Origin of the sequence: Mucilaginibacter polytrichastri, assembly GCF_001911425.1 — a bacterium.
Taxonomy (GTDB): Bacteria; Bacteroidota; Bacteroidia; order Sphingobacteriales; family Sphingobacteriaceae; genus Mucilaginibacter; species Mucilaginibacter polytrichastri.
Genome location: NZ_MPPL01000001.1, coordinates 4348588 through 4405904, shown reverse-complemented (window position 1 = coordinate 4405904; position 57317 = coordinate 4348588). Strand labels below are relative to the sequence as shown.

56 protein-coding genes are annotated in these 57317 nt (G+C 42.8%); 25 read left to right on the top strand and 31 right to left on the bottom strand.

The genetic code is table 11. The features are described from left to right. The 3 genes from RG47T_RS26830 to RG47T_RS18910 form a co-directional block, all read left to right on the top strand. A partial coding sequence (locus tag RG47T_RS26830; protein ID WP_253187538.1) for a BamA/TamA family outer membrane protein occupies positions 1-731 on the top strand: 731 nt, incomplete at its 5' end. A gap of 113 nt (positions 732-844) precedes the next feature. Then, complete coding sequence (locus RG47T_RS18915; RefSeq protein ID WP_074491019.1) at positions 845-1795, top strand: helix-turn-helix transcriptional regulator; 951 nt, start codon at positions 845-847, stop codon at positions 1793-1795. A gap of 69 nt (positions 1796-1864) precedes the next feature. Next, positions 1865-2365 carry a DinB family protein gene (locus RG47T_RS18910; RefSeq protein ID WP_074491018.1) on the top strand — a complete coding sequence of 167 codons (501 nt, stop codon included), beginning with the start codon at positions 1865-1867 and terminating at the stop codon, positions 2363-2365. A 211-nt stretch (positions 2366-2576) separates the two neighbouring features. Here RG47T_RS18910 and RG47T_RS18905 read toward each other — a convergent pair whose 3' ends face one another. Next, entirely contained in the window at positions 2577-3029 is a 453-nt protein-coding gene (locus RG47T_RS18905; protein ID WP_074491017.1) for a 3-oxoacyl-ACP synthase, read from the bottom strand. A gap of 170 nt (positions 3030-3199) precedes the next feature. After that, positions 3200-3511 (bottom strand): hypothetical protein, encoded by a 312-nt coding sequence (locus RG47T_RS18900; RefSeq protein ID WP_074491016.1) that lies wholly within the window; start codon positions 3509-3511, stop codon positions 3200-3202. Positions 3512-3640: 129 nt separating this feature from the next. On the opposite strand from RG47T_RS18900, the gene RG47T_RS26170 reads away from it, so the two are divergent. Then, positions 3641-3793 (top strand): hypothetical protein, encoded by a 153-nt coding sequence (locus tag RG47T_RS26170; protein WP_171972566.1) that lies wholly within the window; start codon positions 3641-3643, stop codon positions 3791-3793. Positions 3794-3802: 9 nt separating this feature from the next. On the opposite strand, the gene RG47T_RS18890 is transcribed toward RG47T_RS26170, so the two are convergent. Both RG47T_RS18890 and RG47T_RS25820 read right to left on the bottom strand, forming a co-directional pair. Further along, positions 3803-4264 (bottom strand): thioredoxin family protein, encoded by a 462-nt coding sequence (locus tag RG47T_RS18890; protein WP_074491014.1) that lies wholly within the window; start codon positions 4262-4264, stop codon positions 3803-3805. Positions 4265-4344: 80 nt separating this feature from the next. Continuing rightward, complete coding sequence (locus tag RG47T_RS25820; protein WP_139235742.1) at positions 4345-6048, bottom strand: DUF6600 domain-containing protein; 1704 nt, start codon at positions 6046-6048, stop codon at positions 4345-4347. Positions 6049-6242: 194 nt separating this feature from the next. Here RG47T_RS25820 and RG47T_RS18875 point away from each other — a divergent pair, with 194 nt between their 5' ends. Further along, on the top strand, positions 6243-7205 hold the full coding sequence (locus RG47T_RS18875) for an isopenicillin N synthase family dioxygenase (RefSeq protein ID WP_074491011.1): 963 nt from the start codon (positions 6243-6245) through the stop codon (positions 7203-7205). Between the two features lie 132 nt (positions 7206-7337). On the opposite strand, the gene RG47T_RS18870 is transcribed toward RG47T_RS18875, so the two are convergent. Both RG47T_RS18870 and RG47T_RS18865 read right to left on the bottom strand, forming a co-directional pair. Further along, positions 7338-8306, bottom strand: coding sequence for an AAA family ATPase (locus RG47T_RS18870; RefSeq protein ID WP_074491010.1), 969 nt, complete (start codon positions 8304-8306; stop codon positions 7338-7340). Position 8307: 1 nt separating this feature from the next. After that, complete coding sequence (locus tag RG47T_RS18865; protein WP_074491009.1) at positions 8308-9681, bottom strand: peptidylprolyl isomerase; 1374 nt, start codon at positions 9679-9681, stop codon at positions 8308-8310. A gap of 176 nt (positions 9682-9857) precedes the next feature. On the opposite strand from RG47T_RS18865, the gene RG47T_RS18860 reads away from it, so the two are divergent. Together RG47T_RS18860 and RG47T_RS18855 are read left to right on the top strand one after the other, a co-directional pair. Then, positions 9858-10427 carry a hypothetical protein gene (locus RG47T_RS18860; protein WP_074491008.1) on the top strand — a complete coding sequence of 190 codons (570 nt, stop codon included), beginning with the start codon at positions 9858-9860 and terminating at the stop codon, positions 10425-10427. 1 nt (position 10428) lies between these two features. Continuing rightward, a complete protein-coding gene (locus tag RG47T_RS18855) occupies positions 10429-11010 on the top strand; it encodes a non-canonical purine NTP diphosphatase (protein WP_074491007.1) in 582 nt (193 codons plus the stop codon). A 96-nt stretch (positions 11011-11106) separates the two neighbouring features. Here the strand turns inward: RG47T_RS18855 and RG47T_RS18850 are convergent, their stop codons facing one another. Further along, positions 11107-13746 (bottom strand): OstA-like protein, encoded by a 2640-nt coding sequence (locus RG47T_RS18850; RefSeq protein WP_139235741.1) that lies wholly within the window; start codon positions 13744-13746, stop codon positions 11107-11109. Between the two features lie 51 nt (positions 13747-13797). Between RG47T_RS18850 and tilS the strand changes: the two genes are divergently transcribed. Beyond that, the gene (tilS, locus tag RG47T_RS18845) at positions 13798-15132 is read left to right on the top strand and encodes a tRNA lysidine(34) synthetase TilS (protein ID WP_074491005.1); all 1335 of its coding nucleotides are present in this window, start codon (positions 13798-13800) and stop codon (positions 15130-15132) included. Then, positions 15133-15615, top strand: a complete 483-nt coding sequence (locus tag RG47T_RS18840) for a hypothetical protein (RefSeq protein ID WP_074491004.1) — start codon at positions 15133-15135, stop codon at positions 15613-15615. A 114-nt stretch (positions 15616-15729) separates the two neighbouring features. Here RG47T_RS18840 and RG47T_RS18835 read toward each other — a convergent pair whose 3' ends face one another. From RG47T_RS18835 to mutL, 7 genes are all read right to left on the bottom strand, one after another. After that, positions 15730-16386, bottom strand: coding sequence for a phosphatase PAP2 family protein (locus RG47T_RS18835; RefSeq protein ID WP_175538904.1), 657 nt, complete (start codon positions 16384-16386; stop codon positions 15730-15732). Between the two features lie 132 nt (positions 16387-16518). Then, positions 16519-17388 (bottom strand): Cif family virulence factor, encoded by an 870-nt coding sequence (locus RG47T_RS18830; RefSeq protein WP_074491002.1) that lies wholly within the window; start codon positions 17386-17388, stop codon positions 16519-16521. A gap of 488 nt (positions 17389-17876) precedes the next feature. Continuing rightward, on the bottom strand, positions 17877-19337 hold the full coding sequence (cysS, locus tag RG47T_RS18825; protein ID WP_074491001.1) for a cysteine--tRNA ligase: 1461 nt from the start codon (positions 19335-19337) through the stop codon (positions 17877-17879). Positions 19338-19560: 223 nt separating this feature from the next. Continuing rightward, on the bottom strand, positions 19561-20673 hold the full coding sequence (locus RG47T_RS18820) for an endonuclease/exonuclease/phosphatase family protein (protein ID WP_074491000.1): 1113 nt from the start codon (positions 20671-20673) through the stop codon (positions 19561-19563). After that, the gene (locus RG47T_RS18815) at positions 20674-21567 is read right to left on the bottom strand and encodes a rhomboid family intramembrane serine protease (protein WP_074490999.1); all 894 of its coding nucleotides are present in this window, start codon (positions 21565-21567) and stop codon (positions 20674-20676) included. A gap of 46 nt (positions 21568-21613) precedes the next feature. Then, positions 21614-22282 carry a rhomboid family intramembrane serine protease gene (locus tag RG47T_RS18810; RefSeq protein WP_317041631.1) on the bottom strand — a complete coding sequence of 223 codons (669 nt, stop codon included), beginning with the start codon at positions 22280-22282 and terminating at the stop codon, positions 21614-21616. A gap of 78 nt (positions 22283-22360) precedes the next feature. Further along, the gene (gene mutL / locus RG47T_RS18805) at positions 22361-24226 is read right to left on the bottom strand and encodes a DNA mismatch repair endonuclease MutL (RefSeq protein ID WP_074490997.1); all 1866 of its coding nucleotides are present in this window, start codon (positions 24224-24226) and stop codon (positions 22361-22363) included. A gap of 114 nt (positions 24227-24340) precedes the next feature. Here mutL and RG47T_RS18800 point away from each other — a divergent pair, with 114 nt between their 5' ends. The 5 genes from RG47T_RS18800 (at position 24341) to RG47T_RS18780 (ending at position 30700) form a co-directional block, all read left to right on the top strand. Then, the gene (locus RG47T_RS18800) at positions 24341-25987 is read left to right on the top strand and encodes an amidohydrolase (protein WP_074490996.1); all 1647 of its coding nucleotides are present in this window, start codon (positions 24341-24343) and stop codon (positions 25985-25987) included. Then, entirely contained in the window at positions 25974-27797 is a 1824-nt protein-coding gene (locus RG47T_RS18795; protein ID WP_074490995.1) for a serine hydrolase domain-containing protein, read from the top strand. Before RG47T_RS18800 ends, RG47T_RS18795 begins: the two co-directional genes overlap by 14 nt. Positions 27798-27999: 202 nt before the next feature. Beyond that, positions 28000-28458 carry a hypothetical protein gene (locus tag RG47T_RS18790; RefSeq protein ID WP_074490994.1) on the top strand — a complete coding sequence of 153 codons (459 nt, stop codon included), beginning with the start codon at positions 28000-28002 and terminating at the stop codon, positions 28456-28458. Positions 28459-29008: 550 nt separating this feature from the next. Further along, positions 29009-30157 carry an N-acetyl-alpha-D-glucosaminyl L-malate synthase BshA gene (bshA, locus tag RG47T_RS18785; protein ID WP_074490993.1) on the top strand — a complete coding sequence of 383 codons (1149 nt, stop codon included), beginning with the start codon at positions 29009-29011 and terminating at the stop codon, positions 30155-30157. A gap of 72 nt (positions 30158-30229) precedes the next feature. Then, a complete protein-coding gene (locus RG47T_RS18780; protein ID WP_074490992.1) occupies positions 30230-30700 on the top strand; it encodes a hypothetical protein in 471 nt (156 codons plus the stop codon). A 148-nt stretch (positions 30701-30848) separates the two neighbouring features. Here RG47T_RS18780 and RG47T_RS18775 read toward each other — a convergent pair whose 3' ends face one another. From RG47T_RS18775 to RG47T_RS18755, 5 genes are all read right to left on the bottom strand, one after another. After that, a complete protein-coding gene (locus RG47T_RS18775; RefSeq protein ID WP_074490991.1) occupies positions 30849-31259 on the bottom strand; it encodes a putative toxin-antitoxin system toxin component, PIN family in 411 nt (136 codons plus the stop codon). Between the two features lie 5 nt (positions 31260-31264). After that, a complete protein-coding gene (locus tag RG47T_RS18770) occupies positions 31265-31513 on the bottom strand; it encodes a DUF8507 family protein (protein ID WP_074490990.1) in 249 nt (82 codons plus the stop codon). Positions 31514-31559: 46 nt separating this feature from the next. Further along, positions 31560-32537, bottom strand: a complete 978-nt coding sequence (locus RG47T_RS18765; RefSeq protein ID WP_074490989.1) for a DUF6624 domain-containing protein — start codon at positions 32535-32537, stop codon at positions 31560-31562. Between the two features lie 64 nt (positions 32538-32601). After that, a complete protein-coding gene (gene uvrA, locus RG47T_RS18760; RefSeq protein WP_074490988.1) occupies positions 32602-35454 on the bottom strand; it encodes an excinuclease ABC subunit UvrA in 2853 nt (950 codons plus the stop codon). Positions 35455-35606: 152 nt separating this feature from the next. Then, entirely contained in the window at positions 35607-36314 is a 708-nt protein-coding gene (locus RG47T_RS18755; RefSeq protein WP_245770861.1) for a lytic transglycosylase domain-containing protein, read from the bottom strand. A gap of 283 nt (positions 36315-36597) precedes the next feature. On the opposite strand from RG47T_RS18755, the gene RG47T_RS18750 reads away from it, so the two are divergent. From RG47T_RS18750 to RG47T_RS18740, 3 genes are all read left to right on the top strand, one after another. Beyond that, the gene (locus tag RG47T_RS18750; RefSeq protein WP_074490986.1) at positions 36598-38124 is read left to right on the top strand and encodes a pseudouridine synthase; all 1527 of its coding nucleotides are present in this window, start codon (positions 36598-36600) and stop codon (positions 38122-38124) included. A gap of 182 nt (positions 38125-38306) precedes the next feature. Then, positions 38307-39434 (top strand): lactonase family protein, encoded by a 1128-nt coding sequence (locus RG47T_RS18745; protein ID WP_074490985.1) that lies wholly within the window; start codon positions 38307-38309, stop codon positions 39432-39434. Positions 39435-39658: 224 nt separating this feature from the next. Continuing rightward, on the top strand, positions 39659-41164 hold the full coding sequence (locus RG47T_RS18740; RefSeq protein WP_074490984.1) for a bifunctional ADP-dependent NAD(P)H-hydrate dehydratase/NAD(P)H-hydrate epimerase: 1506 nt from the start codon (positions 39659-39661) through the stop codon (positions 41162-41164). Between the two features lie 395 nt (positions 41165-41559). Here the strand turns inward: RG47T_RS18740 and RG47T_RS18735 are convergent, their stop codons facing one another. The 5 genes from RG47T_RS18735 to RG47T_RS18715 all read right to left on the bottom strand — a co-directional run bounded on the left by RG47T_RS18735 (position 41560) and on the right by RG47T_RS18715 (position 46486). Beyond that, positions 41560-42582 carry an asparaginase gene (locus tag RG47T_RS18735; protein ID WP_074490983.1) on the bottom strand — a complete coding sequence of 341 codons (1023 nt, stop codon included), beginning with the start codon at positions 42580-42582 and terminating at the stop codon, positions 41560-41562. Between the two features lie 52 nt (positions 42583-42634). Next, positions 42635-43402, bottom strand: a complete 768-nt coding sequence (locus RG47T_RS18730; protein WP_074490982.1) for a TatD family hydrolase — start codon at positions 43400-43402, stop codon at positions 42635-42637. 52 nt (positions 43403-43454) lie between these two features. Then, a complete protein-coding gene (locus RG47T_RS18725) occupies positions 43455-44435 on the bottom strand; it encodes an FKBP-type peptidyl-prolyl cis-trans isomerase (protein ID WP_074490981.1) in 981 nt (326 codons plus the stop codon). 62 nt (positions 44436-44497) lie between these two features. Then, entirely contained in the window at positions 44498-45466 is a 969-nt protein-coding gene (locus RG47T_RS18720; protein ID WP_074490980.1) for an FKBP-type peptidyl-prolyl cis-trans isomerase, read from the bottom strand. Positions 45467-45475: 9 nt separating this feature from the next. After that, the gene (locus RG47T_RS18715; RefSeq protein WP_074490979.1) at positions 45476-46486 is read right to left on the bottom strand and encodes a DHH family phosphoesterase; all 1011 of its coding nucleotides are present in this window, start codon (positions 46484-46486) and stop codon (positions 45476-45478) included. A 120-nt stretch (positions 46487-46606) separates the two neighbouring features. Here RG47T_RS18715 and RG47T_RS18710 point away from each other — a divergent pair, with 120 nt between their 5' ends. Beyond that, positions 46607-47026, top strand: a complete 420-nt coding sequence (locus RG47T_RS18710; RefSeq protein ID WP_074490978.1) for a nucleoside-diphosphate kinase — start codon at positions 46607-46609, stop codon at positions 47024-47026. Between the two features lie 190 nt (positions 47027-47216). After that, on the top strand, positions 47217-47414 hold the full coding sequence (locus RG47T_RS18705; protein WP_074490977.1) for a hypothetical protein: 198 nt from the start codon (positions 47217-47219) through the stop codon (positions 47412-47414). Here RG47T_RS18705 and RG47T_RS18700 read toward each other — a convergent pair. Continuing rightward, positions 47401-47691: a DciA family protein gene (locus RG47T_RS18700; RefSeq protein WP_074490976.1), complete on the bottom strand. Its 291-nt coding sequence runs from the start codon at positions 47689-47691 to the stop codon at positions 47401-47403. The two genes, RG47T_RS18705 and RG47T_RS18700, sit on opposite strands and share 14 nt — an antisense overlap. Then, positions 47678-48784 carry a DNA replication/repair protein RecF gene (gene recF / locus RG47T_RS18695; RefSeq protein WP_074490975.1) on the bottom strand — a complete coding sequence of 369 codons (1107 nt, stop codon included), beginning with the start codon at positions 48782-48784 and terminating at the stop codon, positions 47678-47680. The genes RG47T_RS18700 and recF overlap by 14 nt, the downstream gene beginning before the upstream one ends. Before the next feature lie 327 nt (positions 48785-49111). On the opposite strand from recF, the gene RG47T_RS18690 reads away from it, so the two are divergent. The 3 genes from RG47T_RS18690 (at position 49112) to ytxJ (ending at position 50912) form a co-directional block, all read left to right on the top strand. Next, complete coding sequence (locus RG47T_RS18690; RefSeq protein ID WP_074490974.1) at positions 49112-49789, top strand: tetratricopeptide repeat protein; 678 nt, start codon at positions 49112-49114, stop codon at positions 49787-49789. Next, positions 49789-50286, top strand: coding sequence for a 6,7-dimethyl-8-ribityllumazine synthase (gene ribH / locus RG47T_RS18685; protein ID WP_074490973.1), 498 nt, complete (start codon positions 49789-49791; stop codon positions 50284-50286). Before RG47T_RS18690 ends, ribH begins: the two co-directional genes overlap by 1 nt. 296 nt (positions 50287-50582) lie before the next feature. Next, positions 50583-50912, top strand: coding sequence for a bacillithiol system redox-active protein YtxJ (ytxJ, locus tag RG47T_RS18680; RefSeq protein ID WP_074490972.1), 330 nt, complete (start codon positions 50583-50585; stop codon positions 50910-50912). Positions 50913-51011: 99 nt separating this feature from the next. Here the strand turns inward: ytxJ and RG47T_RS18675 are convergent, their stop codons facing one another. Beyond that, positions 51012-51413 (bottom strand): OsmC family protein, encoded by a 402-nt coding sequence (locus RG47T_RS18675; RefSeq protein WP_074490971.1) that lies wholly within the window; start codon positions 51411-51413, stop codon positions 51012-51014. Positions 51414-51548: 135 nt separating this feature from the next. Here RG47T_RS18675 and lipA point away from each other — a divergent pair, with 135 nt between their 5' ends. The 3 genes from lipA to RG47T_RS18660 are packed head-to-tail and all read left to right on the top strand — an operon-like array spanning position 51549 to position 53833. Continuing rightward, positions 51549-52427 (top strand): lipoyl synthase, encoded by an 879-nt coding sequence (gene lipA, locus RG47T_RS18670; RefSeq protein ID WP_074490970.1) that lies wholly within the window; start codon positions 51549-51551, stop codon positions 52425-52427. Between the two features lie 24 nt (positions 52428-52451). Beyond that, positions 52452-53003: an RNA polymerase sigma factor gene (locus tag RG47T_RS18665; RefSeq protein WP_074490969.1), complete on the top strand. Its 552-nt coding sequence runs from the start codon at positions 52452-52454 to the stop codon at positions 53001-53003. Positions 53004-53005: 2 nt separating this feature from the next. Next, positions 53006-53833, top strand: a complete 828-nt coding sequence (locus RG47T_RS18660; RefSeq protein WP_074490968.1) for an anti-sigma factor — start codon at positions 53006-53008, stop codon at positions 53831-53833. A gap of 486 nt (positions 53834-54319) precedes the next feature. On the opposite strand, the gene RG47T_RS18655 is transcribed toward RG47T_RS18660, so the two are convergent. From RG47T_RS18655 to RG47T_RS18640, 4 genes are read right to left on the bottom strand one after another with little or no spacing between them, the layout of a single operon-like run. Next, positions 54320-55063 carry a hypothetical protein gene (locus tag RG47T_RS18655; RefSeq protein ID WP_074490967.1) on the bottom strand — a complete coding sequence of 248 codons (744 nt, stop codon included), beginning with the start codon at positions 55061-55063 and terminating at the stop codon, positions 54320-54322. A gap of 3 nt (positions 55064-55066) precedes the next feature. Continuing rightward, positions 55067-55444, bottom strand: coding sequence for a GntR family transcriptional regulator (locus RG47T_RS18650; protein ID WP_074490966.1), 378 nt, complete (start codon positions 55442-55444; stop codon positions 55067-55069). A gap of 1 nt (position 55445) precedes the next feature. Beyond that, positions 55446-56240 (bottom strand): hypothetical protein, encoded by a 795-nt coding sequence (locus tag RG47T_RS18645; RefSeq protein ID WP_074490965.1) that lies wholly within the window; start codon positions 56238-56240, stop codon positions 55446-55448. Between the two features lie 11 nt (positions 56241-56251). Continuing rightward, the gene (locus RG47T_RS18640) at positions 56252-57091 is read right to left on the bottom strand and encodes an ABC transporter ATP-binding protein (protein WP_074490964.1); all 840 of its coding nucleotides are present in this window, start codon (positions 57089-57091) and stop codon (positions 56252-56254) included. Between the last annotated feature and the right edge of the window lie 226 nt (positions 57092-57317).

The following is a 57317-nucleotide window of genomic DNA, read 5'->3' as shown; positions in this document are numbered from 1 at the left end:
ACAATACCATTAACCTGGATGCCCGCCTGTTTCGCACGGTTAATAACTGGCAATTAAGTGGCGGGGTAGCCAGCCAGATCTACTACAGCTCGGCATCAGAAAATGGCGGCCATTTTTTAGATACCTATAACCAGCAAAACCCCGATGCGGATGTATATAAAACCAGGTTATATGCCGGTGTAATTGCAGGTTTAAGGTATGATACGCGCAATAATATTACCAACCCAAGCAGCGGGGTGTTTTGGAATACCACAGTTACTGCATTAACCGGTGCTGTTAACAGTAACAATACCTATGCTTCGGTACTGTCTGAGTTTAACGCCTACTTTAATCCCGACCGCGATTCTATTCTTACCATCGCCAGCCGGGTTGGCGTGGGCACTATTTTAGGCCATGCCGAATTTTTTCAGCAGATGCGTTTAGGCGGTCCGCAAAACTTGCGTGGTTTCCACACCAACCGTTTTACAGGCCGTACCATGGCTTATAATAATTTAGAAATGCGTTTAAGGCTATTCAACTTTAACTCTTACCTGTTTCCGGGTACGGTTGGTTTGTTAGGCTTTAATGATATCGGGCGGGTATGGGTGCCTGGCGAAAAATCTGACGAATGGCATGATGGCTATGGCGGCGGTATTTTTGTAATACCTGCACGTGTGCTTATTGTACAGTTTGTAATGGGCTTCTCTAAAGACGGTTCATTGCCATATATAAATTTAGGGTTCAGGTTTTAAGGGATATATGGGCTCCCTCTCTCCCCCAGAGAGTGCTGAAGTGAGGGGTTTCTCAGGCATCTTTCAATTCTTTTTGCTATTTTTGTTAGCAATCTGCATCAGCCTATAACATCATGAACCGAATAGACCGTATCTCTGCTATATTAATCCAGCTACAATCGCGCCGAACGGTTAAGGCACAGGACGTAGCCACCCGGTTCAACATTAGTCTGCGTACAGTTTACCGGGATGTTAAAACTTTGGAGGAAGCAGGCATCCCCATTATTGGCGAAGCCGGGATAGGTTACTCACTGGTTGATGGTTATCGCCTGCCTCCGGTAATGTTTACCCGTGATGAAGCTGCGGCTTTTTTAACGGCCGAAAAGTTAGTTGCCCAGTTAACAGACGACGCCAATGGTGCCAGCTATAGTTCGGCCATGTATAAGATTAAAGCGGTGCTAAAAAGTGTAGATAAAGACTATCTCGAAATTATTGATAACCATATTGAAGTATTAAGATCGCGCAACCATCAGCAGATCAAAGATGATATTAACCCGCTGCAAACCATATTGCAGGCCATAGCCGAAAAAAAGGTATTATCAATTTGCTACACTGCGGCTTACAAACAAACATCAACCACCCGCGAGGTAGAACCCGTTGGTGTGTTTTACCTGGATAACCACTGGCACCTGATAGCTTACTGCCGCTTGCGAAATAATTACCGCGATTTTAGGTTCGACCGGTTGGAGCGATTGTCTGTTACTGGTGAAAATTTTGTAAAAATGCACCCCCCGCTGAAAGAACATTTAAAGACTTTATATAAAGAAACAGATTTGTTCTCTATCATTATCCGGGTTAAAAAAGAGGTTGCACGCTACATGGGCGATCAACGTTATTACAATGGCTTTGTATCAGAAACCATTATGGATGATGTAATTGAAATGCAGTTTCTGACACCCTATCTGGAGGGCTTTGCGCGCTGGTATATGACCTTTGCCGATCAATGCATTATTGTAGAGCCCGATTTGCTAAAGCAGAAGATACAAGGCATGGTAGAAAATATTTCAATTAATTTATCAACGTAAAAAGTTGTTGACATAGGGCTGTCATTACGGTGAGGTTTATTTGTAAGGTAAACTAAAAACAACACCGCTATGTCACTACTTGAAATTTTTTCGGAAGAACTCGAAAACGAAACCACCACCACACGCAAAATGCTGGAGCGTGTACCCGACGATAAATTCGGCTGGCAGCCTCACCCCAAAAGCATGACCATTAAAAGGTTGGCCACTCACATAACAGACTTGCCAAACTGGATTACGATGGCGCTTACTACAAACGAGCTTGATTTTGCCAATAACGATTGGGAAGAACCCCAATTAAATACCACCGCCCAGTTGTTGGCTAACTTAGAAAAAAGCGTTGTAAGTGGTAAAGCAGCCCTGGCTAATGCCGAAGAGGGTATACTGGATCAGCCCTGGGTACTTCGTTCTGGCGATCAGATCTACCTCACTTCCAAAAAACGAGAAATGATCCGCACCTCACTAAACCAGATTGTGCATCACAGGGCGCAATTAGGTGTTTTTTTAAGGCTATTAAATATCCCTATACCAGGCAGTTACGGACCAAGCGCAGACGAGAATGGCTTTGCATAAACATTTTATAATACAAGCAGTGATATTCTGCTTGTATTATTTATACGAGATACTATGTACGCTTAAGGGGTTAACAACATGATTAGCTTTGATTTTTTTACCAAGGGTGCTGAACTTGTTTCAGCATCCCATATGCTTAGTTTAATATGCAACATTTGTAACTTGTCCTGCGGGGTGCTGAAACTAGTTCAGCACCCTATTTTGTTAACATCTACAGCACTTCAACAACTTCATACCCCATGCCATTAACTTCAAAACTATCCCCGGCTTTTTTACCCCTGAGTTTGGTGCCAATGGGCGATGCCGTTGATACAGCAAAATAACTCTCGCCATTAAGGGTTAACGTGCCTGCGCTTATGGCCAGGTAAAAGCGGCCTTTGTTGGTAATTACAATACTGCCTGCATCGGCAATGTGGGCAGAACCTGCCGTGCTTACAGCATTGAGGGCAACCATCAATTTTTTAGCTTCGTTAAGGGCACCGAGGCTACGGTTTATTTCTTGCTGCATCATAGCACGGCCAGTTTCGTATTTATCACCGGCACTGCTTTTGGTTTCTTGTTGCTGGCCCTGCTGGGCTTCATCAATAGCATGCTGTGCATTGTTTATGCGCGCGGTTATATGGTCGGCACATTGCTGGTGCAACAGTTGCTTAAGGTTATTCATGCTGCTAAGTTAGCACCATAACAGGCTTGTAAAGAAAAGCCTTAAATAAAAAAGATCCTGCTTTTTACAGAGCAAGATCTTTTTTTAATGCAGAATAAGGTATTGCCGCAGTTATAGGTTATATAAAATTAAAATTATTAACTATTTGTTAAACAGTTACTTGAAAGAAATTACATAGCCATGTGATGGCCTTCGCGTGGGTCTTCGGGCAAAATTTCCATATCGGGGTAATGCACATAGTTGGCATACCATTGTATGGCGGCAACCACATCCAAGGCATCATCCGGTGTTATATTAATGGTTTCAAACGCATACAATTTATCATTTGCATAACCATACAGTTGAATTTCGTTACTATTGGGCGCAAAATTTTCATTGCTTACGCAAAACACCTTAACCCTTAGATCCGTATCGCGGGAGTGAATAACATCTCTACAGGGGTCCTTGGGGTCGGTTGCCAATAAAAAAACATTATGATCCATAATTTTAATAACAATAAATAATTGAGAAAGTTTAGTTTTTAACGCTAATGGGTTTTAAAATCAGTTGTTTGCACTTGCTTTTTCATAAACAAAAACCAGTTGCTTTTGTCTGCAATATAAAGCATCAGTATGAAAAAGTTATTAATGTTAGTAATGGCCTTAAGCGTAACCGGGATATTTACTTGTTGCCATAGCAATCCAAAAAACAGTTTCGGCGGGCCATCAAATAACCCAAAAGACACTGCTGCCAAAAAACGTGATACCAGTTCGGCAAGTCATTAACAGCTAACGCTATTGTTTGCTCAGCGCTTTCTGCCCAAATTTAATCAGATCGCTATAACCGATATAACCTACCGTGCCCAGTACCGGCTTACCGGCCGAATCAAAAATAATTAAGGTTGGATAAGCCCGCATACCCCATTCGCTTGCCAGGGCAGGGCCTTGGCCTTTTTCCATATCAATAGCTACATTAACAAAGTTTTTGTTGAAAAACTCGGCAGCTTTTGCATTTTTAAAAGTAGTATTCTTTAGCATTTTACAGGGGCCGCACCATGTTGCATAGGCATCAACAAAAATATATTTATGTTGTGCCGCAGCTTGTTTAAGGGCTTCGGTCCACGAATTTTCTATAAAATTGATTTGCGTATCGGTTTTTGTATCCTTCGTGGCGACTGATTTACTTTTAAAAGAAAAAAATAATACAGCCAACAAAATAAATGTTGCTATAGAAAGGCCGGCATATAGTTTACGCATGATACAATAGTATTTAAAATAAAAGTAGCACATATCTGCTATTAAACAGATATGTGCTACTTTTTATTTTACAGCAAGCCTTATTGTTGATGCTCGGGTTGTTGCTGAGGCTGCTGTTGTTGCGGCCTTTGCGGGCGCTGCTGCTGTTGTTGGCGTTGCTGCTGCTGACGCTGAGCGTTCTGTTGTTGACGTTGCTGGGCTTGCTGCTGTTGCTGCGCCTGTTGTTGTTGACGCTGCTGATTTTGTTGCTGTTGCTGCGCCTGTTGTTGTTGACGCTGCTGGTTTTGCTGCTGCTGCTGCGCCTGCTGTTGTTGACGCTGCTGGTTTTGCTGCTGCTGCTGCGCCTGCTGTTGTTGGCGCTGCTGATTTTGCTGCTGCTGTGCCTGTTGCTGTTGACGCTGCTGGTTTTGCTGCTGTTGCTGAGCTTGCTGCTGTTGGCGCTGCTGATATTCTTGGCGTTGCTGCATCTGTTGTTGTTGGCGTTGCGCTTGACCTTGTGCCTGCTGAGGTTGAGTTTGTTGTTGCTGATCCCTCTGTTGGCGTTGTTGTTCCAACTGCTGATTTCGTTGCGTTTCCTGTTGCTGGCGTTGTTGTTCTTGTTGCTGATCTTGCTGTGAACGGTCAGGACGAGTAGGTCTGCCTTGTTGTTCCTGCTGATTAGGCGTATTCGGTCTGCCTTGTTGACCTTGCTGATTAGGCGTATTTGGGCGACCTTGTTGTTCCTGCTGATTAGACGTATTTGGGCGACCTTGTTCCTGCTGATTAGGCATATTCGGTCTGCCTTGCTGATTAGGCATATTTGGGCGACCTTGTTGTTCCTGCTGATTCGGCGTATTCGGTCTGCCTTGTTGTCCTTGCTGGTCAGGCCTGTTATTTACCCTTACCACATTACGGTTAGCAGCGTCATTACTACGGGCTATAGCAGCCAGTTGCGCGGCATTATTATGGTTAACTGCGCCGGTACCACGGTGTGCTATGGTAGCATCAGGGTGCGCGTTACGGTAGGCATTACCATCAACCACGCGCGTTGGGCGTGCGGTATTTTCATGACTTACAGATGGCCTGTATATATTAACGGCATTGTTATTTATGCCCGGTCTGCCTGGCCTTTCGGCATTATTAATGCGGTAAACGGTTGGTTCCCTATGTGTGTAACGCTGTATATCATCCCTGCGCGGGCCGGCATAATACCTGCTGTTGTTATTAATATATACGTTATTAATATAAGTAGTTTGGCGTATATAATTTACCACCCTGGTACGCGGTACATAATAATCATAAATACGTGGGCTGTTAATATAAGCGGCTGCTGCAAATACCCAGTAGCTTTCCGGCACTTCGTAGCCACTGCCAAATGATACGCTTACATTAAGCCCGGGGCTTAATGGTGCCCATCCATAATAGCCGCCACCGCTACGCCAGTTAACCCAGGCTGGTCCCCATTCGTAACCGGGTATCCATTCCCATCCGTAATATTCGTCAAAGCGCCAGCGGCCGTAGTGAAACGGTGCCCAGCCCCACTCGTAATCAGACACCCAGGTGTTGCCATATTCTGTTAATACCCAGTGGCCGTCGCTGCCGTATGGCCTAAAATTGGGGCCAGCATCGGGTACCCATACATCGCCATAATTAGGGTCTTCTACCCAGGTACCATAGGGCTGTAATTCGTCGTAAAAAGTCTGGAAGGAAATTTCGCCTCCCTGTGCGTGGCCTTTATTTGGTAAAGCCAGTATAATGGCGAACAGCAATAAGCTTTGCCAGATATATTTTTTAAGCAGTTTCATAAGCTAATTAGTTGTTAAGTCAAAAGGTTTATAAGTGCAACTGTTTTAATTTGACTGTAATAAGTCACAAGCGTTTAATCCTTAAAATTGTTTGAATCATCTCAGTTCATTAAACTTTCGAGATAAAAAATTTTGGTCGAATGTTTGTGTTAATATGTTTATAAATTAATAATTTTATCAGTTATCAAATAACTATGAGCACAGTAAATATCCCAAGACTCGATCTTAACGATTATATCCATGGAACCGAAGGGCAACGTAAGCATTTTTCGGACGAGATAGGTAAGGCTTTTAACGAAACCGGTTTTGTAACCATTACCAACCACGGCCTTAGTAAAGAGCTGATTGATAAATTATATGAGCAGGTTAAAGCGTTATTTGCCTTGCCCGAGGATGTTAAATTAAAGTACGAAATAGCAGAACTGGCCGGCCAGCGTGGTTATACCAGCAAAGGTAAAGAAACAGCCAAAGGCTTTAAAGTGCCCGATTTGAAAGAGTTTTGGCAAATTGGCCAAACCGTTACTGATAACGACCCCGTTAAATTTGAGTATCCGGAAAACGTGCATGTTGAAGAACTGGTAGAGTTTAACGCTATAACCGGCGAAGTGTACCAAAAGCTTGAAGCAGCGGGCAAACACCTGTTACAGGCTATATCTGTATATTTAGGTTTGGATGAGCATTATTTTGATACCAATGTACACAATGGCAACTCCATACTGCGCACCCTGCACTATTTCCCGATTGAAGACCCGGATGCATTACCTGATGATGCCGTACGTGCAGGTGCCCACGAAGATATTAACCTCATTACCCTGCTGATTGGTGCCAGTGCAGATGGTCTGGAATTATTAACCCGCGAAAATACCTGGTTCCCGGTTAAGGCGCATGGCGAAGACGTGGTGGTAAATGTTGGCGATATGTTGCAGCGTTTAACTAACGGAAAGCTAAAATCAACTACGCACCGTGTGGTAAACCCGCCGCGCGAAATGATGAAGTTTTCGCGTTTTTCGGTTCCATTTTTTCTGCACCCAAAGGCTACAATGGATTTGAGCAGCCTGCCATCAACCATTGATGCAGCGCATCCAAAACAATTTACTGATATCACTGCCGGCGCATATCTGGACGAACGCTTGCGGGAAATAGGCTTGAAGAAATAGTTTCAAGAGAGTCAAGAATCAAGAGATAAGAATCAAGATAAAAAAGGAAAGGCTGTAAGTATTTATATACCACAGCCTTTCCCTTTTTATCTTATAAATCGTTTGTCTTTTAATCCTTCGTCTTTACTCTAATTAAAACAACTGTTCGATAATTCGATCTGTCGACATGCCTTCGGCCTCGGCCTGGTAGCTGCGCACAATGCGGTGCCTTAAAATGGCTTTGGCAACGGCTTGTACATCTTCAATATCGGGCGAGTATTTGCCGCTGATAACAGCATGGCATTTAGCACCCAACACCAAAAACTGCGATGCACGCGGGCCGGCTCCCCAGTTTAATAAACGCTTAACCAGTGGTGTGGCCAGTTCGCCTTGCGGGCGGGTTTTGGCAGCCAGCCTAACGGCATACTCCAACACATGGTCTGTAATGGGGATATTGCGCACCAGTTGTTGAAAATATATGATCTGCTCGCCGTTCAGTATTTTTTTAACCTCGGCAACCGTGGTACCTGTGGTGTTTTTTACCACTTGTAATTCTTCGGCAAAGGTTGGGTAATTGAGCGCCACGTTAAACATAAACCTGTCTAACTGCGCTTCGGGCAATGGGTAAGTTCCTTCTTGCTCAATAGGGTTTTGGGTAGCCAATACAAAAAATGGCTGCGCCAGTTTATACGTAACGCCCGATGCCGTAACAGATTTCTCTTGCATGGCTTCCAATAGGGCTGCCTGTGTTTTAGGCGGTGTACGATTTATTTCATCGGCCAGGATAATGTTTGAGAACACCGGGCCGTGTATAAATTTAAAATTGCGGTCTTCCCCCAAAATTTCCGAGCCGATAATGTCAGACGGCATCAAATCGGGAGTAAACTGTATGCGGTTAAAATTAAGGTCGAGCACACGTGCCACGGTTTGCACCAGCAGGGTTTTAGCCAGGCCGGGTACGCCAACCAGTAAGCAATGCCCGTTGCTGAATACGGCGATCAAAACAGATTTAACAACTTCATCCTGCCCAACAATAACCTTCGCTATTTCGGCACGTGTAAGTTCATAGGCCCGCTTTAAGGCGTCGGCCGCTTCTACTTCTGATCTGTATTCTGCTTGCATATTAAGGTTTAGCTGAAGCTACCGCAGGTGCTCCTGCCCATGATTTTAACTGCGGACAAGATTGGTATTCTGCGTCGACGCGGATAAATGTTTGTTTACGCTTTTTCTCAAACCATGCGCTTACTGTACGGTTAAGTTTATCGCTGTAAGCAGCATCTTTCAGTTTTGGTAAATCTTGCGCCATGTTAGCCTTATGTGCATCTGTAACAGATCTCAGCATTAATAGTCTGTAGCTTTTTTTGGTATCCTGCCCGGTATATAAAACCGGTTTAGAAACTTCACCAACCTTCATGGTATCAACTACCAACGCAATTTGAGGGTCTAGCTTATCAGTAGGGATAAATGTAGTACGGGTTTGTACGTTGTCTGCATTCAGCATCATACCGCCGTTGTACTTGGTTTCTTTATCGTCCGAGTAATAAGAAGCCGCGCTGGAGAAATCAACCTGTTTGTTTTTAGTAAGCAGGGTGTACACACTATCGGCCTTCAGTTTAGCACGATCTAAACTTGCCTGGGTAATTTGCGGCATAATTAAAATATGTCGAACGTGTACCTGCTCGCCCCGGCGCTCAATCACTTGTAAAAAGTGGAAACCAAAGTCGGTTTCAAATACCGGCGAAATTTCACCTGCTTTTAGCCTGAATGCCGTAGCGCTAAATTCTTTTACAAAAGTGCTGCGATCTGCAAAGCCTAAATCGCCACCATCAGGTGCCGAGCCCGGGTCTTGTGAGTATAATCTGGCCAGTGTACCAAAGTCTTCTCCTTTTTTAACCCGGTCATGCAATTCCTGTGCTTTTTGGCGGTAAAGTTCCTTCTCTTCCTTACTTAATACAGGGTTAAAAGCAATTTCGCCAACCTCTACTTCTTTGTTGTATGACGGTAAACTATCCTTCGGGATCTTCTTGTAATAGGTTTCGATCTCTTGCGGGGTTACGCTTATTTTTTCGGTGATCTTTCCGCGCATGCGGTCGGCCACCATACTTTCCCTTATCTCATTACGGATCTCGTCTTTATACTGAATAACAGACCGGCCCAAAAACTGCTCCAGCCTGTCTTGCCCGCCTGCGCGTTGCAACATGCTGCGCATCTTACGGTCAATCTCGCTGTCAACTTCATCTTCTTTCACGGTAACGCTATCAATAACAGCCTGTTGGGCTAATATTTTTTGCGTTAATAAATTTTGCATCACCTGGCATTTAATGGCTGGGTTTGGTGCCCCGCCCTGCGCAAGGTACTGCGCATATTGCATCTCGATGTCTGATTGTAAAATAATACCACTACCTACAACACCGGCAATCTTGTCCATAGAACGTTGCGCCTTTGAAACTGACACGATCAGTAAAAAACCTAATATGGCTATTCCGAATTTTCTCATTTATACTTTTAATAATCCCTAATCTGAACCTACGGCACGATTAACCTTCAAATTTCGCAAAATTTATTGAACTGCAGCCCCTTAAATGTTAATTAGCCTGTAAATGCTGATATTTTACGAATATGCAGATAATGACTCGCTTGCTTTAACTATTTTTGGTTAAATTTTGTTAAATCATGGCAACCGAAAATCCCGCGTTACTTCACTACTTTTTACAGGATGATCTGTACCTGCTTAGTGAAGATAAAAGCGTGTACAATGGCCAAGCTTTGCAACCGGCAATAACCCCGATAGAAGCCCCTGTTTTACAAGCTATAGAAACACCAAAACAACAAGTGGCCATACCAGTAGCACAAACGCCGAAACCAGATTTTAAGTACTTAGGCGCTAATAAAAAGCGGTTTTTAATATTGGTAAATTATCCAGCTGATGAACACATGCTGGCCGACCACTTAAGTAAGCTGGAAAGCACTCTTGGCCGAAAAACACTTTTAATGGATGATGTGGCTATTGTGAACACGGCGCACTACGTTCATAATAATCATCAGGAACTAGTTGCCTTTTTTTCGCCCGAAAAATTATTGATACTTGGTGCACCGGCTATTCCGGCAGGTTTAGCTTCACCCAAACTAAATAGCATTGAGCAGTTGGATAACAGGCTGCAGCTTTTTACCCACAGCTTTAACGAAATGCTGGCCGACCGTGAAATGGCTAAAGCATTTTGGGAACAAATGAAGAACTTATAATATGCCATACCAGTTAGTATTTGCCACCAATAACCGCCATAAATTAGAGGAGGTTGCCGCTAAAACCGGCGATAAATTCAGCTTGCTTACCCTCAGCGACATTGGCTGCACCGATGAAATTGAAGAGAATGGAAGCACATTTAACGAAAACGCATCCATTAAAAGCAATTATGTATTTAACCATTACCAGCTAGATTGCTTTGGTGATGATAGCGGCCTCGAGATAGATGCCCTTAACGGTGAACCTGGGATTTACTCGGCACGGTATGCGGGCACCCACGGCGACCATGATGCCAATATTAATAAGGTGCTGGATAAGCTGAAAAACGAAACCAATTGCAAAGCCCGTTTCCGTACGGTGATATCACTGCTATGGAAAGGGGAGGAGCACTTTTTTGAAGGTACGGTAGAAGGTACCATCCGCCCACATCGCTCGGGTGCTGAGGGTTTTGGGTATGACCCCATTTTTCAGCCAGATGGTTACGATGTTACCTTTGCCGAAATGAGTATGGAGGAGAAAAACGCCATCAGCCACAGGGCCATTGCCATGGAGAAGCTACTGGAGTTTTTGAAGGAGCGTTAAGAGAGCGGTAAGAATCGAGAATCAAGAAACAAGACTTATTGCTGTCGCAAGTTTAGCGTAGCGTAACTTGTGACCCGCATAGAAAGCTAATATCCCCTAATGTTTTACTGTATCTGCCTTAGCCGGAATTTTCTTTAACACAGAATCTTTGGCGGCTTTAACGCCCGGTTGTTTCAATAGGTTAGTAACTGTAGTGTCCTGCATCAGTTTACCAGCTTGCTTAATCGCTTTATTAATCAGCGTATCTTTTACAGACTTGCTGCCGGGTTGTTTCATTAAATTATTTAAGCCGTCCTTTACGCTTTTGCTATCAGTTTTTTTGATTAAATGCTTTAAGCTATCCGTTACACCCTTGGCACCGGGTTGCTGTATCAGTTTGTTGAGCAGCGAATCTTTTCCGGCTAAAATGCCGGGTAGGCCGCCTGGTTTACTTTTGGCTGGTGGTTTTACTGCCGGGTGTTTATACTTGCCGGTTTTATCCAGTTCGGGTATAATAGCTTCTTTAGATACCGGGCGATCTTTAGGCTTCCAGATAAAACCTTTTAAAATTTTATCATCCTCTGTAAATTTATTGAGCGGGCCGTAGCGGTGCTCGGGTTTTACCAGGTTCATGATATTGGCTGCCTTGTTATCCTTGAAATTTACCCTGATCCTGCTGGAAAGAGACCGCTCCATGCCGGTCACTTTTCCGCTATCGCGCGAAAAATAGATACTTTCGGCATTGCCGTCTACAAACATCCGGCTTAGTTTATTATCAGCAAAAAAGCCCCGCATCTTTTTACCGGCTACCTGGTTAAAATGGGTAGTATCCGTCCCCTCAATATTTACAATAAACGATTTGGGGAAGATGTCCATATTATCCAGCTTCTTATTTTTCATTTGCAGAAAAATAGTATCGCCGCTCATTTGTGAGCCTTGCGACCAGATCATCGGGTTTACATAGCACCGGATGGTAGAGTCGCTCGAACTATAGAAAATAGAATCGGCCTTGGCTTGTAAGTCCGATTTAAAGATCTTCGCGTTATGATGCCCAAACAGTACCCGGATGCGGGAGGTATCGGAAAGTACCGGTATTTTGCTGACCAGATTAACCGAATCTACTACAGGTTTAACATTTGCCGCCGGCTTTTTGTCGCCGGTCCCGCCTTTCGTAACCTTAGGCGGTGCTTGTTTTATAACTCTAACGGGGGCCTTTCTAGGCGGCCCAAAAAAGTTAGTGTGCCTGTAATTGGTATCAGGTGCAAACTTAGGCGGGGTGATATTTAGAAACTTAGATGGTTTGGCGTTTTTGGCCAGTCTTTTAGCCATTCCTGCTGCCGATGTATCTATAATAGATGCCAGTCGGCGTTGCTCCTGCATATCTTTAAGGGCTTTGAAGGTCATTACGCGGGTTTCCAGCGTATCGGCAACCATGTAAATAGTATCACGCTTTATTTTAGCGGTTGTGTCTTTTGCAACCACAGGTTTCAGGTCTGTAACTTGGGCGTTTTTGTTCTTTTTAGTATCGCTGCGTTTTGTAGCCGCAACACTATCTTTACTTGCAGGCTGTTTACCAGGTTCAACCTTTGGTTTGCTATCCGGCTTTGTATCTTTTTGTTTAATACTGCTGGTATCAACAGGGGGCTTTACTATAACCTTAGCTAGGTTATCTTTTTTTGCCAATGTATCTGCAATTGGTTTGGCTGGCACATTGCCTTTAACAGGTGTGCTGTTTTTGGTATCACCCGGTTTTATTTCGGCAACATTTGCTACCGGTTTGGTATTGGGCACTGGTTTTAAGGCCGGGTTATTTTTGTCATCCTTAATTGAGGTAACCGGCTTGGCTAATGAGGTATCTGTTTTTGTAGTGTCTTTCTCTTCGGTAGTAATGGTTACCCATGGGTTTTGAGTAACAACCGTGCGCTCGGGATTTTGATAGTAGTTGCCCAGCTGCCCGTGCAGGGTTATTTTTTGCTCTCTATCATCAAATACTACATTTTTAATAGCACGGCCATAGCCTTTCAGCCTGTCGTAAAATAAGCTGTCGCCTTTTAATGATTTGGTATTTTGGGTGTATAAATTCTTTTTGCCAAAAAAGGCCTGCTCTGTAATGGTATTATAAGTACCGTTTTCGGTGTACAGGGTATCCTTGTTTTTACTGCCGTAAATATGGGTAGGCCCGTAAAAATAAGCGATGCGGGTACCTGTATTATAACGTAGCGTATCGGTTTTAATAACAGCATCGGTAGTGGTTAATACGGCATTATACCTAAAGTACGAATCGCGTGTGTAGGCATAATAGTAACCGTTAATACTGGTAAGCGTATTGCCTTTGTTAACCAGCTTGCCGCCGCCGGTATAGGTGCCCACGCGGGTTGCTGTGTTATAGGTAAGGTAGTTGGTGGTAAGGGTAGCATCTTTATCAACCATTTTAACATTGTCGGTAAGCAGGGCTATGTGGGTATTACCATTATAGTTTAGCTTATCTGAGTAAATGTTTAGTGTATCGCCCTGGTTAATGTTTACATGGCCAAAGGCATCGAAAGCGTTAAGCTGCGGATAAAAGTAAGCACTGTCTGACCGCAGGATAGAATAGTCCTGCTTAAAAACACCATGGTAAACTTTTATAACATTATTACCTTTAACGCCCTGGCTCCGTTCTGAAGAAATAAGGTTTACTACCGATGATTTCTTGGGCTGGCACATGGCGCCAAGCCCTGTAAGCAGTAATAAACTAATAAACACGTATCTTATCACAGTACAAAATTACTTTTTTGGTTGCGGTTATTAAATTAAATAATTTTGAGCATGCTACCACTTGCCCTTTTTAATGCCTTTGCCCAACAAAACAGCCTGTTTACGCGGCAAAGTAAAATAATTGCGGCCGTAAGCGGTGGCATGGATTCGGTATTAATGGCCCATTTGCTTCATACGGGCGGCTACAATTTTATAATTGCCCACTGCAATTTCCAGCTGCGTGGCGATGAAGCCCTGCGCGACCAAACTTTTAGCAGGCAACTGGCTGCTGATCTCAATGTCCCCTTCCATACCGTTAACTTTGATACCACTGGTTATGCTGCAGAACATAAGCTATCTATACAAATGGCAGCCCGCGATATGCGATACGCGTGGTTCGAACAATTAAGGCAGCAGTTGGGGTTTGATGTTATTGCATTGGCTCACCATCAAAACGATACGATTGAAACGATATTGTTAAACCTTACCCGTGGTACCGGTATTGCGGGGTTGCACGGCATCCAACCCAAGGTGGGTAACTTGGTGAGGCCTTTGCTTTGCTTGACACGCGATGAGGTAGTTGCCAGCATTAAAGCTGATAAAATTGCGTTTGTAGAAGACAGCAGCAATGCATCTGTAAAATATGCGCGCAATAAAATAAGGCATGAGGTGGTGCCGAAGCTGAAAGAACTTAACCCAAACCTCGAAAATACTTTTCAGGATCATCTGCAGCATTTTAATGAACTGGAGCAATTGCTCGAAATGCAACTGGATGGGTTAAGGGAAACCATGTTTGTTCGACATCAAAATGAGATCCATATCCCGATAGCGCAACTGCAAAAACTAAAGCCACAGCACCTGCTTATTTATGGCTTGCTTAAACCCTATGGCTTTAACGTAACCAGCGTTAATGATCTTATTGCTTCACTGGGTAAACACGCCGGCCGTAAGTTTGAAGCAGCAGAATGGAGTTTAATTGTAGATAGGGATAAAGTGATTATTAGCCCTGTAAAAATAGCAGATACACAGCTAATTGCGGTAGGTGAACAAGCCCATGGAATTACTTTTGGCAATTACCGGTTTAACTTTTTGCATACGATACCACCCTATACCATCGTTAATAACAACAATATTGCCGCTTTTGATGGCGGGTTGCTTAGCTATCCGTTAAGCATCCGCACCTGGCAGCAGGGCGACTATTTTTACCCTTTGGGGATGAAAACACGTAAAAAGTTGAGTGATTTTTTTATTGCCCAAAAAGTACCTTTGCACCGTAAAAATCAAATCCCGGTGCTGGTTAATGGTAATGGGGATATAATTTGGATAGCTGGTTTCCGGGTTGATAACAGGTACAAAATAACGCCGGGAACTAAAAAAATTTCTATCTTCGAACTAACAGAACTATAGATGGCCGATAAACCCGTTTTTACTGAAAAACAATACTTAGGACGCGAATGGATACCAGTTACCATTAGGCTGATGCTGGCCCTCATCTGTTTTGCCGTTTACTTTTTTACAGACGAACGCGAACGCAACGGCGATCTGCTGGTGGTTGTGGGTTTCGGTATTGTGATTATATCCATTATTATGGGCTTTATGCTGCATTTTCGCACCCGGGTAATTAACAAAAGCATTTTGTTAGATGGCCTGTGGACCAGCCGCCTGGTTAAAATAGATTTGAACAGTATTGTTAAAGTAGAAAGCGGAACTTACAGCCGTTACCTGTTTAATAACCCGGTGTATAACCTGCACAAAAAAGGCACCATTCGTTTTTTTACAGCGGGTAATGATGCCATCCACCTTACAGACCGCGACGGATTGCTTTACATCATCGGCTCGCAGCATTGCAATGAGTTTTTGCGGGCGATAAAAGAAGAAATGAAACGGTAGGGAAGAGAAGCGAGAATCTGAGAGATAAGCATCAAGATAATGGCCTCTGCACCATCCTCACTTGCGCTCTCTTGCAACGAGGACGGGATTTGCACATTCCTGGGAAATAGAATCTTAAGCCTTGTTTTCGTATTGTTTGGTTGCTTTTCGCTCGTAAAAATAACTTAGCACATAAAGGCAAACAATGCCTATCAATACCCCGCCTACTACATCAGTAAACCAGTGTGCACCCAGATAAATCCTGGAGAATGGGATTGAAAATATAAGGAACACCGAAAACGAACCGATTATAATTCTGATTGATTTAGGAAGATCCTTTAGCTGGATCATCAGCATTGTTAAAAAACCGAAATATACTATATAGAACAGTACATGCCCGCTTGGGAAACTTTGCTGAGATGCTTTTTTAAATACGTGCACCAATGGCTCGGACGGCCTTGGGCGGTTAACGATGATCTTGAAGATGGTGCTAACCACGCCAGCGAAAGCAGTAGAGAGCATAAATAAGGCTTCGCGCTTGTATTTAAGCAGTAAGAAAATGCCTGTAGCCAATACAACCATAATAATAGAGCCAGGGAAATAACCAAACCAGCTGATAATTTCCATTGCAGTATCCAATACCGGGTTTTGATATTGCTGTACATCTTTGCTAAAACGCTCATCTAATATGTTGACCGGCGAGTATTTCACAAACAAACTCAACGCCAAAAAGCCGACGCAGATGAGTACAAGCACAACGGCCATTATTTTTTTTCTTCTTTCAGCGATCATAGTTTTATGCAGCGTATGCCCAACAGGAATATTTTTATAGTGTGCATTGGTTATTAATACGGCGTTTTTTTTAAATAAGAAGAGCATCTGCCACAGGCAAATGCTCTTCTTAGCATATTTTTAAAAGCGGAATTATTCGTTCTCTATGGCCGAAAATATTTCGAGTACAATGTTCCAGCGGTGGTTGGCATCTGGTTGCCAGATGCGTACATAGCTGTAATTGCTTACAATGTTGCCTTTTTTAATGCGGGCTTTACCATAGCTGTAAGCGAGATCGCCACTGGTTGAGCGGCCTGCCGTTAGTGTTTCGGCAGATATGCTGATACCTTCATTGTTTAAAAACTTCATAGTTTTATCAATGCCGGTAATTGGCTGAAAACCCGGGAAGTAAAAATGGCCTTCGGGATTAAAAAATTCTTTATAAGTACCCAGGGTAGAGATATCCAGTGTATGGTTAAAGGTTTTATCGGTATTAACAATAATGCCCTTACCTAAAAACGGATCTTTACTCGGGGCCGATTTTGGCGGCTCCGGATCTTTAAAATCGGTATTGGCGGTCAACTCAGTTTCGGGGTGCTGGATACCCAGGTCAATAAGCAATTTTAACTTGTTATCTGCATCGGCGCGCCATATGGAAACATAATCGCCATACACCTTGTCTTCATCGCTTTTGCCGTTTTGGTATACGTAAGGGCCGGCGGTAAAGGCCATATCGCCATTGGCAGATATGCGGGCGTATTTAGGGATCCAGCTTAACGTGCCGGGTTGTTTATCAATTTTGCTGTAAAATTCGTTAATCTTAATGGCTTCGGGTTTAAATACAATTCCTTCTGCATCGGCTACGCTTAAAAAGCCATCTTTAATGCCTTTACGGGCTACTAGTTTATTAAAATTATCTTCGGCGGTTATTACTGTTTGTACCTGGGCTGCTTTTTGTTGTGCAGATACAGAAAGCCCGGTGCTGCTTAATGCAATAATAATTAAGGATTTTTTAAAATTCATTTTTAGAATAAAAAGTAAATAAATAGTAAACCTAGCGGGTAGTAACTAATTTACAATTATAGCTAACTGATTAACTTAAATTGTGTGGTTTTAGTATAAAACAATGATGCTAAGTTTATGTGTTAATGTTTAATATAAAAGTAATTAATAATGAGGCAGCTGTAAGCGATTGAAAAAAAGCTTAGTTAATGCCTGGAATATGCTATTACATTGGTAAAAGCTTAATGCTTATACAATGTTATTATATTTTAGTTTTAAATGTGTAGATTTGGATAATTAGGGTTGATAAATATCATTTGCTGTTATTTTATTTACTTTAATGTTAATCAATTAATTAAGGCTACAAATGCACATTAATAATTTTTAACACTATTGACAATATAATGAGGCACTGGTTTAAGCAAACCGATATTAAATACTAAAATGGCCGGATAAACATTTATCTGGCCATTTTAGGTTCGGGTGTTATTACAGATCTGTTAGGCATCTTATATTTTGGTCCAGGTGGTGCCTTCTTTGGCGTCTTTAAGTTGGATTCCTATTTTTTGCAAGCCATCGCGTATTTTGTCTGATGTGGCATAATCGCGGTTGGTTTTAGCTTCGTTGCGCAGGTTAACAATAAAATCAACCACTTTGGGCAGTTCGTCTGTGGATGCTTGTTCGTTTTTGAGGCCCAATATTTCGGTCACAAAATCGTTCATCAGGTCTTTTAGCTGCTGCAGATTGGCTGCATCGATAGCCATTTTACCATCATGTACCGAATTAATAATGCGCGATGCCTCAAACAGTTCGGCAATTAAAACCGGGCTGTTAAAATCGTCATTAAGAGCTTCGTAGCAACGTTCGCGTAATGGCGTTATCTCTGCTTCTGTAGTGGCAGATGCTTTGAGCCCATCCAGTAAGCTAAAGGCATTCATCAGTCGTTTAAAGCCTTTCTCTGATGCCTCCATCGCTTCATTACCAAAATCGAGCGTGCTGCGGTAATGCGCCTGTAACATAAAGAACCTCACGGTCATCGGGCTGTAGCCCTTGTTTAATATGGCGTTGTGCCCGGTAAAAAGCTCATGTGGTAAAAAGCTGTTACCTAACGATTTCGACATTTTTTGGCCGTTAACCGTCAGCATATTGGTATGCACCCAGTACTTGGCCGGGGTTTTATTAAAGCAGGCTTCGTTTTGGGCAATCTCGTTGGTATGGTGAGTAGGCACCAGGTCAAGTCCGCCGCCGTGGATATCAAACTGGTCGCCCAGGTATTTGTGGCTCATGGCCGAGCATTCCAAATGCCAGCCCGGGAAACCCACACCCCAGGGCGAAGGCCATTTCATGAGGTGCTCGGGCTTGGCTTTTATCCAAAGGGCAAAATCAAGCTTGCCATGCTTTTCTTCCTGTCCGCCGAGGCTTCGGGTGTTATTCAGCATATCTTCGAGGTTACGGCCGCTCAGTACGCCGTAATCAAAGTTTTTATTATACTTCTCTACATCAAAGTAAATAGAGCCATCAACCTCATAAGCATAGCCGTTGGCAATCATTTCTTTCACCAGTTCTATCTGCTCAATAATATGGCCGGTAGCGGTAGGCTCAATGCTGGGCGGCAGGGTATTAAATATGCCCAATACTTCGCGGAAACCCACTGTATATTTCTGGGCAATTTCCATTGGCTCTACTTTGGCAATTTTTGCTTTTTTAGAGATCTTGTCTTCGCCTGTGTCAGAGTCGTCTTCCAGGTGGCCGGCATCGGTAATGTTGCGTACGTAGCGCACCTTGTAACCCAAATGGTTAAGGTAGCGGAATATCAGATCGAACGAGATATAAGTACGGCAATTGCCCAGATGCACATCGCTGTAAACGGTAGGGCCGCAAACATACATGCCCACGTGAGGGGCGTTAAGCGGCGTAAACTCTTCTTTTTTACGTGTTAAAGTGTTGTAAACAAACAGGCTTTGTTTCATGGGCAGCAAACTTACGATTTTTTCGATATGTGTGTGAAGTTAAGCAGAACGGTTATTTATTTTGATGGGAATATGATGATTTGATAATCGATTTTTTTTATTCCCTCCTTGGGAGGGGCGCGATTGGCGGTGGAGTGGCAGGGAGGGGTTTATACTCCATCTATTTGAAGAAACCCTTCCCTAGCCCTCCCAAGGGAGGGAACTTTACCTATACACACTTAAATTACTTCAACAGCAAATCACTGTAAACCGGGTAATGGTCTGATAATTTTTTCTCTATTACGCGATAATCCTGCACATTGAAGCCGGGCGTGGTCAGTATATAATCGATCTGGTAATTGGGAAAATCGCCGTTATAAGTTCGGCCCAGGCCGCTGCCTTTTTCGCGGAAGGCATTTTTGAGGCCTTTAGCCATCTCGTGCAGCGCGTATGATGATGGTGTATCATTAAAGTCGCCGGCTATGATGTAGGGGTAGGGGCATTGCTTTGTATGTTCCTTAATTACATGTACCTGTTTACTGCGGGCTATAAAGGCTTGTTTAAGTTTGCTGCCTATGCGGCGAAACGAGTGCATATCTGTTTTCCCTTTTTTAGATACGCTATCCAGGTACTGATAATCTTCCTGATCAAACCCGATAGATTTAAGGTGTACGCAATAATAGCGGAAGGTTTGCTCCTTATATTTTACATCAATAAAAATGCACTGATTACCGTTACGGTCTTCCGAAAGGCGGATGAGGCCTTTGTTAATAATGGGATATTTAGAAAATACAGCTATCCCTTCTGCATCGCGGCTATTACTGTAATTAACAGGCTCAAAATAGTAGTTGCTATTATTAAGGATGCTTTTGATAGAATCTGTCATGGCGTATTCGCCCTTGTGCCGGGTATAATACTCCTGGAAGCCTATAATATCGGGTTGCCTTTCGCGGATTAGGTCCAGTATTTCGTGTTTGGTTGATACATCATTTTTAGCGCCATATTTTTTAAACGAATGCACATTGTACGTCATAATGCGAATGGCATCGCGGGTTTCTTTTTGCTTGTAGGTGCGGGCGGCGTTAACGCCAAAACTATTTTGTAATACGCTATACCCCGCAACAATGCATAGCAATGATATTAAGGCAAACCAGCTTTTTTTGAAAAGCCAGATGACAATAAAAATAATGTTAAACAGTAAAAGTGGTGGGTAACCCAGCCCAAAAAATGCAATTAACCATACCTTGCCCGGATCTGTAACAGGTGCCAGATAGCTGATAAGCAATGCGATGGCTAACCCGGCATTGATACAAAGCAAAAGTTTGGTGAAAAAGCCTAACCCTTTTTTAGCCTTCATTTAATCGTTATTGCTGGCTCTGAACAGCGTTTCTTTCTCGCTTTTGTTCAGACTGTCGTACCCTGTTTGCGAAATTTTATCCAGTATACGGTCTATTTCTTCCTGGTGGGGTGCGGTGTTGATGTTTCTGCCTGGTTTCTGGTAGCCTGCGTTATTGCTCACTACCTTAATTTTAGGGCTGGCTTTAAATACCTTGCCAAAGCTTTCGCCCCAATTGTTACCGCGTTGTAGTTGCTTAATGTAAATAAAGCCCAGCAGTGCGCCGCCCAGGTGCGCAATTTCGCCGCCGGCATTGGGGCCTGCAATACTTAAAAAGTCGAGCACTACGTAAAATATGGCTATCCATTTTAATTTTACAGGGCCTAAAAACATCAGGAAAATAGTGTAATTGGGCACCAGGGTGGCGGTAGCCACAACAATGGCCATCACACTGGCCGAAGCGCCTAAAATAGGGATCTGTAAAAACTCTGGCGTGTGCGCAAAGGCAGGGATAAAATTAAATGCCGCTATATAGGCTGCGGCACCCGCTAAACCACCTGCTATATATAAGCCTATGGTTTTTTTATTGCCCAGATATTCTTCAAAAATTTGGCCCAGCCAGTAAAGCCACAGCATGTTAAATAAGATGTGGAAAACCCCCTCATGCATAAACATGTAGGTAAGCGGTGTCCAGAACCGGGTAAGCAGTTTGGGTAGTGAGGCAACCATGTCCAGGTATTCTACCGAATAGCTTTTAATGATGCTGGGCTGACTAAAGCCGGTAATAAACAGCTGCTCTAAAATAGCCGGGATATTTATAAGCAAAAATACGCACACATTAATAGCGATGAGCACATTTACTTTGCTGCCCGAGTGCAATACTTTGTAGCGTATATCTTGCCAGGTGGTATTCATATCGATGTTTTTTAGGGTAGGCGTTTATGTATATAACTTACATAGTTTACATAAAATTGTTTGGCCTTTGTACACGCCACAATTTAATTAAAAGAAACCCAAATAAAGCACCGCCTATATGGGCAAAATGCGCTACAGAATCTCCGGCAAATTGGCCAAGGCCAGAACCCAATTCATATATCATATAGACAGGTACTACGTACTTTGCTTTTACCGGTACAGGGATAAACATAATCATTAATTCGGCATTCGGTAAAAGGTAGGCAAAAGCAATTAGTACACCAAAAATAGCACCAGATGCGCCAACCATGGGGTTTTCATAAATGTCTTTTAATTTTGCAAATTCTTCGGTAGTAAGTCTAAGATTTGATGATGGATCAAGTGTAAAATGACCTATTAATGAATGTACTTCAAGTCCCTGTACAAACATTTGTAATGCAAGGGCACCAAGGCCACAAATGAAGTAGAAATTTAAAAAACGTTTTGAACCTAAAATATATTCTAAAATAGGACCGAATGAATATAAAGCAAACATGTTAAAAACGATATGCCAAATACCCCCATGCATAAACATATGCGTAATAATTTGCCAAGCTTTGAAATGAGGTGAATTAAAATAAAAAACTCCAAAAAGATCTACATATGCATTTGGAAGATCGGGGCCCTTATCATAAATATAGTACGGTATAAAACAGATCACGTTAATGATCAGCAAATTTTTTACAACCGGGGGTAAATTGGCTAAAGGGTTCTGCCTAAGTGCACTCATATTAGTTACAAAAGCTTATTAAAGCTATTTTTCAAATCGTTCTGTTAATTCATTTAACGTAAAAGTACTGATCACTGGTTTTCCGTTCAACGCCTGATTTGGCATTTGGCAGGCAAAAAGCTGGTCGATCAATAAATTCATCTCATCCAGCGATAGCCGGGTACCTGCTTTGGTAGCCGCATTACGTGCCAGTGTACGTGCAAGCGTATCGCGCTTGTCTAACTTTAATATGGCGGTATTGTTTTTAAATCCTTCCAGCAGGCTTTCTAATAATTCGTGCTCGCTGTTGTGGTTAATATCAGCCGGAATACCTTCAACAATAACGGTATTAGGCCCAAATTCGCGTATGTCGAAGCCAAGATTACGTATGTCTGGCAATAGCTCTTTTAATAACTCAAAATCGCTGCTGTTCAAGCTTACCGTTTCGGGGAACAGGCTTTGCTGGCTGAGGCCCGAATGGTTTTGCAGTTGCGCCAAGAAACGTTCGTACAAAATACGCTCGTGTGCCCATTGCTGATGAATGAGCATAAAGCCCGACTTAATTTGCGACAGAATAAATTTATGATGGATCTGGAACAGTTGGCGTTCGCTGTTTTTAATCACCTGCTCTTCGTCCAATGTCACATTGGGCGCATTGTTATCCAGGTCGATGGTGTGCTGTTCTTCCGTATCGCGCTTGCTGATCTGGTATAGCGTGTCCCAGTTATTCGGGATGCCCTTTTTCTCAAAATAAGCCGACTCGCTGCTGTAGCTGCGCTCACTTTTCTTTTCGCCCGGTACGCTAAAGGGGTTAAAGTTGGGGTTAAAGCTGATGCTAGGCTGTACAATTTCCTCAAAAGGTTTCGGGGTAATCAGGTGTTCAATACTGTTCTCCTGGTCAAAATCCAGGCTAGGGGTGATGTTGTATCGACCCAAAGAACGCTTAACCGCCGAGCGGATAATGGCGTAGATAGATTTCTCGTCCTGGTACTTAATCTCTGTTTTGGTAGGGTGTACGTTAATATCAATCTTCGACGGATCGATCTCGATAAACAGCACATACAGTGGGAAGGTGTCATCGGGCAGTAACTGCTCAAAAGCAGTGAGTACCGCATGGTTAAGGTAAGCATCCTTTATAAAACGGTTATTTACAAAAAAGAACTGCTCGCCGCGTGTTTTGCGGGCAAACTCGGGCTTGCCTACAAAGCCCTGTAGTTTAATAATGCTGGTATCTTCTTCAACAGGAACCAGCCGCTGGTTATAGTTATTGCCCAGTAAATGCACAATACGCTGCTTTAACGTAGTGCCAGGCAGGTGATAAACCTCCTGGCCTTCGTGGTGCAGGGTGAAAAATATCTTAGGATTAGCTAAAGCTACCCGCTGAAATTCGTCGAGGATATGGCGCATCTCTACCGGGTTGCTTTTTAAAAAGTTACGGCGCGCGGGGGTGTTATAAAATAAGTTTTTGATGGATATAATCGTACCGGCAGGGGTAGCACAGGGCTCCTGGCTCAATACTTCGCTTCCTTCTATACAAATGCAGGTGCCCAGTTCATCTTCATGGCGGCGGGTTTTCATTTCTACCTGTGCAATGGCGGCAATAGAAGCCATTGCTTCGCCGCGGAAACCCATGGTGCGGATGGCAAACAGGTCTTCGGCTTTGCGTATTTTAGACGTGGCATGACGCTCAAAACACATACGTGCATCGGTAATGCTCATACCGGCCCCGTTATCAATAACCTGGATCAGTGATTTTCCGGCATCTTTAAGTATCAGCTGAATTTTATCTGCGCCGGCATCAATAGCATTTTCAACCAGTTCTTTTACCGCCGAGGCCGGGCGTTGTACCACCTCGCCGGCTGCTATCTGGTTGGCAACCGCGTCTGGTAAAAGCTGTATGATGTCAAACATTTATTTAATTTCCCTTCAATTTCGTTGTCGGATGCTAAATTAAATATTTGATACCATAACTTTAGCTTCTGATAGTTGTATATAGTTTTGTAACTAAGCTGTTAACTAACCTCTATGTTTGAAAAACTAAGAAAAATGTGGCCCCTGCTGCTCTGTATAGCGTTTGTAGCATGCCAGCAAAAAGAATATAATGCCGATCTGTTAGTGAAAAATGCGGTTGTTTATACCGTTGATAGTAATTTTACTACCGCCAACTGTTTGGTAGTAAGCAGCGGAAAAATAATTGCCGTTGGAAATGCCGATACCCTCGAGAAAAAATACAAGGCCCGCAAAGTGGTTGATGCAGGTGGCAAGCCGATTTACCCCGGGTTTATAGATGCCCATGCCCACTTTTACGAATACGGCATGAGCTTGCAGGAAGTACACCTGGAAGGCACCCAAAGCTGGAAAGAAATTACAGACTCGGTGCAAAGCTTTGCCAAACGCAATACCGAAGGCTGGATTATTGGCCGCGGCTGGGACCAAAATGATTGGAAAGACAAGCAATTTCCTAACAAAGCCAAACTGGATTCTTTGTTCCCGGTAAGGCCGGTTATGCTATCGCGGGTGGATGGGCATGCCATTGTTGTAAACCAGGCTGCCTTAAATATTGCCGGTATTAAACCCGGACAAACCATTGCCGGCGGGCAAATAGAAACTATTAATGGTAAACTAACCGGTATTTTGGTTGATAACGCCATGAAACTGGTTGAACATAAAATACCCGCCCCGACAGATGCCATGGTAGAGGAAGCCTTTACCGATGCCCAGCGTAACTGTTTTGGCGTAGGCCTAACCACGGTTGATGATTGCGGTTTACCTTATACTATGGTAAGCACTATTGCACAGCTACAGCACAAAGGCGCATTAAAAATGCGGATGTACGTAATGCTGTCAGACAATCCCGAAAATTACGAGTACCTGTTTAAACGAGGCGTTTTTAAAACACCGGGCCTTGATGTACGCGCTTTTAAGGTGTATGCCGATGGCGCTTTGGGCTCGCGCGGGGCAGCCTTGCTTAAACCTTACGCTGATAAAGCCGGCTGGAGCGGCTCGTTGCTGAATACGCCCAAACACTACGAAGAAATTGCCACCAAACTAGCGGCAAAAGGCTTCCAGATGTGTACCCATGCCATTGGCGACTCGGCCAACCGGCTGATGCTGCATATTTATGCTAAAGCGCTTAAAGGCAAAAATAACCTGCGCTGGCGTATTGAGCATGCACAAATTGTAGCACCCGAAGATGTAAAGCTGTTTGGCGAGAACAGCATTATCCCATCAGTGCAGCCTACCCATGCCACATCTGATATGTATTGGGCTGGTCAGCGTTTGGGCTCCGGGCGTTTAAAAACTGCTTATGCCTACAAAACCCTGTTGAAGCAAAACAGCTGGATGCCTTTGGGTACAGACTTTCCCGTAGAAAATATTAACCCGCTGTATACATTTTACGCAGCAACCGAACGGATGGACCTGAAAGGTTTCCCGGCTGGTGGTTTCCAGAAAGATAATGCCCTGAGCCGCCAGGAAGCTTTAAAGGGGATGACCATCTGGGCCGCCAAAGCTAATTTTGAAGAAAAAGAAAAAGGAAGCATTGAACCCGGTAAATACGCCGATTTTGTGATCCTCGATCAGGATATTATGAAAGTAGGTGGTGCACAACTACCCAAAGTGAAAGTGATGAAGACTTATGTTAATGGTGAAAAAGTTTATGAGAAAAAATAGGCACCCCCTTGCCGTACTGCTATTAGCAGTATTTATTATTACCCAAACTGCTTGCGCACAACAGCCGCAGCCTAAAAATATTACCAATCAGCAGTTTTTGGCCGAAACTAAGGATGCTGAAAAAACTACTGTACTGCTAAATAACGAGTATCAGCTGGTGCCGCTAAAAAATCTGGAACAGATTAAAGTAGCGAGTATCCATTTTAACTATTCGTACTCAGCAGGCTTCGATAGTATCCTTACCAAGTATACCGCCATTAAACTTATTAACGGTAACACCTACGGTAATAAAATTGCCGCACTGGGCGATGATTTGAAACTGTACAATACGCTTGTTTTTCAGTTAACAGAAACCGATGTAAACAACAGCCAGTTAATGGCTTATATCGTCGCTACCCAAAAGGTAAAAAATATTGTAATTGCCTTTTATGGCCCGGGCAGGGCTTTAACTATGCTGAATGATGTTATGGCACCGATTATCTGGTGCGAAAAGCCTTCGCCGGTTACCGCGCAGTATGTGCCGCAGCTTATATTTGGCGGGGTAGCAGCTACACAAAAGTTAGCCAATAGCTTTTCATCCAAATATACATCGGGTGCAGGTTTCGAAACTGCTAAAATACGTCTGGGGTACAGCGTACCCGAAGATGTGGGCATTAACTCGCTGAACCTTTCGGGCATCGATCTGATAGCTCAGGAAGCCATTCGTAATCATGCCACACCGGGCTGCGTGGTATTGGTGGCTAAAGACGGTAAGGTGATCTTTAACAAAGCTTACGGTAACCACACTTATGATACCAGCGTACTGCCCGATAAGGTCACTGATATTTTTGATATGGCATCAGTAACCAAAGTATCTGCTACAACACCTGCAGCTATGCAGCTGGTACAAGCAGGCAAGCTAAACCTCGACTCTACCATGGGTACGTATTTGCCCGAGGCACGAAATACCAATAAAAGCGATATCCGCCTGCGTGAATTATTGCTGCACCAGGCAGGTTTGATTCCTTTTATTCCGTTTTATGAAACCATAAAGCCGGCCGATCACAGCAGCGACTCATCAGCAATATACCCAACCAAAGTAGCTGATGGTTATTATATCCGTAAGGACTATTATAAGGATACAATGCTGCCGCGCATGCTTAATAGTGCATTACGCACCCGCGGGCAATATGTGTACAGCGACCTGAGCATGTATTTTACCAAAGAAATTGTAGAAACTGTAGCAGCACAGCCAATAAACGAGTATGCACAACAGCATTTTTATAACCCGCTGGGGATGCAAACAGCCGGGTTTTTACCCCGTAACCGTTTCACACGAGATCAGATCATCCCTACAGAAGATGATACCTATTTTCGGCATACCTTGTTAGTAGGTTATGTACACGATCAGGGTGCCGCAATGGCAGGTGGCGTATCCGGCCATGCAGGTTATTTTGGTAGTGCTAATGATGAAGCTATCCTATTCCAGATGCTGCTGAATAAAGGCAGCTACGGCGGGGTACAATACATTAAACCCGAAATTGTAGAACAGTTTACGTCCCGCCAATCAAACGTAAGTCGCCGCGGCTTGGGCTTCGATGGCTGGGGGCCGATAGTAGACAGCCATTACCCATCATACAATGCTAACCCCGGTACCTTTGGTCATACCGGCTATACCGGCACTTGTGTATGGGTGGACCCGAAAGATAACTTGGTTTATATTTTCCTATCTAATCGGGTTTATCCTAAAGTAACCGACAAGTTATCGAGCCTCAATATCCGCCCACGGATAATGGACACGATTTATGATGCAATAACGAAGGGGTTGTAATTTGTTGATGAAATTTTAGTTCCCTCCCTCGGGAGGGTTAGGGAGGGGTTATTCGATTTGCAATTAGATAAACCCCTCTCTGCCATTACACTATCCGGCCCGCTCCTCCCAAGGGAGGGAATTAAAAAAGGCTGATGATAGCTCGATACTAACAACGGGTAAATTTCCTATATTACCCCGTACTTATAACCAATTACACTTCATGAAACCTCAAAACTTACTGGCAATGCTTGCGCTTGGCTTAGCAGCGTGTAACCAACCGAAACCAGCCGAACCAAAAGCTTCTATTATTGGTACTTGGCAACTGGTATCAGATGTTATTATTACCAAAGGTGATACCGCAATTACTTATCCGGTGAAGGGTAAAGAAGATGAGATGATTAAGATGTATAACGACACGCATTTTGCTTTTACCCAGCACGATTTAAAAAAAGGTAAAATTGATACCCCATTCTTTAGTTCGGGCGCCGGGACTTACACCTTAAAAGGTGATGACTACACAGAACACCTGATGTACTGCACCGACCGCGTATGGGAAGGCCACGAATTTAATTTTAAACTTACCATCCACAACGATACGCTCATACAAAAAGGCATAGAGCGGCTCGATAGCTTGAAAATCAACCGTGAGATTGTAGAAACTTATGTGAGGAAGAAATAATCTCTTTCATCATTATCAGTTGCTGTAAAATAGGTATATCATCAAACCGGGCTGGGTAAATCATAGTTATAATATTGCTATTGCACTTGTTAAAGGTTTTAAAGTAAATAATAAAGCTGATGAGTGGCAAGTGCAAAGCCACCAAAACATGTTAATTTGTTTTGCCGCAGCATTACCCGGTAAGGCTGTAATGGCAATAAGTTAGAGGAGGTTGAATTTTTTTAGACGAACATTTTTTCCTTTCTTATTTTGCCGGCTGTATGATCGGCAAATCCCAATGAGTTGTACAACTGCAAAAGGACAATACGAATATCCAGACTAGTTTTGATGTTTTTCGTGACACAACTGCGTCAGTAACAAAAATAATGAGTGCGTGAAAGAATAGCGTGTTTATAAATACGATAAACTCCCCCACAATTCATTAAAATTCGGTCTCATAAACTTTACATCAGTTTAACACTTTTGCCGTAAATTGCTGTTAAACTTGCAACGATATATGAGCCTTAATTTATAGGCAGTTGTATCTCAATTTAACCCGTATCCATATTAAATGAAAATCGGAATTGTATGTTACCCAACGTTTGGCGGCAGCGGCGTTGTGGCTACAGAGTTGGGTAAAGCACTGGCCGACCGCGGTCACCAGGTGCATTTTGTTACCTATAACCAACCTGCCCGGCTCGACCTGTTTTCAGAGAACCTGTTTTACCATGAAGTTACCGTAAGCAAATATCCACTGTTTGATTTCCCGCCTTATGAACTGGCACTAGCCAGCCGTTTGGTTGATGTGGTACGTTTCGAAAAATTGGATGTATTGCACGTGCATTATGCTATTCCACATGCTTCGGCTGCGTTTATGGCTAAACAAATACTGGCTACTTATGGTATCAGCATCCCGGTGGTTACTACCCTGCATGGTACCGATATTACCCTGGTGGGTAACGATCGTACTTACAAACCGGTAGTTGAATTTTCGATTAATAAAAGTGATGGTGTAACTGCTGTATCAGAGCATTTAAAAAAAGACACTTACCGATTTTTCGATATTCAGAAAGATATCAGGGTGATCACTAACTTTATTGATCTGAGCCGCTTTAGCTTAAAACCCAAAGATCACTTTAAAAAGGCAATAGCACCTGAGGGTGAAAAAATACTGGTACACACTTCTAATTTCCGCAGGGTTAAACACGCCCAGGATGTAATTAGGATTTTTGCTAAAGTGAATGCTGTGATCCCATCTAAACTGTTGATGGTAGGTGACGGGCAGGATCGCCCGGAATGTGAGCAACTGGCCCGCGATTTAGGTGTGAGCCAAAATGTGCGCTTTTTGGGTAAGCAGGATGCGGTAGAAGAAATTTTATCAGTGTCTGATCTTTTCCTTATGCCATCTCAGTCAGAAAGTTTTGGTTTAGCTGCGCTGGAAGCCATGGCCTGTAAAGTACCTGTAGTGAGTACCAACACCGGTGGTTTGCCGGAGCTGAATGTAGAAGGTGTAACCGGCTTCCTTAGGGATGTTGGCGATGTTGACGGTATGGCCGAACGTGCAATTTATATTCTGGAAGATGAAGAGCGCCTGGCACAGTTCAAAGAAAATGCTTTGGAGCATGCACGCACCTTTGAACTTTCTAATATATTACCACAATATGAAGCTATGTACCAGGAGGTTATTGATAACCTGCAGCCTGTTACAACAGCCCCATAAGTAACTTAATAGTAATTATTAAAACTACTTAGCCATATTTGTGTATTATACTTGATACAAAAATATATTACGATGAAGAAAATTATTACGCTGGCACTAGTTATGTCGGCCTTTGCTCTGCTGATCTCGGCATGTTCTGCCACCAAAAGTGTTGTTAACGGTGGGGCTACACGATCTGCTTATGTAGGTACCTGGACGCTTACCGACGTAGGGTATCAAAACCTGGTAGAAGGTGCAGTGCAAACTATTTTTGATCAGGGCCCGCCTGCCTCATTTATAGGTAGTACATGGTCTTTCACCAATAGTGGTAATGGGTCGTACACTTTAAGCAGCGGCACGTCACAAAAAATATTCTGGTCGCTAAACGGAGATACTTTTCAGTTTAAGAAGATATTTGAAGGCGATAAAGCCAAAAATGTAGCAGAAGGCTATCAATTGGCCATAGTCTCTAACGACGGCTCAAATATGAAAATTAAAGCGCCAGTAGGCATAGGCAGCACAGGTACAGGCTATGTAGTTTATACATTTGCCAAAAGCAAATAAATCACAATAGCACCAATAAGAAAAGGGCTTTCTGATTAATCAGGAAGCCCTTTTCTTATTGGCTCGTACCAGTTGTTATTGTAGCTAAGAATCTTTAAGCGTAAGTTTTATAGTATCATTATGATTTAGTAAAATTACAGCCAACGGGTCATAGGCTAATAAGAATATTCAGAAACTCACCTGCACTTATAATTCTCACAGCAGGGAATTTTAAATTCTTTATGATGTTGAAGTGAGCATCGTTAGTGACTAAATAATCAACATTAGAGGCTACTGCCACATCAAAGAATTTATTGTCATCAGGATCAGCTTCGATTGCTTCCCATTTGTAAAATATCTGCTGAATAGAAACATCCGGTGATTCTATAAAAATTTCTTTTACAAAGTCGGCGATACCTGGAGCAGAATGTTGAATAAGAATTTCTTCATATTCATGAATAATGTCCTCTGAAATAATGAGTTGATATTTACCCTCAATAAAGGCATTCCAGATGGGCCTGTATTGACTTCTTCGCCCTATAGCAACTAATAGAACATTAGAATCCAATACAATTTTCATTGGATTTATTTAGAAGTACGGAAATGGCCTTGACTTAACTGATTATAAGTATCCTTATCGATACCTTTTTCCTGTTCCCATTGATCAAGAGTTGCGTCCATTTTTTTTGAAAGAAGTTGTACTGCAAGACGGCGAATTTGGGTGAAATCTTCATTTGACAAAGGAACTTTAAACAAACGAAGCATCATTACCTGTTGTTCATTTAACGAATCCATAAGTGCTTCATTACCCTTCATGTATTCAAATTTAAGCATTAACAATTGTAAATGCTAATCCTTTAATTTCCCTAAATCATCAATATTATTTAACTTTCTTACCAGTACCCTTTGGGTTTGGTACTTTATAAACTATCCCCCATTGCTGTACATAATATTCCAAAGGCGCCAATCCTACAGCTGCACGCCGATTATTTACATTAGGCTCATCCTCAATAGGATCTATATAGTATTTACCTGTTTTAGTGTCTTGCCCAATCTGGCTGCCATAAAGTTGCTTGTTGCCGGCCTCTAATGCAGCCCTGTCTTCCATCAATGCAAGGTCTGGTGCCTCTGCCTGCCCTTTTTTAACGGCCTCCCGCATCATGGGCAAATATTTTGTACGGGTATCTTTATCCGCGTGCTGTATAACCAAAAATAGGGTCATGTTACCGGCCCTGCCTATTATATCGGGGCCAAGCCAACCATATTGGTCTAATATAGCTTCAACTTTTATTAGGTTAACAGAATCTTTACTATTTATAGCAGCCCATAAATCATTGAGTTCTTTTGAATTAATGCCGAATTTCTTTTGTACCGAATCGAGCTTTAACCGGCTATTTTGATCATCACGGTATATGGTATCCAACTCCTTTACCAAAGGCATATTATACCCGGCTTCTGCCACTATACGGTTCCCGTTCACTCTTTTTAATAGAGGAAGCCATCGTTTATCTGAAAAAAGTGACATCATATCCATATCCCGAAAAAGGTGGTTGCTATTGCTGTAGTCTAATTTCTTAACCAGGTACTCCAAACTTGCAAAAGCGCTATCCGGCACATTGGCCAATGCCCAAGAACAAGCCGCATTATAACGATCAGTATAAGTTCCTTTCCCTTTGGCTACCTTAAAGCCATTTGAATAAGCCATACCCGAAGCCTGGTAATTTTTGGCTTGATACAACGAGTCGGCTTTATGTATGTACCTGTGATATTGTATTGGGAAATTCTGAGCATTGGCTGTAAATGATAATGCACAAAAACAAACGCCTAAAATGATAAGCTTAACAGAATTGGTTAACATAGTCTATAAAAATAAAAGGTGTTAGATAATGCAATCTAACACCTTTTAACTAAATAATTAGTTTTTATTTCACATTTATCTTCATCTCTTTAGCCAGAAACTTACCTGTAAAGCTTTCTTTTACCTTACATAAGCCTTCAGGCGTACCGGAGAATAGGATAGTGCCACCACCAGATCCGCCTTCGGGGCCAAGATCAATAACGTGGTCTACCACCTTAATTACATCGAGGTTGTGCTCTATCACCAAAACGGTGTTGCCTTTATCAACCAGTTGCTGCAGTACGCCAAGTAATACGTTAATATCCTCAAAGTGTAAGCCGGTAGTAGGTTCATCTAATATGTAGAAAGTATTCCCGGTGTCTTTTTTCGATAATTCGGTAGCGAGCTTTACGCGCTGTGCCTCGCCACCGGACAGGGTTAAGGAAGACTGGCCTAAAGTAATATAACCCAAGCCCACGTCATTCAGTGTTTTTACCTTGCGGTAAATAGATGGGATGTGTTCAAAGAAAGTTGTAGCATCCTCAATACTCATATCCAACACATCGCTGATAGATTTACCACGGTAACGCACTTCCAGTGTTTCGCGGTTATAACGTTTACCGCCGCACTCTTCGCAAGGTACGTGTACATCTGGCAAAAAGTTCATCTCGATAAGCTTCATACCAGCACCCTGGCATGTTTCGCAGCGGCCACCCTTAACATTGAATGAGAAACGGCCGGGTTTATAACCACGTATCTTTGATTCTGGCAACGCCACATACAGGTTACGAATATCTGAGAATACACTGGTATAAGTAGCCGGATTTGAACGCGGTGTACGGCCAATAGGTGTTTGATCAATCTCGATCACCTTATCGATATCTTCCAGGCCTTCTATCTTTTTGTAAGGCAGCGGATGTTTCTTAGCCCTGAAGAAGTGGTGATTAAGCACCGGGTACAAAGTCTCGGTAATTAAGCTTGATTTACCACTGCCCGATACGCCGGTAATGCCGATCAGTTTCCCTAAGGGGAAAGTAACCGATACATTTTTAAGGTTATGGCCTGTTGCGTTTTTCAGCGATAAGGTTTTGCCATTGCCTTCGCGGCGTTTTTTAGGGATGGCAATTTCGCGCTCGCCGTTTAAATATTGCGTGGTCAACGTATGCTTGGCCATCAGTTCGGCAGGTGTACCTTCGGCAACAATTTGCCCGCCGTGTACGCCGGCAGCCGGGCCCATGTCAATTACATAGTCGGCCTCTAATATCATGTCCTTATCGTGCTCAACAACCAAAACGGTATTGCCCAGGTCGCGCAGGTTTTTAAGTGCATTAATTAAGCGGTCGTTATCGCGCTGGTGCAGGCCAATGCTCGGCTCATCCAGAATGTACATTACATTCATTAGCTGCGAACCGATCTGGGTAGCCAAGCGAATCCGCTGTGCTTCACCGCCTGATAGGGTACGCGCGGTACGGTCGAGCGTTAAATAGCTCAAGCCAACATCAAGCAAAAAGCCGATACGGGCGCGAATCTCTTTCAGGATCTCTTTACCGATGATGTTCTGACGATCATTAAGCCTATCTTCCAACCCTTCAAACCAAGCTTGCAGCGTGGTGATATCCATGGTAGCCAGCTCAAATATGTTTTTATTGTCTACCTTAAAGTGAAGCGACTCTTTTTTTAACCTTGCCCCGGCACAAACCGGGCAAACTTTAAGAACGCGGTAAGCCTCCATATCATCAGATATATCTTCGCTGCGTTTTTCCTGCTGCTCTTCCAGCATGCGGATCAAGCCGTCGAACGTTACCTGGTAGCTTTGTACATTCCATTTGTTGTACTCAACCGCCACAGTAATCACTTCGTGCGAACCATTAAGGATAATGTCCAGCTTTTCGCGCGGTAGTTTCTCAATCGGTACAGATAATGAGAACTCGTACTTTTTGGCCAGTGCTTTCAATACCTGGAAAATCCAGGTTTCTTTATACTCACCAATTGGCGCCAAACCACCGTTCAGGATGCTTAGTTTCGGGTTTGGGATAACCGAGTTTTCATCCACCTCGAAGATATAACCAAGGCCGTCGCATTTTTCGCAGGCGCCATAAGGCGAGTTGAACGAGAAAGTATTAGGCTGAGGTTCATCATAAGAGATGCCCGAAACCGGGTCCATCAGGTATTTACTAAAATAGGATACGTTACCATCTTTATCGCTTACGCGGATAATTCCCTTCGCCGTTTTTAATGCCGACTGGATAGAGGTATATAAACGCTTGCTATCCTTATCAGTAACCACCAAACGATCTACCACAATATCAATATCGTGAATCTTGTAGCGGTCTACCTGCATTTTAGGCTCCACATCTATAATAGCCCCATCCACCCAAACCTTTAAAAAGCCCTGCTTACGAATCTGCTCAAACAATTCGCGGTAATGCCCTTTACGGCCTTTAACCACCGGTGCCAGTATGTTAACCGGCTGCCCATCAAACCGGGTAAGGATGGTATTATAGATCTGGTCTTCAGACATACGCTCCATCTTCTCGCCCGTAACGTACGAATAAGCTTGGCCGGCACGCGCAAAAAGCAAACGCATAAAGTCATAGATCTCGGTAATGGTTCCAACAGTCGAACGCGGATTTTTGCTGGTAGTTTTTTGCTCAATGGCAATAACCGGGCTAAGGCCCGATACCTTGTCAACATCAGGCCGTTCCATACCGCCCATAAACTGGCGCGAGTAGGCCGAAAATGTTTCCATATAACGGCGCTGCCCTTCGGCATAAATGGTATCAAATGCCAGCGATGATTTCCCGCTGCCACTCAACCCGGTTATAACAACCAGCTTGTTGCGCGGAAAGGAAACATCTATATTTTTTAGGTTATGTACCCGGGCTCCAAAAACTTCAACTTCACTTTGCTCGCCCAGATCTACCGTAATTTCATTCATAGTTTATGTCAGAAAACATTAGTAACCCTGCCACCACAACTTGGTTTTAAAGCCTGTTGTAAATAGCAGAAAAAGAGGCACAAATATACAAAAAAAAGGTCGCTTTGCTGTTCTGCAAAGCGACCTTCAAATGCTCCGTAATAATTTTACTTTTAGTTTACAGCCAGCAATTCTGCAGGCTGTAAATAAGAGGCATACACGTTATGGTAGCCATAGTCTTTGGGTTTTTTGATCACCTCTTTCATGGCAATCAGCTTGTAAACATAACTTGCTGTTTCACGGTTAAGGCTCATATAATAATAGTTGCCCTGGTTTTTGTGATTAATAGCATGGCGTATGCGTGGCGAGCCGCCGTTGTAGGCCGCCGCAGTAAGCGTCCAGCTGTTAAAAACGCCGTAAAGTTCGCGCAGGTATTTACAAGCGGCAATGGTAGATTTGCGTACGTTTAAACGATCATCCTGCCCACCGCCAACCCGCAGGCCGTAATCGCGTGCGGTTTGCGGCATAAACTGCCATAAACCAGCCGCTCCTTTAGGAGATACGCCTGACTTTAAACCAGATTCTACAAGCGGGATGTACTTAAAATCTTCGGGGATGCCATACGCACGTAGTATGGGTTCAATTATTGGAAATAATTTACTGGCCTTTTTATGAAGCACTACAGACCCCACGGTATTATAGCTATGCCGCCAAAGGGATACTTTGAACTTCCTGCCCACCTTTTTGTTGGTAACAGGGATAGCTTCGTGAGCAAAATTGTAGCCTTCGCTTTCTTCCGGGCGTAGCGCTATGTAACCTGCAAAGCGGGTACTTTTAACTACGTTCTTACTTTCAGTTGTACTGCAGACAAACAGTTTCAAAATGACAACCGACACCAATATTACGGAGCACGTAAATAAGTGTTTCTTAATCATTCAATCTATTTTAATTCAACATTTGGCTTAGGTTTGGCTGCAAAGGTAAGTATATTATGCACAATATCAAGCAATTGCAAAACAGCCCCTGTTAACACCGTGTTGAAAACTTTGAAAAACAGCGTTTTAAAGTATGATAGGCATAGATTTTTTGTTAAAAAATTTCTTTTAACTTTCATTAATTGTTGTAACTTTACCCTCCCGCTGAGATAGCGTTAAACAAAAAAGTATGGCTTTTAGAAAACCAGGCAATAGTCGCGACGACAGGCCTTCAGGATCTTCAGGTAGAAATGCCAAAGACGGAAAGAAAGATTGGAACAAACCTTCAGATTCCAGATCATCCGCACCAAAATCAAACAACAAAAACGGTAGTGATTCGCCACGTGCAGGCCGCAGGCCAAATACGGGCTCAGCAGATCGCGCAAGCAATACAGACAAACCTTATGGTGATCGTCCGTCTCGCGGTAATTCGTCAGACAGGCCTTACACTGGCCGTCCGGAACGTGGCGCTTCAGACAAGCCGTACGGCGACCGCCCGTCAAGGGGCACCTCATCAGATCGTCCATACAGTGGCCGACCTGAACGCAGCGCTTCAGACAAACCTTTCGGCGAACGCCCAAAACGTACTTCATCAGACAGGCCATACAGCCCACGTGCAGAACGCAGTGGCGGTGATAAGCCTTACGGCGACCGCCCATCACGCGGTGCATCAGATCGCCCATACAGTGGCCGGCCTGAACGCAGCAGCGAAGGTGGCGAAAAATCATACGGCGACCGCCCATCATCACGCGGTGGATCTGACAGGCCAACCGGCGACCGCCCTTACCGCAAGCCATCATTAGGCGAAAAAAGCTTTTCACGCCGCCCACCATCAACCCAGCGCCCGCAAACGGAGCAGGTTCCTGGTAAAGACAACCGTGGTTATACCAAAACTTACGAAAAACGCGAAAAGTCACGCCCGGGCGATTATGATGCCAATGGTAACAAACCAGAGCGTACTTTAAGAGCTAAAAAACCAAGCACTACTACAATAAAAGACGACGGCTTAATGCGCTTAAACCGTTACATCTCTAATGCAGGCATCTGCTCTCGCCGTAAGGCCGATGAGCTGATTATGGCCGGTGTAGTTTCGGTTAACGGCGAAGTGATATCTGAACTGGGCCACAAAGTTGATCCTTATAAAGATGTGATCAAATACAACGGCGAAACCTTAAAGCGTGAGAAAAACGTTTACGTATTGCTGAACAAACCAAAGGATTATCTGACCACTACTGATGACCCGATGGAACGCCGTACCGTAATGCAATTGGTTGATAAAGCCAGCAAAGAACGTATTTACCCTGTTGGCCGATTAGACCGTAACACAACCGGTTTATTATTAATGACCAACGATGGTGATTTAGCGGATAAATTATCCCATCCAAAAAATAACATCTCTAAATTGTACATGGTTGAGCTTGATAAAGGCTTAATACAAGGCGATTTAAATAAGATAGGCTTTGGCCTTGAGCTGGAAGATGGTTTTATAAAACCAGACTCGGTATCATACGTAGCCGGTGGTACCAAAAAAGAAGTGGGCATCCAGATTCACAGCGGGCGTAACCGTATTGTTCGCCGCATATTTGAGCACCTGGGTTACGAAGTTGTAAAACTTGACCGCTCGGTGTACGCCAACCTTACCAAAAAAGACTTACCACGCGGACGCTGGAGATACCTCGACGAAAAAGAGGTGATCCAACTGAAACATTTGGTTTAATAAATATTGAAACTGCCCGGTGAGAACCGGGCAGTTTTCGTTTAGCTCTCCTTTGTCATTCTGAGTGTAACGAAGAATCTTCTTCGAGAGGACAAATCTTAGCGCAGAAGATTCTTCGTTACACTCAGAACGACAAGTGTTTTTTTTACTAATTTGCGTCCCAATAAATAAATGCTGCCTCTATGAAAAAATTACTGTTTATTATAATGCTACTGGCTTCGGGTTTAACTTATGCCCAGAAACCTGCTCCAAAAACCTTCGATCTGGTTATCGGTACTTACACCAAGGGCACTAGCAAGGGTATTTATGTTTACCGTTTTTATACCGAAACCGGCCGCTTGGCATATCTAAGCCAGGTGGCAACTAGTAACCCATCTTACCTGTGCGTATGCAGTAACAACAAATTTGTTTATGCTGTAAATGAAGATGGTAAAGATGGCGGTGTTAGCTCGTTTGGTTTTGATGCTAAAACAGGCATATTGCAACCCATTAACAGCCAGCCTTCGCAAGGGGCAGACCCATGCTATATATCGGTAGATAAAGCACAGAAAAATGTTTTTGTAGCCAACTACTCCAGCGGAAACTTAAGCGTATTGCCCATTAATACCGATGGATCGTTAGGTGTGGTAAAGCAAAATATTAAAGATGAAGGTAAAGGCCCTAATGAAGCCCGCCAAGAGGGCCCGCATGTACACACAGCAGTATTATCGCCAGATGAGAAATATGTATTTTACAGCGACCTGGGTACCGATAAGCTAAATGCTACCCGTTATAAGGCATCAGATGCGCAACCGTTAACCCCGCTGCCCGAGAACCTGACTACTGTAATGGCCGGTAATGGCCCGCGCCATATTGATTTTTCGCCCGACCATAAATATGTATACCTGATTACAGAAATGGGCGGTAATATTTACAGCTTCGAATATCATGGCGGCAAGCTAAAACAAACCCAGTCTATCACCATGCTGCCAGACGGTTTCACCGGCGAAGTAGGTGCTGCCGATATCCATGTATCGCCCGATGGCCGGTTCTTATATGCATCAAACCGTGGCACAGCAAATGATATTGTAACCTTTGCTATTAATAAAGATAATGGCCAGTTAACGTATGTAGATCGTGTATCGAGCCTGGGTAAAGGTCCGCGTAATTTTGTGATAGACCCTACAGGTTCGTTCCTGCTGGTTGCTAACCAAAACAGCGATAGTGTTGTTCTTTACAAAATAGACAAAACCACAGGTAAACTAACCACTACCGGAGCCCGCTTAAGCATTGGTAACCCGGTATGTTTAAAGTTTACGCCGGCGCAATAGGTTATTTTGTCATTCCGGGTGCTAACGACGAATCTTTTTCGCTTTGTAAAGCCTTGTTGTGCAAAACGTAGAAAAATTCTTCCGAGGTTCCGAACAGCAAAAGAATTAATACCAAGAAGGGCTTTCCACTTAGGATGGCCTTTCTTGGTATATAAGGACAATTTGTTTTTCAATAAACCTTTTGCTTTCGCCAAACAAACCTGTTAATTGTTACTTTTAACAATATGCAGCCTTTACTCACCGCCTCGCAAATTCACGAAGCCGATACTTATACCATTAGTCATGAGCCCATCTCATCTATCGATTTGATGGAGCGTGCCGCCAAGGCCTTTGAACAGGTATTTACTGCTCGATATGGCGATATAGAAAAATCAATTGCTATTTATTGCGGTACCGGAAACAATGGGGGAGATGGCCTGGCTATTGCGCGCTTGCTTACCGATTATGGCTTTGAAAAGGTGGATGTTAAGATTGCCCGCTTTTCTGAAAAGACATCAGTTGATTTTAATACTAACCTCGAGCGTTTGCAGCAAACTGGTGTTATTATTAAGGAGTTTAAATCAACGGCAGAATTAATTATAGAACCGGCCGATATCATCATTGATGCCTTACTAGGCAATGGCCTTAACAAGCCGCTTACCGGCGAGTACGCCCAGTTGGGTCAGCAAATTAATAGCTGGGGTAAAACGGTAGTAGCTGTTGATGTACCTACTGGTTTTTATGGCGAAGGAGAAATTGAAGAGGTTGCTGTGGTGATCAAAGCAGACCTGGCGATCACCTTTCAGCAGCCAAAAATTAATTTCCTGCTGCCCGAATCCAAATATGCTGTTAAAAACTGGGTAGCTGTAGGCATTGGCATTAATAAAACCTACACACAGCAGCTTAATTCGCCTTATCAATACCTGGAAGAGGCGGACATTAAACAAATTTTGGAACCACGAGAGCGGTTCAGTAATAAAGGTACTTATGGGCATGCTTTAATTGTAGCGGGGCATGCCGAAACTATGGGCGCGGCATTGCTATGCTCTTCGGCTTGTGCACAGGCAGGGGCGGGGTTAACAACAGCTTGCATTCCGCAAAGTGGATTGGTTGCCCTGAATAGCTACATGCCCGAAATAATGGCTATTGTACGCGAGGGCGAGACAATACCCGAAATTGACTGGGCGAAATTTAGTACCATGGGTATTGGCCCGGGGTTAGGCAAAGATGATAATGCACTTGCCCTGCTTACAGAAATATTTACCAATTACACCAGGCCGGTTGTTATTGATGCCGATGCGCTTAATTTACTGGCTACGTATAAACAACTATGGGCCTGCCTGCCCAAAGGCAGTATACTAACACCGCATATGAAAGAGTTCGACCGTTTGTTTGGCGAGCATAAAACTTGGTGGCAGCGCCTGCAAACGGCTCAGCAAAAAGCTAAAGAACTGGAGATTTATATCGTGTTAAAAAATGATTATACCATTGTTGCATCGCCGGATGAGAAATTGTATTTCAACGCTACAAGCAATGCAGCTATGGCAAGCGGCGGTATGGGCGATGTGTTAACAGGGGTGATCACAGCTTTGCTGGCTCAACAATATTCGGCATTAGAGGCTTGTTTAGCCGGTGTTTATTTACACGGTAAAGCGGGTGATGATTTGGCCTTGCCCAATAAATTAACGGTGGTTTTGCCGGGTAGGGTAGCAGCACAGGTGGCTGCGAGTATGGCGGGTTTAATGGCTTAAAGATAAGCGGTTTTAGTATTATCAACCGCTCTTCTAACTAACTGACCATAAAGAACAAATACTGACTATAAGATGCGTTCTCTTACCAAATAGTTACAAAAAATATTAAAAATATGAAAACTATCTTTTAGGTAGAGTTTGTTCTGTCGAAAACGTGCGTTCAATGCACTGTGGGCATTTTACATTGCCTTATTTAGGATTATAACATTGTATAATCACTAGCATTAAGCGCGATTTTTTATAAAATACTCCTGATAAGGGTACAGCAAAGCCTCTTTTCTGCTTATATTTCTTAAATACTGTTGAAAAAAAGAGGCGCATGGTATACAGCCGGGCGACTCTTTCTTTTAACTTGTATCATACCATTAATAATGGTACAACATCAATGGTGAGGATTACGATACGGTTAATTCACCCCTGATGTCCATCTCCATATACTCTTTAATTTGTTTAGGGTCATCATAGTTACCCAGCAGGTACATGGCTTTGGTAATGGCGGCTTCGTAGGTCATGTCGTAGCCGTTGGCTACGCCAATGTCTTTCAGTTGCTTGCTGGTTTCGTAGCGGCCCAGTTCTACCGTGCCTACTTTACACTGCGATATATCGATAATTACCTTGCCGCTGTCAATGGCCTGCTTAAGCAGGTCTATAAACCAGGGATCGGTACTGGTATTGCCTGCGCCAAAGGTTTCCATTACAACACCCCTTACATCGGCAGAAAGAATATTTTCGACCACCTTGGCTCCAATACCGGGATATAGCTTCAATACCGCTACATCGCTGGTTAATTTTTGATGGATGATGAGTTTTTGATCTGGCTGCGGATGGCGGATATCGTTGATGCTAAACCGCAAGTGCACGCCCGACTCGGCCAGGATCGGATAATTTGGCGAGCGGAATGCCTCGAACTTAGAGGAGTTATATTTAAAAGCGCGGTTACCGCGGAATAATTTATAGTCGAAATAAATACAAACCTCGGGCACGCGTGCCAGGCCATTCTTTTTGGCTTTAGCAATTTCAATGGCGGTCATCAGGTTTTCCTTAGCATCGGTACGGATAGCGCTGATGGGCAATTGAGAACCTGTAAAAATAACCGGTTTGCCCAGGTTTTCGAGCATAAAGCTCAGGGCAGCTGCCGAGAAGGCCATGGTATCAGACCCGTGAAGAATCACAAAGCCATCCACATCGTCGTAGTGCTCTTGTATAAGCCCTGCAAGTTTGCTCCAGATAGCTGGGTTCATGTTGGATGAGTCGATAACCTCGTCAAAAGAGTGAACCTTAATGCGGCAGTTCAGCCGTTCCAGTTCGGGCACATTATCCATGATCTGCTCAAAGTTAATGGGCCTTAGTACTTTTGTTTTGGGATCGCTCATCATACCTATTGTCCCTCCGGTATAAATGATCAGTATCTGGCACATGTATTATTATGGTTTATTGATAAAATTATAAAAATAAGTCAATATTGCATGGTCATATTGCAAATATGACTTTTGAATTCTCTGTAGTAATGCGGGCAACCTCGGCAACATCAACCCGGTGCAGGTCGGCAATTTTTTCGGCCACGTATTTAAGATACGAGCTTTCGTTGGGTTTACCCCTAAAAGGTACCGGGGTTAAGTAAGGCGAATCTGTTTCTAAAACCAGGTGTTTCAGATCAATTTGCTCTACCACTTTATCCAGCCCTGCATTTTTGTAGGTAACTACGCCGCCTATCCCCAGGTAAAAACCAAGCTCAATAACTTTGTGTGCCTGCGCTACCGTGCCCGAAAAGCAATGGAATATACCGCGAAGTTTTTCATCGTTCAGCCGTTGTAAAACTTCGTAGGTTTCGTCAAAGGCATCCCGGCAATGGATCACAATGGGCAGGTTGAGTTCCTTGGCCCATTGTATCTGTAGCTCAAAGGCCTGTAGTTGCTCGTCCAAAAGGGTTTTGTCCCAGTACAGGTCAATTCCTATTTCGCCAATAGCGTATATTTTTCTCCCGGCACCGGCTTCTTTTATCTTATTGATCTCGTTTTGCCAGTTCGCTTTTACATCGCAAGGGTGCAGGCCCAGCATCGGGAAAAAGTTTTCGGGCCATCGGTCAACAATGTTAAACATCAGCTCAACCGAGGAGGCATCAACATTGGGCAAAAATAAACGGGAGATATGATTATCCAGGCACCGCTGCAGCATTTCGGCTTGTTTGCCGGCATCGGTCTCGTAATAAAAATGGGTATGCGTATCTGTGAATACCATGCTGCAAATGTAAAAAGCCTTCTGTTATTGGCAGAAGGCTTTTTGATATTTATTACTTATTTGTTTTTTTTGTCGTCGTCGTCTTTTTGGTGATCGACTTCTTGGTCGTTGTAGCAGGTTTAGCTGCCGGTGCCTTGTGCGGTGCCGGGCTTACTTTTACCAGTTCTACATCAAATACCAGCGTGCTGTATGGGGCAATATCTTCACCTGCGCCTTGTGCGCCATAGGCGAGGTTAGAGGGGATTACAAATATTGCTTTCGACCCCTGGTTGAGCAATAACAAACCTTCGTCCCAACCAGGTATAACCTGGCCCTGGCCAACTACTACCTTAATGGGTTCGTACTTGCGGTCTGGCTGTTGCAAGCCTGCTGCCTGTGCTACCGCTTTTACGCTTGTATCGAAAACCTTACCATTTAAAGTACGGCCGGTATAATTTACCAGCAGGGTATCGCCAACGGCAGGTTTACGTGCGGTTGATGGTTGGGTTATTATATATTTTAAACCACTTGGTGTAGCTTTTACAAACAGTTTATTGTCGGCAATGTATTTATTGGCATTCACCATTTCGTCTTGCTGCATTTTAGCTATGCCTGCATTTCTTTCGGCAATGGCTTCGGCTAGTGATTGTACCTTTACAATTTTAATGGCAAACACAATGTTACTTTTTGCCGGTAAAAAAGCAGGGCGCTCGGTTTCATGGCCTTTAAATACAGAATCTACGGGTACGCGTACAATAGCACTGTCTTTAACGGTTAATAATGGGAAAATATCCATCAGGTCGGCAACGTTTGATGATGCCTGCACCTTAATTTGTACCGGGTGGCCGGCAGCATACGTGCTAAACAATACAGAATCCTTCTCGGTTTTTTCAACCACCTGGAAGGTTACAATATCATCCAGTTTAATTTTAGGGCCCACGTTATGGGTTAAAACCTGGTACTGTGCGCCTTTAGGTGTTAGGGTGGTAACCTGTGCACTTGCCACTGTGCCCAGCAGGCTAAGGCCTAAGGCATATAAAAAAAATCTTTTCATGGGTATATTACAGAAAAAAGGCTGCACACTTTTGATGTACAGCCTCTTAGTTTAGTTGTTAATTATTTTGCAGCTGGCTGCCCCGGTAATACAGGTACCACTGGTTTTGGTGCATTAGGGTTTGGGTGGATAATGTTGATGATCTCTACCTCAAAAGTAAGCGGGGTGTATGGGCCAATAGCCTGCATACCACGCTCGCCGTAAGCCAGTTTAGATGGTATTACAAAAGTAGCTTTAGCACCTTTGTTTAACAGTTGTAAACCTTGGTCCCAGCCTGCTATAACACCGCCCACACCTACAGGGATGTGTATTGGCTGGTATGGTTGCATTGGGTTAAAGATTTTAGCCTTTTGAGCTGTTTCTTTATTGCTGGTATCAAATACCTTACCGTTTAAGAACCTGCCGGTATAGTTAACTACAACAGTATCGCCTTTATTTGGCACAGCACCAGTACCAGGTGTGGTAATCTGGTAGTATAAGCCAGAATCTGTTTTGGTAACATTCAGTTTGTTATCGGCAATGTATTTAGAGATCTTGCCTGCTTCTAAACCTTTTACTTTAGCAGCTTCGCCTTTAAAGTAATCGTCAATTTTGGCAGCAAAAAGCTGATCTGTTAATGTGCCTTTTTGAATTACCTTGTTAATTTTAACCTCGTAAATAATGTATTTACCTTTAAAACCCGGGGGCTTAGGCAAATTCTTTTTAAATAACGAATCGGCATTGATCTTGATCACCGCGCTATCGCCTTCGCTCATCATTAATAAAGCAGAGTAAACATCACCCTTGTACGGCAATTTAGCCGGCATTGGGAAAGCTACCGGTTTACCGGCATCATAGCTGCTGTATAATACAGAGTCGCCATCGGTTTTGGTAATAATGTTGGCGCTTATAAAGTCGCCACCTTTAATAACAGGCGTTGTTTTGTCATCAACGATATTATAAAGTAATCCGCCGTCTCCTTGTTTAAATCCACCGTTACAGCTGGCAAGGCCAATAGCTGCAACCGCAAAAACGATTAAGTTTTTTTTCATTTCTATTGCTTATTGTATTAAAAGTGTTTTATAATTTGGTAATAGTGCTTTAAATTGTGCAATTACATTTTCGAGTGTATCATCACTTGCGCCCCCGGCTGCATTACGGTGGCCACCGCCATTGAAATACTTTTTACAGATCTCGTTTGCCGGAAATTCTCCCCGCGATCGTAAAGAAAGCTTTACCTTATCCTTACGTTGTACCATAAAGGCTGCCAGCTTTATACCCGAAATAGATAATGCATAGTTAACAATACCTTCTGTATCGCCGGTGTTAATATCATATTTTTTTAGCTCTTCTTCTGTAACAGAAATATAAGCGGTGTTAAACTCTTGTAAAACCACTAGTTTGTTAGCTAAACAATGCCCCAGAAAGCGTAAACGGTTTTCGGTAGCGCTATCGTATACCAGTTCGTGGATTCTCCAGTTAACTGCGCCAGCATCAATCAGATCTGCAACTACGCGGTGTACTGCCGCTGTAGTATTTGGTAAACGGAACGACCCCGAGTCTGTCATGATACCGGTGTACAAACAGGTAGCTACATCCTTGTTAACCAGAGCTTTATCGTTAAGCTCGGTGGCAATAAAATCGTATACTAATTGTGCCGTAGCACAGGCATTAATATTCCAGTAACGATAATCGTCAAAATCCTGTGGTTCCAGGTGATGATCGATCATTATTTTATAGGCACTGCTGTTTTGTACCTGCTCACCCATTTCGTTGATACGGCCAAGGGCATTAAAATCTAAACAGAAAATTAATTGGGCCTCGGCAATCAATTGGTTCGATTGTTCTACAGTATCGGTATAAATGATTACCTCTTCGTTACCCGGCATCCAATCAAAATACTGCGGATAGTCTGTTGGGGTAATTACTTTGGCGTGGTGCCCACGTTGTATTAAATAATTATATAAGCCCAGCGACGAACCTAAAGCATCACCATCGGGTTTATGATGGGTAGTGATAACTATTCTTTTGGGCTGCTCTAAAAGGGCTGCAAGCGAAGCAATATCTAACATTAATCAAAAAAAACGAAGTGCAAAGCTAATTAAATAAATTAAATAGCAATTAGCTTTATTTCGGTTAAACTCTTTAATTATCAGCATAAAGAGTTATTTTTGCGGCAATTTTGCAACACTATGGAAAATAATAGAACTTTTACAATGATTAAACCCGATGCCGTTGCTAACGGACATATCGGAGGTATTTTAGACCAGATCATCAAAGCCGGATTCAGTATAAAAGCAATGAAGTTAACTTCACTTAGCGCCGAAAAAGCGGGTGAGTTTTACGCGGTACATAAAGAACGCCCTTTTTATGGCGACCTTGTTAAATTTATGTCTGGCGGACCAATTGTGGCAGCTATTCTTGAAAAAGACAATGCTGTTGAAGAGTTCCGTAAGCTGATTGGTGCTACTGATCCTAAAAAAGCAGACGAAGGCACAATTCGTAACCGTTTTGCAGAATCTATCGAGGCTAACGCTGTGCATGGTTCCGACTCTGACGAGAATGCGGCTATCGAAGGCAGCTTTTTCTTCTCGGCTTTCGAGAGAGTTTAATTGCTATTTCTCTTAAGGAAAATTTTATAACGAGTGGTAAAATATCACTCGTTATTTTTGTTTGTAGTGGGAAATAAAAATAGTTATCGTAGCTTTACTTTAGTGCATAGGTAACCAATTATTTGTACACTGATAACCAAATAATACCCCGAACTAACTAATTTTATAACACTACAATAAAATAGCTGCGATGAACAATTTTAAATTAGTACTGAGATATTTTATTTATATAGTTACCTTCCCTTTACTTATTATAGGCGGGCTCGAACTGTTTGCTAACCACCCGGAAGTGCAACTGGCATTTTGGGTACCAGGCATTATGCTTATTGCCTACTCTGTAATTCGTGATGATGTATTTGCGCGTTTACGCCTGGTTAAAGGAAGATAATATCCTCAACAAGTACCGAGCCTGAGCGCTCATTGATGTTCCCTATAATTTGGGTGCGGATAAGCATCAGCTCATTTTTTATAACCGAAGATTCTATTTTCAGAAAGAGCTTTTTATCACGGATGAAAAGCTCTTTTGTTCTGTTAGCTACAGACTTACCCACCAGCTCGGGCCATAAGGCCGAGATCCCGGTTTCATCAAACTTGCGTTTTATCTTGTATACCTGCATCATTTGCTCAATAGCATCTTTCAGGGTTTTATCGTTAGTCTTGCGCATTTACTTCTCCTCCGGTTACTTTAAATAACTTATAATTTACTTCAATGCCGTTTAGCACGCCGGCAACGCGCTGTTCGCTGGTATCGGTTATAAAAACCTGCCCAAAATTATGGTCAGATACCATTTGCATCAGTTTGGTAACCCTAAACTCGTCAAGCTTGTCAAAAATGTCATCAAGCAACAGCAATGGCTTAAATCCTTTTTGCTGATACAGAAAGGTGTATTGTGCCAGCTTGAGGGCTATCAAAAATGATTTTTGCTGGCCCTGAGAACCAAATTTCTTCATCGGCATGCCGTGGATGCTAAACAGCAGGTCGTCGCGGTGGATGCCTGCCGATGTGCGTTGCAGCACCCGGTCGCGGTCGGCATATTTTACCAGCAGGTCGGCCAGGTTATCCTGTAATAACTGTGACTCATAAACCAGTTCTACCTGCTCGGCTTCATTGCTGATGAAATGGTAGTGCGCATTAAATATCGGGGTAAACACATCCATAAAAGCTTTGCGCTTTTCAAAAATGCGGGCCCCCAGGGCAACCAGTTGTTCATCAAATACTTCGAGCAGGCTGATGTCAAACCTGCCGCTTTCATTCATTCGTTTTAAAACTGCATTACGGTTGATCAGGATCTTATTATAGGCAATCAGTTCGTCGAGGTACTGGTTGTCGGTTTGCGAAATCACGTTATCCACAAAACGGCGGCGTTCTTCGCTGCCCTCTATAATAATAGATACATCATACGGCGAAACCATTACCAGCGGAAACAAGCCAATATGATCTGCCAGGCGCTGATAATCTTTTTTATTACGTTTAAACTGTTTCTTTTGGTTGCGCTTTACCGAGCAGGCCACGGTATCAGTCTGCTCGTTTTTCATAAAGGTGCCGCTTACCATAAAAACGTCAGTGCCCTGCATTATCTGCTGGGTATCTATCGGGTTAAAATAGCTTTTACAAAGCGACAAGTAGTGGATGGCATCCAGCAAATTGGTTTTACCCGCGCCGTTATTGCCTGTAAAAGCATTAACACCGGGGCTAAGCTCCAGCCTGGCTTCGGCGTAGTTTTTAAAGTTAATAACAGATAATTGCTGCAGGTACATAATAAGGTTTCAAAGTTAGCAATTAGCCGTATGGTTTTGGGTAATGTGTATATTTAAACTGGTAAGATACTTTATGGTTATTTAGTAGGATATACTATCATTATAGCCAAAGCTCCAAAACTTCTTCTTAAAATGGATAGGGTAGTACAAAGCATGTTGCCTCAAAAAAAGTAACAATTCTACATAAACGTGAATTTTTTACGTCGAAAAAACAATATTACACTGCTTTATACGTGGCTTAACATGCTAAGTATAACTATTTAACTTAAAAGCTATTGTATAAAATTTATAAAAACGTATTTTTGCACTCCTAATTTCAAAATAAAAATGTCGAATACTCAGGTGAATACTAAAGTAGAAAACCAAACAAAAGATGCTGGGCATACCGGAAACTTTGTGCGCGAGAACCAAAAAAGCCTAACATTTATTATTGCAGCCGTAGTTGCACTGGTTGTTATTTACTTTGTTTATCAGAAAGTATACCTGGGCCCACGTGAAACCCAAGCCGCAGATCAAATGCACGTAGCGCAAGATTTTTGGGCGAAAAAAGACTGGGATAAAGCTATTAAAGGCGATGCCGGTTACCCTGGTTTCGAAAAAATCATTTCAGACTATAGCAATACAAAAGCCGCTAACCTGGCTTATTACTACCTGGGTATAGCTTATTTAAACAAAGGCGAATACCGCAAAGCGGTTGACAACTTGGGTAACTACCACGGCGATGATTCGATGGTTGCTGCCGAAGCTTTAGGTGGTACCGGTGATGCTTATGTAGAGTTAAAAGATTTGGATAAAGCAGCAAGCTACTTTAAAAAAGCAGCTGATAAAGCTAACAACAAGTTTTTATCTCCAATTTATTTAAAGAAACTGGGCTTAGTTTACGAAGCGCAAAAAGATAACCAGTCGGCAGTTGATGCTTACAAAAAAATAAAAACCGACTATAGCGATAGCCCTGAAGGCCAGAACGTAGACGAATATATTGCCCGCGCCGAAGCAAAAATATAATGGCAACACAACTAAAAAATTTATCAGATTTTTTTGAAACCACTGTTCCCTCTGCCGCTCCGTACCGTTTTGGTATTGTAACGGCCGAGTGGAACGCGGTTATTACCAACGCACTTTACGAAGGCGCATACCAAAGCCTGATAAATCACGGTGCCGAGCCAGACAATATTTATACCTACGCTGTACCCGGCAGTTTTGAATTAATTTCGGGAGCCGATATTTTATTAAGAAATATCGTTAACTTAGATGCAGTAATTTGCCTTGGATGCGTAATACAAGGCGAAACCAGGCACTTTGACTTTATTTGCAACGCTGTAGCCAATGGTTTAAGCAATGTTGGTTTAAAATATAATAAGCCCGTTATTTTTGGTGTGCTTACTACAGATAACCAACAACAGGCTATAGACCGTGCAGGTGGCAAACATGGCAATAAGGGAGATGAAGGTGCAATTACAGCCATTAAAATGGCCGACCTGGCTGATAGTTTTAAACGCTAATACTTACACAAGATAACGATATGAAAAAAATTATTTACTTAGCACTGGTTACTGTAGCCCTGGGTTGCGTATTTACATCTTGCTCAAACAAGTTGTGCCCTGCTTACGGTTCTTACCACAGTAAAAGATAACAGTAGGCATCTGTAATAGATATAACGCATAAGCCTATCATCATGGCTCTTGGTTCTTATCTCCTAATTCTATTCTATGCCTTTTTACCATCTTTTTACATTCCAACCAAACAAGTCTGCTGTTTAGCCATTACTTTTGCATAATAATTAATATCGTATTTTATTATGAAATGGATTCCGTTGGAAAGTGCTGAGCAGGTAGGTGAAATAAAGCAGCACGAAGGTTACAGCATTATTTTTAAGCATAGTACCCGCTGCTCTATCAGTATGATGGCCCGTAAAAAATTCGAAATGGATTGGGATCAGATGCCCGGCAACATCCCGCTTTACTTCCTGGATTTAATTAAGTTTCGCAATATCTCCAGCCAGGTGGCCGAAGATTTTCAGGTTCACCACGAGTCGCCGCAGTTATTGCTGATTAAAGAAGGCGAATGCATCCTTGACCAATCGCACGGTGGTATCTCGGTAGAAGAAGCCCTGGTAATGGTTCAATAAAACTAATACAGCCTGTAAGGGCTCTTAATAAACATAAATAACAAAGCCTGTAAATCATTAATTTACAGGCTTTGTTATTTATATAAACTTTACAAGTTGTTACCAACCAAAATCAACCGTCTTTTTCAAGTCTGGGTGCAGGCTAAAGTATACAGGGCAGGTTAGGGCCGCACGCTCTAATATGGTTTGCTCTTTCTCGGTGTAAGTTTTCGGGAACTTAAAGCTTATCGCGATTTCGCTTACCCGGCGTGGGTCGGCAGCCATTATTTTAGTGGTTGATGCCTGGGTGTTATCAATATCAATACCGTGCGTACGTGCAGTAATGCCCATTATGGTAAGCATGCAACTTGTAAGTGATGCCGAAAGCAGGTCTGTTGGTGAAAACGCTTCGCCCTTACCCTGGTTATCAGTAGGTGCATCGGTAATTATTTTAGTGCCAGATTGTACGTGGGTAGCTTCGGTACGCAGGCCGCCCAGGTAGGTAGTTTCAACAGTAGCCATTATATTTAATTTTAATTAAAGTAAAACTACAACAACAGCCGTTATTATCATAAAATTGCAAGCATTATATATATGCCGGTATGAATAGCGCACCGGGGTATACTTTGCATTAATACTTTTAATTACTTTTGTGTAATGATTGATTTACCCGTAATACCGGCAAACCAAGTTCAACGCAAGCCAGATTGGCTTCGGGTTAAGCTGCCAGTTGGAAAAGAGTACGCTCATGTACGCAGTTTGGTTGATACGCATAAGCTGCACACCATTTGCGAAAGCGGTAATTGCCCTAACATGGGCGAATGCTGGGGAGCCGGTACGGCTACCTTTATGATACTGGGCAATATTTGTACCCGGTCGTGCTCGTTTTGTGCAGTGGCAACGGGCAGGCCCTTGGCTGTTGATATGGACGAACCTAACCGGGTTGCCAATTCGGTAAAGTTAATGCAGGTTAAGCACTGTGTAATAACTTCTGTAGACCGCGACGACCTTAAAGATGGTGGTTCTATTATCTGGGCAGAAACTATTAACGCCATCCGCAGGGAAAGCCCCGAAACTACGCTCGAAACTTTAATCCCCGATTTTAGGGGTAACTGGGATAACCTTAAACGCGTTACTGATGTAAGGCCCGAGGTGGTATCGCACAATATAGAAACCGTACGCCGCCTAACCCGCGAAGTACGCATACAAGCCAAATACGACCGTAGCTTAGCCTGCCTGAGCCATATTGCAGCAGCCGGTTTACGCACAAAGTCTGGCATTATGCTGGGCCTGGGCGAAACAGAGGAAGATGTTGTAGAAGCCATGGACGATATGCTGCAAGCCGGTGTACAGATACTTACACTGGGCCAGTATTTGCAGCCAACCCGTAACCACCACCCGGTTGTGGACTGGATACACCCCGATCAGTTTAAACGATATAAAGATATTGGTGAAGAAAAAGGTTTCAGATATGTAGAAAGTGGGCCATTGGTTCGGTCATCTTATCATGCAGAAAAACATTTGTTTGAAATCTGATAAATCCTTATTACATTCACACCATTGAGCCGAAAGACTAAAATATCATTAACTGAGGAGGAACTGGTACACGCTTTGCGCCACCGTGAAAAAATGGCGGCCGAGGCATTGTATGATATGTACTCTGCTTCTTTATATGGTGTTATTGTAAGGATAGTAATTGATACTGCCGTTGCCGAAGACGTATTACAAGAAAGTTTTGTCAAAATTTGGCAATCGTTTGCGAGCTACAGCTCAGAAAAAGGCCGTCTCTTTACCTGGATGGTCAATATTGCCCGAAATCTATCTATAGATAAAATTCGATCTAAAGACTTTAAGAACCAAACGAAAAACCAGGAACTTGAAAATAACGTAACTTTTATAGACGAGCAAAGAAACACGGTTTACAAACCGGAATTGCTCGGCATAAGGGATTTAGTTCAAAAACTAAAGCCTGAACAAAAGTCTATTCTTGACCTGGTGTACTTTAAAGGTTACACCCATGTGGAAGCTGCCGACGAGCTTGGCGTACCACTGGGCACTATTAAAACACGATTAAGAATGGCTATTCAGCAGTTAAGAAAAAGTTTTAATTAAAAGTGGAAGACGTAAAAGCATATATGGAATCTGGCATACTTGAGCTTTATGTACTGGGCGATATTAACCCGGACGATAAGCACCAGGTGGAAGCAATGGCTTTGCAACATCCGGCTATTAAAGCTGAGCTGGAGGCGATAGAAAAGTCGATGGAATTATATGCGGAAATATATGCTATAGAACCTTCGGAAAATTTACGTAAACAGGTACTCAACTCTTTAGTAACCAACCTGGGCGACGATAGAAATTTTAAACCCAGCCATGCATCGGCACATCAGGCTAAAGTAATTGAAATGACGCAGCAAAAGTCTGTTAATTTTTATAAATATGCATTTGCGGCATGTTTAGCTTTATTAGTTTTGAGCGTAGCCACGCTATTTGCGGTTTACAATAAATTGAAAAACACCGATAGCGAATTGGTGACCATGCAGCTGCAAACGCAAAAGTTTAGCAACAAGGTTAACCTCATGGATCATCAGTTGGATATATTCCGCGACCCGTCGTTTAAGATCATTAAACTGGATGGTACGCCTAAATCTCCTAAAGCTGCACTTGCTGTTGCCTGGAGCCCTGCCAAACAGAAAGTAATGATTGACTTGGGCCGCATGAAACTACCAGCAAATGACGATCAGCACAGTTACCAACTTTGGGCTTTGGTTGATGGCAAACCGGTTGATCTGGGTGTGTTCAATGCTGTTGATGACAGTACAGGACTGATTGAAATGAAATCAATAGCCCGTGCACAAGCATTCGCGGTAACACTCGAAGCACGAGGCGGGGTTGCATCACCAACAATGGCAAACCTGGTACTGGTTGGTAAAACAGAATAACAACACAAAAACAACATAAGGAAAACGCCCGGAGTAATTTACTTCAGGCGTTTTTTTGTGGGTAGAGATTTGTTATTCATAACAGCGTGCATCTTCTGCGATATGCTAGTATTATATACCGGGCGAAGAAGATTCTTCCTACGTCAGAATGACAAGTAGTTATTAGCCTGGGGCGACTGCTTAGTAGAAATAAAATAGGGATATTTGTAGCTGTTTTTAATGGAATAATAGTGGAACGTTCCACATGTTCCACTAGTTCCATATTGCATACTTAAAAGTCATTTTTTAAGGTATGAATTCTATTTAAAATATTAATATCCAGTAATTTAAAAGTGTTTTTAGATTAGTGCCATGTTCCACTTTTAACGACTTAAATTTATTATTACTGACAAATTGTTGTCACAAGTCTTTGCATTGATTTTGCAACGGGGCACAAAAAAGCCGGGCATTTACCCGGCTCAAATATTATTACTTAAATAAGGTATGCTATTTGTGCAGTTTACTTACAGATTTACCCGAAAGTATTACCGAACAGCTATCGCCCATATTTAATTTCAGATCGTTGGCGAAACCGGCACCAATATTTAGTGTAGCGCGATTATATAAATCAGCGTTAATATGCTGAAAGTTGAGTGCTCTGGGTCCTTTGTAGCCAGAGGAAAAATCAAATATAGCCATTGTTGAATCGCGCTGGATAATTTTAAGTGTATCAATATTACTAACCATACTCTCAACCCTAAAACCAGATTTACCTCTCATATTAACGTTAAGGCTGTTCTGTTTTAAGTCATCCCACTCGAAGTTAGTATTATTAATATTAACAGATAACAGCTGCGGCGCAGAAATGCGGATTAAAGAAGTATTGCTCATCCACTCGCGGTTAGCCCCACTTTTAGGGTTATAAACCATAGTAATGTGCAGGGTATCCTTACTTACATAAGCTTTAAAATTACTTTCATTTTTATACCCGGTCCAGTATTTAGCTATGCGCAGGGCAGAGGTTGGGGCTTGTTCAAAAACAATCTGGGTTATGTTACCGCCCTCAATTTTTAGGTGCTTAAAAGGCTGCCTCAATACGGTGTTGAAGTTCCAGTACTTGTCGTTTTTGTCAAGTTTGTTATACGCTGTTTTAAGGGCCATGTTTGATGCAAACAAGCCAATTGTAATTAATATTAGCGAAACAAGCAATATTATAGTGCTTAATTTCAGGGCTGTTCTTTTAAATATCATGATCTATTTTTCTTTAAAATTGTCGTCAATAAATTGATTATAGCGCGCTTGTATCTCCTCTAAAGGCATTTTAAGCAGGTATACATTCCTGAAAAATACAGGTAGTTCGTGCTCAATAAATTGCTCCCTGCGCAGGGCTATTACTTTAGCAATAGCGCCTTCTGCTACAAAATAACCCACGCCACGTTTGTTTACGATGATTTCGCGCTGCTGCAAAAAATCATAGGCGCGCTGTACCGTGTTGGGGTTTACTTCCATCATTACGGCCAGGTCGCGGATGCTTAAAACCTTGGCATTAAGCGGCCATTGTTTAAGCAATATCTGCTCGCACACATACTCGGCTATTTGCAGGTATATGGCTTGTTGTTCTCTAAATTCCATGTTAAATTTCTTTTTCGCGCAAGCGGATGTAAGCAGTAAGCCAAAGTATAACCGGTACTACATATTTAAGGCATGCCGTAAATCTTTTTTCAGCTTCTGGCGATACGTTGATGTTGCGGTATTCGTTCCCAATCTGCAAGCCCACACTTAGGTAGGGGAATGCCGAATTAACGTTAGAGAAAAACATACGGGCAATAAGCCAATTAACACCCATCATAAAAGCAAACAGGGCAATTATAACCATGGCCGTTTTTATAAAATTGGCCTTATTAAAATATAACGAACCCAATAGCGAAGCTCCTGCAAAGTTCAGGAAAACGTAATAATCAAACTGTACTTGCCTGTCATCAAACGGAAAAATATTGGCCGAGTTATACAAATGCTTGTAATCGGCGGTAGTTTTATCAAGGTTATTATGATAAATAGCTATTGCCATGGTATCCATTAAACGGAAAAATAGCAAGAATACAACGGTAAACAAAACGCCTGAAATGAGCACCCCGCAAAACCATTTCTCAAAGGATGATGCCGGTAGGGTTAGGTAAGCCGCGCCGCCTGCATTGGTGTTAAAATAGCTGAAAATAACGGATGACAGGATAATGCCACCACCAACATAGCCCCATGCAAATGATAGCACATGCGCATCTTTCCAGTGGTTTAAATAAACGGAAATAGAAAAAATAGTTAGCGTGGCGATTAATGAAAGCGCCATAATACCCAGCAATTGTAGGGGGCGCTCCATAATGGTTTTCTTAAACAGAAAGCCAAATCGTTGTAAGTTAAAGGTGTCGTTCATGATGATGAGGTTTAGGCGGTTTCAAATATTTTTTTGCTGAGCGAAGGGTTTTCTACAATACCATTAAAAAGGTGTTCGAGGTTTAATTTCGAATCCTCGCCTTTGGTGTTTTCTATCACAATTGCGCTTCCATGCAGGCTGCGTTCCTGGTATAATACATTGGCACCTGCAGGTATTTCGCTCACTGTTTTAAAACAAAGTTTGCCTGTAATATTGCCAACAGGCTCGTGTAGTAAAATATCGCCATTGTCTACTATAATGATATTATCGATCATGTTCTCCAAATCGCGCACCTGATGGGTTGAAATGAGGATAATCCTGTCATCATTCATCACCGAGGCAATCAGTTTTCTAAACTGCGATTTAGATGGAATGTCCAGGCCGTTGGTAGGCTCATCCATCAATAAAACCGGGGTGTTGCAAGCGAGTGCAAAAGCTATCACAAACTTTTTTTGCTGGCCAAATGAGAGCCTGTTCAGTTTGCTATCCACGTTCACTTCCAATTCTTTCAGGTATTGATAAAAGCTGTCGGAATTAAATTGAGGATAAAAAGGTGCAAATAGGTTTTTGTATTTGCGCACGGTTAGGGCCGGTACGTATACATCTTCGGGAATGTAATAAATACCCGACAAAAATGAGGGTTTGCGCTTTTGCGGCTGCATACCATTTATGGTAATGTTGCCATCGACCGGGAACAGCGTGCCCGCCATGTTTTTAAGCAAGGTTGATTTACCGGCTCCGTTTTTGCCCAGCAGCCCATAAATGCTTCCGTTTTTGATTGTGAGGTTTAGGTTTCTGTACAGCAATTTATTGCGACTATAACCAAAGGATAAATTATCAAATCGTATCATTAGTGTATTAGTTTAGTAGTACACTACAAATGTATACGTAAATTTCAATCTTCCAAATATTTTGTAAAATAATTTTTTGAATTGTGTTTGAGCAGGATCTAGGAGAGTACTTGCGCAAACTTAAACACAAACATAAAGCCCCCTCTAAATCTCCCCCGGTAGGGGAGACTTAACTTTAACCCACACGTTAATTTTTAAAGTCCTCCCTTGTGTTTCAGCAGGGTCT

What these genes read in the sequence shown, in the direction of transcription:
- RG47T_RS18675 (WP_074490971.1), bottom strand. Translation starts at nt 51,413, where the DNA reads ATGGCTACTGTTGAAACTACCTACCTGGGCGGCCTGCGTACCGAAGCT.
- RG47T_RS18780 (WP_074490992.1), top strand. Translation starts at nt 30,230, where the DNA reads ATGAAGAAAATTATTACGCTGGCACTAGTTATGTCGGCCTTTGCTCTG.
- RG47T_RS18650 (WP_074490966.1), bottom strand. Translation starts at nt 55,444, where the DNA reads ATGGAATTTAGAGAACAACAAGCCATATACCTGCAAATAGCCGAGTAT.
- RG47T_RS18800 (WP_074490996.1), top strand. Translation starts at nt 24,341, where the DNA reads ATGTTTGAAAAACTAAGAAAAATGTGGCCCCTGCTGCTCTGTATAGCG.
- cysS (WP_074491001.1), bottom strand. Translation starts at nt 19,337, where the DNA reads ATGAAACAAAGCCTGTTTGTTTACAACACTTTAACACGTAAAAAAGAA.
- bshA (WP_074490993.1), top strand. Translation starts at nt 29,009, where the DNA reads ATGAAAATCGGAATTGTATGTTACCCAACGTTTGGCGGCAGCGGCGTT.
- RG47T_RS18770 (WP_074490990.1), bottom strand. Translation starts at nt 31,513, where the DNA reads ATGCTTAAATTTGAATACATGAAGGGTAATGAAGCACTTATGGATTCG.
- RG47T_RS18740 (WP_074490984.1), top strand. Translation starts at nt 39,659, where the DNA reads ATGCAGCCTTTACTCACCGCCTCGCAAATTCACGAAGCCGATACTTAT.
- RG47T_RS18875 (WP_074491011.1), top strand. Translation starts at nt 6,243, where the DNA reads ATGAGCACAGTAAATATCCCAAGACTCGATCTTAACGATTATATCCAT.
- RG47T_RS18710 (WP_074490978.1), top strand. Translation starts at nt 46,607, where the DNA reads ATGGAAAATAATAGAACTTTTACAATGATTAAACCCGATGCCGTTGCT.
- RG47T_RS18775 (WP_074490991.1), bottom strand. Translation starts at nt 31,259, where the DNA reads ATGAAAATTGTATTGGATTCTAATGTTCTATTAGTTGCTATAGGGCGA.
- RG47T_RS18745 (WP_074490985.1), top strand. Translation starts at nt 38,307, where the DNA reads ATGAAAAAATTACTGTTTATTATAATGCTACTGGCTTCGGGTTTAACT.
- RG47T_RS18890 (WP_074491014.1), bottom strand. Translation starts at nt 4,264, where the DNA reads ATGCGTAAACTATATGCCGGCCTTTCTATAGCAACATTTATTTTGTTG.
- RG47T_RS18720 (WP_074490980.1), bottom strand. Translation starts at nt 45,466, where the DNA reads ATGAAAAAAAACTTAATCGTTTTTGCGGTTGCAGCTATTGGCCTTGCC.
- RG47T_RS18840 (WP_074491004.1), top strand. Translation starts at nt 15,133, where the DNA reads ATGGCCGATAAACCCGTTTTTACTGAAAAACAATACTTAGGACGCGAA.
- RG47T_RS18855 (WP_074491007.1), top strand. Translation starts at nt 10,429, where the DNA reads ATGCCATACCAGTTAGTATTTGCCACCAATAACCGCCATAAATTAGAG.
- RG47T_RS18750 (WP_074490986.1), top strand. Translation starts at nt 36,598, where the DNA reads ATGGCTTTTAGAAAACCAGGCAATAGTCGCGACGACAGGCCTTCAGGA.
- RG47T_RS18830 (WP_074491002.1), bottom strand. Translation starts at nt 17,388, where the DNA reads ATGAATTTTAAAAAATCCTTAATTATTATTGCATTAAGCAGCACCGGG.
- RG47T_RS26170 (WP_171972566.1), top strand. Translation starts at nt 3,641, where the DNA reads ATGAAAAAGTTATTAATGTTAGTAATGGCCTTAAGCGTAACCGGGATA.
- RG47T_RS18865 (WP_074491009.1), bottom strand. Translation starts at nt 9,681, where the DNA reads ATGAGAAAATTCGGAATAGCCATATTAGGTTTTTTACTGATCGTGTCA.
- RG47T_RS18765 (WP_074490989.1), bottom strand. Translation starts at nt 32,537, where the DNA reads ATGTTAACCAATTCTGTTAAGCTTATCATTTTAGGCGTTTGTTTTTGT.
- RG47T_RS18860 (WP_074491008.1), top strand. Translation starts at nt 9,858, where the DNA reads ATGGCAACCGAAAATCCCGCGTTACTTCACTACTTTTTACAGGATGAT.
- RG47T_RS18870 (WP_074491010.1), bottom strand. Translation starts at nt 8,306, where the DNA reads ATGCAAGCAGAATACAGATCAGAAGTAGAAGCGGCCGACGCCTTAAAG.
- RG47T_RS18655 (WP_074490967.1), bottom strand. Translation starts at nt 55,063, where the DNA reads ATGATATTTAAAAGAACAGCCCTGAAATTAAGCACTATAATATTGCTT.
- RG47T_RS18795 (WP_074490995.1), top strand. Translation starts at nt 25,974, where the DNA reads ATGAGAAAAAATAGGCACCCCCTTGCCGTACTGCTATTAGCAGTATTT.
- RG47T_RS18915 (WP_074491019.1), top strand. Translation starts at nt 845, where the DNA reads ATGAACCGAATAGACCGTATCTCTGCTATATTAATCCAGCTACAATCG.
- RG47T_RS18735 (WP_074490983.1), bottom strand. Translation starts at nt 42,582, where the DNA reads ATGTGCCAGATACTGATCATTTATACCGGAGGGACAATAGGTATGATG.
- RG47T_RS18700 (WP_074490976.1), bottom strand. Translation starts at nt 47,691, where the DNA reads ATGCGCAAGACTAACGATAAAACCCTGAAAGATGCTATTGAGCAAATG.
- RG47T_RS18705 (WP_074490977.1), top strand. Translation starts at nt 47,217, where the DNA reads ATGAACAATTTTAAATTAGTACTGAGATATTTTATTTATATAGTTACC.
- RG47T_RS18815 (WP_074490999.1), bottom strand. Translation starts at nt 21,567, where the DNA reads ATGAATACCACCTGGCAAGATATACGCTACAAAGTATTGCACTCGGGC.
- RG47T_RS18645 (WP_074490965.1), bottom strand. Translation starts at nt 56,240, where the DNA reads ATGAACGACACCTTTAACTTACAACGATTTGGCTTTCTGTTTAAGAAA.
- RG47T_RS18790 (WP_074490994.1), top strand. Translation starts at nt 28,000, where the DNA reads ATGAAACCTCAAAACTTACTGGCAATGCTTGCGCTTGGCTTAGCAGCG.
- RG47T_RS18690 (WP_074490974.1), top strand. Translation starts at nt 49,112, where the DNA reads ATGTCGAATACTCAGGTGAATACTAAAGTAGAAAACCAAACAAAAGAT.
- ribH (WP_074490973.1), top strand. Translation starts at nt 49,789, where the DNA reads ATGGCAACACAACTAAAAAATTTATCAGATTTTTTTGAAACCACTGTT.
- tilS (WP_074491005.1), top strand. Translation starts at nt 13,798, where the DNA reads ATGCTACCACTTGCCCTTTTTAATGCCTTTGCCCAACAAAACAGCCTG.
- RG47T_RS18910 (WP_074491018.1), top strand. Translation starts at nt 1,865, where the DNA reads ATGTCACTACTTGAAATTTTTTCGGAAGAACTCGAAAACGAAACCACC.
- RG47T_RS18725 (WP_074490981.1), bottom strand. Translation starts at nt 44,435, where the DNA reads ATGAAAAGATTTTTTTTATATGCCTTAGGCCTTAGCCTGCTGGGCACA.
- RG47T_RS18640 (WP_074490964.1), bottom strand. Translation starts at nt 57,091, where the DNA reads ATGATACGATTTGATAATTTATCCTTTGGTTATAGTCGCAATAAATTG.
- mutL (WP_074490997.1), bottom strand. Translation starts at nt 24,226, where the DNA reads ATGTTTGACATCATACAGCTTTTACCAGACGCGGTTGCCAACCAGATA.
- RG47T_RS18715 (WP_074490979.1), bottom strand. Translation starts at nt 46,486, where the DNA reads ATGTTAGATATTGCTTCGCTTGCAGCCCTTTTAGAGCAGCCCAAAAGA.
- uvrA (WP_074490988.1), bottom strand. Translation starts at nt 35,454, where the DNA reads ATGAATGAAATTACGGTAGATCTGGGCGAGCAAAGTGAAGTTGAAGTT.
- RG47T_RS18835 (WP_175538904.1), bottom strand. Translation starts at nt 16,386, where the DNA reads ATGATCGCTGAAAGAAGAAAAAAAATAATGGCCGTTGTGCTTGTACTC.
- RG47T_RS18905 (WP_074491017.1), bottom strand. Translation starts at nt 3,029, where the DNA reads ATGAATAACCTTAAGCAACTGTTGCACCAGCAATGTGCCGACCATATA.
- recF (WP_074490975.1), bottom strand. Translation starts at nt 48,784, where the DNA reads ATGTACCTGCAGCAATTATCTGTTATTAACTTTAAAAACTACGCCGAA.
- RG47T_RS18900 (WP_074491016.1), bottom strand. Translation starts at nt 3,511, where the DNA reads ATGGATCATAATGTTTTTTTATTGGCAACCGACCCCAAGGACCCCTGT.
- RG47T_RS25820 (WP_139235742.1), bottom strand. Translation starts at nt 6,048, where the DNA reads ATGAAACTGCTTAAAAAATATATCTGGCAAAGCTTATTGCTGTTCGCC.
- lipA (WP_074490970.1), top strand. Translation starts at nt 51,549, where the DNA reads ATGATTGATTTACCCGTAATACCGGCAAACCAAGTTCAACGCAAGCCA.
- RG47T_RS18730 (WP_074490982.1), bottom strand. Translation starts at nt 43,402, where the DNA reads ATGGTATTCACAGATACGCATACCCATTTTTATTACGAGACCGATGCC.
- ytxJ (WP_074490972.1), top strand. Translation starts at nt 50,583, where the DNA reads ATGAAATGGATTCCGTTGGAAAGTGCTGAGCAGGTAGGTGAAATAAAG.
- RG47T_RS18820 (WP_074491000.1), bottom strand. Translation starts at nt 20,673, where the DNA reads ATGAAGGCTAAAAAAGGGTTAGGCTTTTTCACCAAACTTTTGCTTTGT.